Genomic DNA, 56,183 nt, shown 5'->3' with positions numbered 1-56,183 from the left:
CAGCTGGGGAACGTCGCAGCGATGCGACTGTTTCCCGGGTTCTCGGCGTCAACCCTGGCGAACCTGTGCAGACCACCTCTGCAGGGCCTCGTACTCGAGGCGTACGGCGCGGGCAACGGACCCTCGAACGACCGCGAGTTCCTGTCCGTCATCGACGGCGCTACCAGGGATGGCATCGTCGTGGTCGTCGTGAGCCAGTGCCTCCGCGGATCGGTGCAGCCGGGCGCATACGCCACCGGGTCGGCGCTCCTGCACGCCGGAGCCGTGCCGGGCTACGACATGACGACGGAGGCCGCCCTCGCCAAGCTCGCAGTTCTGCTCGGTCAGGACATCGAGTCAACGATGGTCGCCGAGATGATGCAACGTGACACTGCTGGAGAGCTCACCCGCCAGGCCCGACCGCGATAGCGGCTTTGTGTCCGGCGTCGCAGTGCAGACCAGCTCAGTGGAAGGTGACACTGGTGTCGTGGCCGAGACGATTCCAATCCTCCCCAGTGCTGACTTCGACGCGACGACAACGTTCTGGGCGGCTTTCGGATTCGGTGCTCGGGGGAGGTGGCCGGACTACCTGATCCTGCGACACGAGGACCTCGGCATCGAGCTGCACTTCTGGCGCGATCAGGCGGTCGACCGCTGGACGAACGATGTCGCGTGCTACGTCAGGTTGGACAGCCCCGACGAAGCGCGTGAAGTGCACGCCGGGTGGGCACAGCTGGAGGTGCCGGGGCCAGCTCGGATGAGTGCCCCCGAGAGTGAGCCATCCGGTGCGGTCGAGTTCCACATCATCGACCCACATGGAAACCTCGTCCGCCTCGGTGGCTTTCCCCAGCACGAGAGCCCGGCTTAGCAACCACCCATCGTGCCCGCCGGTCCCCTCCGTCAGACGAGTCAGGTCACCAGTCCAGCTCGTGGCACTCCCGGCTGCGCGCGGGTTCGACCTGGAGCGTCGCGTGCAGCACACCGTGCTTGTCGCGGAGCACCTCCTTGGCCCCTTCGAGCAGGTCCGGGGTCTGGGCGCCCTCGTCGGAGACGAGGTGCGCCGTGGCCACGAGCATCCCGGACGTCAGGGTCCACAGGTGCAGGTCGTGCACATCGCGGACCCCCGGGATCGCCGCCAGGTCGGTGGTGACCTCGTCGATGTCGACGCTGTCGGGGACGTGCTGGGCGAGGACCGCGAGGACCTGCCGTCCCAGGATCACCGCGCGGATCGCGACGAAGATCCCGATGGCCAGGGCGACGACGGTGTCCCAGATGGCGTTGTCCGTGGCGGCGACCAGCCATCCTGCGGCGAGCACGCCCACGGAGCCCGCTGTGTCAGCCGTCACCTCGAGGTAGGCGCCCTTGACGTTGAGCGACTCTGTGGACCCGCCGCGCAGGAGCAGCAGGGCCGCGAGGTTCACACCCAGTCCGATCGCTCCGACAATGATCATCGGGCCGGTCTGGACCTCGACCGGGTCGCCGATCCGTCCGATGGCCTCGACGACGACGTAGGACGCGACGCCGAGCATGAGCAGGACCGCCAGGCCGGAGGCAAGGATCTCTGCTCGGTAGGACCCATAGGTCCGCCGGCCGGTGAAGTCGGGGCGGGTGGCCACCGTCGTGGCGACGAGCGCGGCGCCCAGTGCCACGACGTCCGAAGCCATGTGGCCTGCGTCGGAGAGCAGCGCCAGAGACCCGGACAACAGCGCGAAGACGAGCTCGACCGCGAAGAAGGCGGCGATGAGGGCGAAGGCAACCCGCAGCCGCCACCGATGACGAGCACCGGCGTGCCCAGCTGGAGCCCCACGACCATGGGCGTGCCCGGTGCCCATCAGCTCGCCTCCCCGCTCGGACGTGAGCGTCGCTGGTCCCGCTCGTCGTCGTCCTCGACCAGCTCGCCCTCCCAGGCCTCCCGGCCCTCGTGCACGGCAAAGGCTGCGATGACGAAACCGGCCAGGGGGTCCAGCCAGGTTGCGCCCGTGAGGCTGTAGAGGCCCAGGCCCAGGAGCGTGGAGACGCTGAGCAGCACGCAGATCTTCGTCTCCGCTGCATCGGCCAGAATGAGCTTGTCACCGCCGAGCTGGAGCGCCACCCGCTGCTTGGCGGCGGCCAGGACGGGCATGACGATGATGGACGCGGTGAGCAGGACGATGCCGACGACCGACTGGTCGGGCGGCTCGTCATCCATCAGCGACCGCACGCCCTCGAACCCCACGTAGGCCGCGAGGAGGAAGAAGGTCAGGGCGACCGCCCGCAGGGTCCTTCGCTCCTTGCGCTGGTCCGCCTCGCCGTGCCGGAGTCTTGCGGCAAGCCGAAGCCCGACGAGGACGGCGACGGCCGACTCGATTCCCGAGTCGAACCCGAAGCCGACCAGTGACACCAGTCCCGCCACCAGGCCCGCGCTGATGGCCACGGCCCCCTCGACGACGTTGTAGGCGACGGTGAACTGCGCCAGACGCAGTGCCCGACGGGTCAACCGCTCGGTCTCAGCCTCGCCGAGCGTGGACGAGCCGGGGACGTTCGGGGCCAGCATTCTCTTGCGCGCCCCCAGCGCCCGGGACGGCCACGGTTCCCGATCGTCGGCAGTCATCACGCGCTCTCGGTGGCCGTGATGCCGTACCGCGGGCACAGCGTGACCGCGTCCCCGGTCAGTCCGAGGAGTCGCTCTGCCGCCGCGAAGAGGTCCATCAGCGCCTCGGGGTGGTTGAGGGAGAACACCGATGCGCGTCCCTGCGGCCGGGAACTGACGAGGCCGCAGTCCTTGAGGCAGGCAAGGTGCTTGGAGACCGTGCTCTGGGCCAGCCCGAGGTGAGCGGTCAGGTCGACCACCCTGTGCTCACCGAGGGCCAGGTGCTGAAGTATGGCGAGTCTCGATGGGTCCTGGAACCCGTGGAACAGGCAGGCCGCCGCATCGAGCGCGGACGCCCCAGCACGGACGGAGTCGGTGGCAGCCCGAGTCAGCATCGTCATATAGCGATGCTATCGCCGTTAGAGCTCTCGGCTGCTCAGGACGGTGGAGCTGTCGATCCTGAGCGTGCCGTCCTGCTCCACCAGTCGATATGCCGTCCGCTCCTCAACCACGCGACCGTCGTCGAACGTGTAGGTGAGTGTCGCCTCGACCCGTCCGCCAGATGTCGCCGTGGAGTCGCGGATGCTGACGCGCTCGATCTCGCTCCAGAACGCCTCGTACGACTCCTCGCTGCCGGCCGTGGTGCTGCGGTACCGATCGGTGAGGAGGGCGTAGCCCTCATCGGTGTCATCAGGCATCAGGGCGTAGTAGTCCTGCAGCGCCCGCACCAACCGGATCTCCTCGGGTTGCCCTGCCGCCGGGGACTCCGAGGGGACCGCGCTGGGGGACCTGGTGGCGGTTGGCGGGGAGGGCGTGGGTTCCGCCGTCGTGGTGGCGGGCCTGGTCGTCCTGGCGGATTCGGTCGTGGCGGTGGGGCTGGTCGTGACGGCTGTGGCGGACGGCGAAGGGCTGTCGGCGACCGAGGAGGTCGTGGGCGGTGCGGCAGCGGGGGTTTGGTCGTCGTTGCCAAGGAGTGCCTGAAGGGCCAGGAGACCAACGGCCGCGATGGCTGCCAGTGCGACGAGCACCGCGATCCCTCGGCGGGAGCGGCGGTCTGTGCGATCACTGTTGGCAGGTGGTGAGGTCGACGGCGTCGGGGGAGACGCAGACGAGCTGGTGGGCGCGGCGGTTTGAGCGGAGCCGGCCGAGCCGGCCAGTCCACCCGAGCCGGCCAGTCCGGCTGAGCCGGCCAGTCCAGCCGCGGCGGGGGTTCCCATCCCGACCGTCGGTGGTGTCGGTGCGCCAGCTGGACCAGCCGGCAACGGCATCGTCGTGACTGGGGGGATCGGGGCGGTTGGCTGCTCCAACGGGGCCGTCAGGTCGAGTCGTTGGAGCCACTCGACTGCCTCTGCCATCGCGGGGCGTGTCGCGGGATCGCGTTCGAGCATGGCGAGGAGCACGGGCGTGAGGGCGCCTGCCCTCGCGGGCGGGGTCAGCGGCTCGGAGGCGACCCGATGCAGCAACGCCATCGGGTTCTCGTCCGTCCCGAACGGGGGCGAGCCCTCCACGGCGGCGAAGAGGGTCGCACCCAGGGAGTACACGTCCGACGCGGTCGAGGATGGCTCACCCCGGGCCACTTCGGGCGCCAGATAAGCGGGCGTGCCGGTCAGCATGCCGGTCGAGGTCAACCGGGCATCGCCGAGCACGTACGAGATGCCGAAGTCGCTGATCTTGGCCGATCCGTCCTCGGTGATGAGGATGTTCGCCGGCTTGACGTCACGGTGCACCACTCCGACGGCGTGCGCGGCGGCCAACGCGGAACCGACCTCCGCGCCGATGAGCGCGGCCTCGTCGACGGGCAGGGTGCCGCTCTTGGCGAGCATCTCCTGCAACGTTCGGGACGGGAGGTACTGCATGACCAGGCAGGGTTGCCCCTCGTGCTCGACGACGTCGAAGACCGGTACCGCATGAGGGTGGTGGAGACGGGCGGTGATGCGGGCCTCCCGCATCGCCCGCTCCTTGGCCACCCGAGCCTCGGACTCGCTCGCGCCCGAAGGCAGGTGCAACAGCTTCACGGCGACGGTTCGTTGCAGGCGCTCATCGTGCGCGCGCCACACCGAGCCCATGCCGCCGAGACCGATGCGCTCGAGCAGGACATAGCGCCCTGAGATGACGACATCGTCGGGGCTCATTCCGGGGATCCCTCTCGTCACACGCGGTCGTGTCGCGGGTCGGACCCATGGCCCTTACCCACCTGCGTGTGGTGGGCTCACACCGTATTGCGCCGTGAGGTCTCGTCGGCGTCGCTCACGGCGCGCGCCACCGCGGCCGCCACGGCCTCGTCCGGCGTCATGGATCGCCCATGGAGCAGCTCGGCATCGATGGCGTCGTCGCCGAGGGCGGCCCGGGCCTGCCGTTCCGCCGTCTCACGCAGGGCGGGATCCGGCAGGTAGTAGCCGTACACGGATGAGCCCACCCGGTCGCGCAGGCCGTCCGAAACGCCGAGCAGCTGCGCGGCCTGGAGGTGACGTCCGCTCGATCCTTCCACCACCCCCAGGCTCTCGAGGAAGAACGACAGGTTGGCGAGGTCGCCGGTCTGCGCGGACAGCTCGATCCCCTCGGCGAGCAGCGCTCGGGCATCGTCGAGCCGGTGCTGCGCCAGAGCGGCCTGGACGAGGCCGTACAGCGCGACGTACGTCGTCAACAGGTCACCTCGGCGGCGCGCATTCGCAAGGCCGAGCTCGCACTGCCTCCCCGCCCCGGCCGTGTCGCCGCGGAGCTGGCTCACGGTTCCCAGCCAGACATGGCAGAGGCCGACGACCCAGTCCGTGGGGCCGCACCAGGCCTGCGCCGTCTCGAGCACCGCCGTGAACGCCGGCCCAGCCGTGTCGAGATCGCCCAGCGCCAGCGCGGCCAGGCCGACTCCAGCGATGGCGAAGCACAGGCCGAGCTGGTCGTCCGATGCCTGCGCCAGATCACGCGCCTGCCGCCATCGCGTGCCACTGAGCTCGAGGTGCCCTTGGGCAAAGGCCATCGAGGCGGTCACCAGCAGCGCCCGAACGCGAGTTGCCGGTCCGAGCGACAGCTCGAGCGTCGCCTCAGCGAGCCGCCGCCCCTCCAGGAGCCGGCCCCTGAGCCACCAGTAGAGCCACACCGACCAGACCATGAGCCCCGCGGTGTCCCCGTCACCGTGATGGATCCACCACTCGATGGCCGAGACCAGGTTGGCATCGTCCTGGTCGGTCCGCTTGAGCCAGAGGACCTGGTCACCGCCGCCCTCGAAGTGTGGCGCCGCCTCAGTCGCCATCGCGAGGTAGTGCTGTGCATGGTGCCGGCTCGTGGCTGCCCGTTCGTCACCCGTCAGGAGTTCCGCGGCGAACTGGTGCACCGGCTCCAGCATGGTGTAGCGCACCGACCCGTCGGGCAGCGTGGCGACGACGACGAGGGAGTGCTCGACGAGGCGCTCCAAGGACTCGAGAACCTGCGGCAGGTCAGCACCGACGCGCTCGACCGCATCGAGGGCACCACCACCGGTGAAGACCGAAAGGCGCCGGAAGAGCGCCTGTTCCGCCTCCGAGAGCAGGCGATAACTCCACTCGAGCGTCGCTCGCATCGTCCGCTGCCGCTCGGGCAGGTCCCGAGCACCGCCCTGGTCCGACGTCTCGCCGAGCCGCTCGAGGAGCATCCGTGGCGACAGCAGTCGTGCCCGAGCCGCAGCGAGCTCCAGAGCGAGGGGGATGCCGGCCAGCCGCCGGCACACCATGGCCACTGCCTCCGCATCCGCTCGAGTCGAGGCGAAGCCCGTGGACACCGCCCGCGCACGGGCCAGGAACAGGGCCCCGGCCGGGGAGGCCTCGACAGCGGTCAGATCGTGTACCTCCATGGGTAGCGCGAGCGGCTGCACGGCGTACTCGCTCTCACCCCGCAGCCGCAGCGCAGCGCGGCTCGTGGCGAGCACGACGACCGAAGGACACGTCTCGAGAACGGCCGCCACGACTGAGCCGGCGTCGGGGATCTGCTCGAGGTTGTCCAGGACGAGCAGCAGGCCGGCCCCACGCAGTGCATTGAGGACAGGCTCGTCACCACCGACCTCGACGCCCGCAACCCCCAGCGCGCGTCCGATCGCCGGCAGCATCAGCGCGGCCTGTTCGACCGCGGCCAGCTGCACAGCCACCACCCCGTCGGGGAATCGGTGCGCCGCGTTGCTGGCAGCGGCGTACGCCAGCCTCGTCTTGCCGACCCCGCCCGGACCGGTCAACGTCAACAGGCGCGTCTGCTGGTCGAGGAGTCCCCCGAGCGCGGCCAGGTCGGCCTCGCGGCCGATGAGGGGGGTGACCGGCGCCGGTAGTCCGCGAAGCGTCCCGGTCCGTCGCCCCGCGGCGCGCGTTGGCGTTCGGCTGGCGGCGGACGCCAGGAGCCTGGCGCGGTCGGCCTCGTCGAGCCCGAGGGCGTCGGCCAGCGATCGCACGGTGTGCGGGTAGGGGCGCGAGCGCACGCCTCGTTCCAGAGCGGAGATGCCGTGCGAGGTGAGTCCGGCGCGCTCGGCCAGCTCCTCCTGGGTCCAGCCGGAGACCTCCCGGAGGCGGCGCAGGAGCGTGCCGAACTTCTCGTGCGAATGCGATCCGGGCGCCGCACCGTCGGTCAGTCCCACCTCGCGCTCCACGCCGGGGAGTCTAGGAGTCGCACACCTCTCGCACAGTCGAAATCGTGTGAACAGTGTCTGTGGCCTCGGCGCCATCGACACGCCACAGTTGCCCGCGGGAGGGCGCGATCACGAGGACGCGCCGGGATCAAAGGACACCACCATGTTTCGCAAGACCGCAGCCACCCTTGCCCTGACCGTGGGCCTGGTCGGCATCGGCGCTGGCGCCGCATCCGCCCACGAGTGCTATGTGGCCAACCGTTCGGCCCAGGGCAACGCCGGGGCGAGCAACTCCGCCAACTGGTACACGCTCCACCTGGAGGAGCTCTTCCGCAGCGGCCACGAGTTCCTCGGTGGCCCAGCCCTGACGGATGCACAGGTCCAGACGGCGCTGGCCATGGCTGCCGACCAGGGCGTGCCCTCGAGCTTCACCCTCTTCGAGCGCTTCACCATCCCGCGCTCGCAGGGCGAGCTCGCGGAGGTCTCGAGCAAGTCCTCGGACGGCAAGGGCATCGACCACTTCTTCGCCAAGTACGGCGACACCATCGTCGGCGTCTTCTTCGCGGCCCAGGCCTCCTGATCGGGGGGGCGGCCCCGGCGCACGCCGGCCGCGCCACAGGGTAGGGCCGTCGACGCCGCTGACTCGGAGCGGACGCAGACGGCGGTCGGGCCGAGGCATCCACAGGGGGCGGACCGGGGCACCCGGAGCAGTCCGGGTGCCCCGTCCGGCTTCACCGAAGCGCGGCCGATCCCGCGATTGCGGCCCGCGATGTCGTGCGTGTAACGCAGCCGCGGCCCACGGCTCAGGCGGGGCGGTCCTCCCGCGTGGTGGAAGAGCCCCGTCGACGAGGGGATCGGGTCCGCGCGCGCCGCGGTGCCCTGCGTCCCGCGACCGGTTCGGAGCCGCCGGCCGGCTCCGAACCGGTCGGGGGTCCGTCGCGCCGTTCGGTGGTCGACATGAAGTCCCGCAGCACGTCCGCGAAACGGGCCGGCTGGTCGAGGTGGGGGAAGTGGCCCGCACCGTCGAAGATCTCGAGGCGGCACGTCGGCGCGACCTCGCTCAGGCGCTTCGCGTGATCGATGGGGATGACCATGTCGTTGGTCCCCCAGACCACGAGGACGGGGAGCGCAGCGAGCTCGAGGAGGTACTCGTGGGCGGCGATGGTCTGCCCGCGGGAGTTCATGACGGCGCGCGTCGTCGCCAGGAACGCCCGGCGGGCATCGGCATCGCTCAGCTCGGTGAAACCCTCCCAGGCTGCGCGGATGTCATGGCTCGCCCGCCAGCCGAAGAGTGAGAGCCCCCGGCCGACCATCTCTGCTCCACCGCGCACCCAGGGCGAGGCAATGATGGGCAGCACCCAGTCGGCAACCGGCAGCGAGGCGGCCCGCAACACGGGGCTGACCTCCCGGCCGAGCCCGCCGGTGCCGACGAGGACCAGGCGCTCGACCCGCTCCGGGAAGAGGTAGCAGAAGGCGAGCGAGATGCCGCCCCCGAGGGAGTGCCCGACGATGGTCACCCGGTCGATGCCCAGGTGGTTGATGAGGTCCCTCAGGGTGGCGGCCTGTGCGGAGGGGGAGTAGTCCCCCTCGTGCTTCTCGGAGGCGCCGTGCCCGAACAGGTCCGGCACGATGACGCGGTTGGTGTTGTCGAGACGGTCGACGAGATACCGCCAGTTTCGGTGCGAGCCGAGCAGGCCGTGGACGAACAGGATCGCCTCGCCCGAGCCACTGTCCACGTACGACAGCGTGTGGCCGTGGAGGACCACCTCCTGCGGGCGGATCTGGGTCACGACATCTCCTCAGCTCACGAACTGCTTACTCAACAGTAACCCGAGGAGCGCCGCGTGCCGCCCGGAAGGGGTCATCGTCACTCGGGTCGTGACGCGACCGAGACATGCCGCGGGGCCCGGTGGCTCAGACGGCACAGCCGTCCGGCCCGCAGGCGGCAGCGTCGTCGCCGTCCGGTTGCACCATGACGAGCGGGTTGCTCTCGCGCCAGGCCTGGTCAAGCGCCTGCGAGAAGAGCTCGGAGGGCTGGGCGCCGGAGATGCCCCACCTGTTCTCGATGACGAAGAAGGGCACGCCCCGGATGCCGAGGCTGCGGGCCTGCCGGATGTCGTCGTTGACCGCCTCGCGGTAGCGGCGGCTCTCGAGCGCGACGTTGACCTCGGTTGCGTCGAGGCCGGCCGAGGCGCCGATGGCGACCAGCACCTGTCGGTCACCGATGTCCTGGCCCTTCTCGAAGTGGGCGGAGAGCAGCGCCTCCTTGACCGTGTCGGCAACACCGTGCTCCTTGGCAAGGTGCAGCAGCTCGTGCGCCGCGAAGCTGTTGGCGACGACGAGCCCGTTGAAGTCGTACTCGAGACCCTCGGACGCGGCGGTGGACGTCACGTGGTCGAGCATCCCGCGTACCTGCCTGGGGTCCATCCGCTTGATCGTCGCGAGATAGTCGAGCTCGCTGCCGTCGAACTGCTCCGGGATCGTGGGATCGAGCTGGTAGCTGTGCCACGTCACCGTCACCTGGTCGTGGTGCGGGAACTCGGCGAGCGCCTTCTCGAAGCGGCGTTTGCCGATGAAGCACCAAGGGCAGGCGATATCGGACCAGATGTCGACGTTCATGCAAGATTCAACTGTTTACGGCCGGGGTTGCTTCCCGATGGCGAGGAAAATCTTGGTCGAAGGTGTAACGCGATCCGGTTCTCGTGCGCTGTTGGGGGTGAAAGAGGTGCCACTCGGACCCCCGAGCGAGTGGCACCTCTTCCTGTGTCCGGCGTTTCGCGTGATCAGGACAGACGTGATGCCGTATGCCGCTGGGCTCGCTCCCAGCCAACCGCGCGCTCTGCGCTCACGAGTGGGCATGATGGATGGACAGCCGACCGACGAAGGGAAGCGGCCATGCGCGACCTCGAGGTGCCTCACGTCTCCGCCCCCGCCGACCACGCGCTGCAGGAAGCCGGGATCCGCACGCTCCAGGACCTCTCCCGCCATCCGGCGTCGGCGATCGCCGCGCTGCACGGGGTCGGCCCGAAGGCGATGAAGGTCTGGGCCGAGGCCCTCGCCCAGCACGGCCTCGAGTTCGCCGAGACCGAGGCCGACGCGGAGGGGCACCCCTCGTAACAGCGCCCCGGCCCGTCAGCCGATCTCGCCGATGGAGGTCGGACCCATGATGGGCGAGTCCGCCTGGTCGACCAACGCCTTCTGCTCGACAGCGATTGCCTCAACCTGGTGCCGCCGCAGCTCTCCCGACTCGATCTGCTCCGCCCAGTGGCAGGCCACCCGGTGGTCCTTGGGGACGCCGTCGAGGTCGATGACGCGCAGCGCCGGTCGCTCCGTGTCGCACCGGGTCGGCTGACGCCATGGACAGCGGGTGTGGAAGCGGCAGCCGGAAGGTGGGTTCGCCGGAGAGGGCAGGTCGCCCGTCAGCAGGATCCGCTCCCGTTGGTCCTCGACGACCGGGTCCGGCACCGGCACTGCGGAGAGCAGCGCACGGGTGTACGGGTGCAGCGGCCGCGCGTAGAGGTCGCCGGCTGGCGCCTCCTCGGCGAGCGCCCCGAGGTACATCACCCCGACGCGGTCGCTGATGTGTCGGACGACGGCGAGGTCGTGCGCGACGACGAGGTACGTGAGGCCGAACTCGTCCTGGAGATCCTCGAGCAGGTTGATGACCTGGGCCTGCACGGACACGTCGAGAGCCGAGACGGGCTCGTCCGCGACGATGAGCTTCGGGTTGACCGACAGCGCCCGGGCGATACCGATCCGCTGGCGCTGACCGCCCGAGAACTCGTGCGGGTACTTCTTGAGCGCCGCGGGCGGCAGGCCGACCGCGGCGAGCAGCTCGCGCAGGCGCCGGCTCGCCGAGGCGCCGTCCTCGACGAGGCCGTGCGCCTTCATGGACTCGAGGAGCAGGGACTCGACCGACTGGCGCGGGTCGAGGCTGCTCATCGGGTCCTGGAAAACCATCTGGAGGTCCTGCCGCTTGCGGCGCAGCTCCTCGCCCCTGAGGCTCGCGATGTCCACGCCATCGAAGCGCACCGAGCCCTCGGTCAGTGGCTCGAGGTGGAGGATGGCCCGACCCAGGGTCGACTTGCCGCAGCCGGACTCGCCGACGAGGCCATACGTCTCACCGCGCCGGATCTGCAGATCCACGCCGTCGACCGCGTACACGTGGCCGATGACCTTGTCGAAGATGACGCCCTTCTTGATCGGGAAGTGCACCTTGACCCCTCGGACGTCGAGGAGCACGTCCGGGCGATCAGGATCCGCCTCGGCCGCGGCCCCGCTCGTGTCGCGGTCCGGGTCCACGGTCGAGGTCATTTGCTCACCTCCACGGGGTTGAAGCAGCGCAGGGCTCGACCGTAGTCCTCCACCAGCGATGGCGTCTGCTGCCGGCACGTCTCGATGGCGTTGGGGCAGCGTGGGGTGAAGGCACAGCTGCTCGTCCACGGCAGGTTGTCGGCCACCGAGCCGGGGATCGGGCTGAGCCGCTCGCCGCGACCGACCCCGAGCTTGGGGATGGACTCGAGCAGGCCGTGTGTGTACGGGTGGCGCGGGCGCTCGAACAGTGGGTGCCGCTCGGCGCGCTCGACGATGCGCCCGGCATAGAGGACGTTGACCTCGTCGCACAGCCCGGCGACGACGCCGAGGTCGTGCGTGATCATGATCAGGGCGGTGCCCGTCTCCTCGACGAGGTCCTTGAGGAGGGTGAGGATCTGCGCCTGGATCGTCACGTCGAGGGCCGTCGTCGGCTCGTCGGCGATGAGCAGGCGCGGCTCGCACGCCAGGGCCATGGCGATGAGGGCGCGCTGGCGCATGCCGCCGGACATCTGGTGCGGGTAGTCCTTCAGCCGGCGACTCGGGTCGGGGATGCCGACCTTGTCGAGCATCTCCCTGGCGACGGCCATGGCGGCCTTGCGCGACATGCCCTTGTGCCGCTCGAGCACCTCTGCCACCTGCAGGCCGACCGGGACGACCGGGTTGAGCGAGCTGAGCGGGTCCTGGAAGATCATCGCGAGGTCCTTGCCCCGCCGGTCGCGCAGCTCAGCGTCGGACAGCCGCAGCAGGTCGGTCCCGGCGAAGCGGACCTCGCCCTCGACCCGGTTGCCGCGCTTGGGCAGCAGACCCATGATCGCCAGCGACGTCACGGACTTGCCGCAGCCCGACTCGCCCACGAGGCCCACGGTCTGCCCTGGGCGGACGTCGAAGTCGATGCCGTCGACGGCGGTGAAGGGCTCCTCACCCGACCGGGTGAAGCTGACAGTGAGGCCACGCACCTGGAGCAGCGGCTCCTCGCCGCGGTAGCTCTGGCGGTCGCCTGCGCTCGTGGACGCCATGGTCTGGGACACCCCGGTCACCTCCGGCTCTTCGGGTCGAGGGCCTCGCGCAGCGACTCTCCCATGAGGGTGAAGCCGAGGGCCACGACGATGATGCACAGCGCGGGATAGATGGCCAGATGCGGGTGGCCGCCAACGAACTGCTGGGCCTGTCCGAGCATCTGCCCCCACTCGGGCTGCCGGTCGTCGGGGTTCCCGAGACCGAGGAAGGACAGGCCGGCTGCCTCGATGATCGCGGTGGCCAGGACGAGGGTCGACTGGACGATGACCGGGCCCAGCGAGTTCGGCAGCATGTGGCGGAAGACCACGGCGCGCGGCCGGACGCCCAGAGCGCGGGCAGCCAGGACGTGGTCGCTCGCCCGTTGGCCCAACATCGACCCGCGCAGCAGTCGGGCGAAGATCGGGATCTGCACCACCGCGATGGCGATGATGACCGTCGTCTGGCTGGGGCTCGCCGCAATCGCCGCGATCGAGACGGCCAGGATCAGGCCCGGGATCGAGAGCATGACGTCGACGATGCGCATGACGACCGTGTCGACCCTGCCGCCGATGGCGCCGGCGAGGGTGCCGAGAATGAGTCCGCCGATCAGGCCGCCCACGGTGGCGAGCACACCGACGATGAGGGTCTGGCGAGCACCGACGAGGAGGCGCGACAGCAGGTCCCGCCCGACCGTGTCACCGCCGAGCGGGAAGCCCGGCTGAGCCTCCGGGACCGGGTTGCTCTGGGGCCGGACCTGGTCGAGCAGGGGCTGCGCGGCCGGGTCGTGGGGGGCGATCCACGGACCGATGACGGCCAGGACGACGAAGATCAGGGTGATGGCGGCGCCAGTGAGGAATACCGGGTTGCCGCGCAGCCGCTGCCACGCGCTGGCGATGAGCGACTGCCCCTCTCCGCCTGCGACGCGGCCGGCATCCGCCACTGTGACGGTGGTGACGGTGCCCGGTGCTTGTTCAGGGGCTTGTTCAGGGGCTTTGTCAGGGGCTTTGTCAGGGGCTTCCTCAGGAGTCTGTTCAGGAGACTCGTTCACGGCAGATCACCTCGTCCTGATGCGGGGGTCGATGACGGCATAGGTGATGTCCACGACGAGGTTGACGACGACGAAGATGGCGGCCGCGGCCAGGATGAGGACCTGGAGGACCGGGTAGTCGCGCAGCTCGATACCCGACGCCAGGGCCTGCCCGATTCCCGGGTAGCTGAATACCCGCTCCGTCAGGACCGCTCCGGCGAGCAGGGCCCCCGTCTGCAGGCCGATCGTCGTGACGACGGGCAGCAGCGCGTTCCGCAGGACGTGCCTGCCGCGGATCACCCTCGAGGTGAGGCCCTTGGCATTGGCGGTTCGGACGTAGTCCTCCTCGACGACATCGAGCACCGAGGCCCGGGTGATCCGGAAGATGACGGCGAAGGGGATCGAGGCCAGGGCGATGGCGGGGAGGATGAGGTGCCGGAAGGCGTCCCACGCCGCGTCCCACTCCTGCGTGAGGATGCCGTCCAGCACGAAGAACCCGGTGACCCGGGTCGCGTCCGTCGTCGGATCCTGGCGACCGGAGACCGGCAGCCACTGGAGCTCGACCGCGAACCAGTGCTTGAGCATGAAGGCGAGGAAGAAGACGGGCACCGCCACGCCGACGAGTGAACCCATGACCGACAGGTTGTCGAGCCAGCTGTTCTTCCGCCGGGCGGCGAAGTAGCCGAGCGGGATGCCGACCGTGACGGCGAGCAGCATGGCCAGGATGCTGAGCTCGATCGTGGCCGGGAAGCGGGTGAGGAACAGGTCGAGGGAGTCACGGCCGGGGAGCACACCGGTGGACGGACCGAACTCACCCTGGGCGATGCGGGTGACGTAGTTCCAGTACTGCACGTGGATCGGCTGGTCCAGCCCGAGGGCCTGGGTCAGCTCCGCGGCTCGCTCGGGGGTGGACCGCTCGCCGAGCAGGGCCGAGACCGGGCCGCCGGGCAGTGCCCGCAACCAGATGAAGAGCAGGATCGAGAGGACCACGACCACACCGCCCATCTGCATGATGCGTCGCACGAGGTATCGCAACATGGTCAGGCGCCATCCTTTCTCACGACCGGGGGCCGTCCCAATCTTGGGACGGCCCCCGGCCGATGTGAAGTGTCCTACCTGGGAAGGCCCCGGGTGAGGATCACTTGCCGCTGACCGTTACCGTGTCGAACTCCTCGGCTGTCAGCGGGGACGCAACGAGTCCCTGGACGTTCGGGCCGACGACGATCGCCGGCGGGGAGTGCGTCAGCGGCAGAGCGGGCAGGTACATCTCCACGATGTCCTTGTTGACCTGCTCGTAGGCGGCGGCGCGCTCGGCCTCGTCGATGATCGCGTCGGCAGCCTTGAGCTTGTCGGACAGCTCCTTGCCCCACGGCTGGCTGTGGGTCTGGAAGTCGTTCAGGTCCGAGGAGAAGAAGGTGCCGATGAAGTTGTCCGCCGAGTCGTAGTCACCGGTCCAACCGACGATCCACGCGTCGAACAGGCCGTTGTCGATGCCCTCGAGGTAGCCGCCGTTCCACGGCTTCGCGACGACCGTGACCTTGACGCCGACGGCCTCGAGGTCGGTGCGCAGGGCCTCGAAGATCTTCTGCGGGTCCGGCATGTAGGGCCGCGAGACCTCCGTCGGGTAGGCGAACTGGAGCTCCAGGCCCTCGGCCCCGGCCTCCTTCAGGAGCTGCTGGGCCTTGGCCTTGTCGTACGCGACGGGCTGCAGGCTGGTGTTGTAGCCCTTGACGGTGTCCGGGATGAACTGCGTCGCGACCGAGGCGCCCTCGGGCAGCTGGGTCTGGACGAGCTGCTCCCGGTTCAGGGCGTGGTAGAGCGCCTGACGGACCTTGAGGTCGGCGAGCTTCGGGTTCTTCTTCGGGTTGAGACCCAGGTAGAGGATGTTGAACGCCGGGCGGACGAGCACCTGGTTGCCCTCGTCCTTGAGGCCCTGCCAGTCGACCGGGTTGGGCAGGTCATAGCCCTGGATGCTGCCGGCCTTGAGCTCCTGGCGACGGGTCGACTCGTCGGGCACGATCTTGAAGACGAGCTTGTCGAGCTTGGCCTTCTCGCCCCAGTAGTCGTCGTTGCGGACCAGCGTCACGGTGCCGTTCGCCTGGTCGTAGCTCTCGAACTTGAAGGGGCCGGTGCCGACCGGGTTCTGCGAGTACGCCGGGAAGACGAACCCGTCACCCTGCGCCTTGACGTCGTTCGCGTTGCCTGCATCCATGGCGGTCGGGCTCTGCATCGAGAACGACGAGAGGCTGAGCGCGGTCGGGAACTTGGAGGTGGGCCGGCTGACGGAGATGACGACGGTCGTGGGGTCGGTGACGCTGCAGCCCTGGTAGAGCGCGTCGGCGGCCTTGTCCTTGAAGGCACCCATGACGTCGGACCAGTAGGAGGCTGCGCTGCTCTGCGCCGCCGGGTTCTGGTCGAACATCCGCTCGAAGTTCTTGCAGACGGCGTCGGCGTTGAAGTCGGTGCCGTCGTGGAACTTCACCCCGGTACGGAGCTTGAAGGTCCACTTGAGACCGTCCTCGGACGGCGTCGGCATCTCGGCCGCGAGCTCCGGCTCGACCTCGGCGCTGCCCGGCTTGATGCCGAGGAGTCCGTCGAAGATCTGGCGCGTGACGCGGAACGTCTCGCCGTCCGTGGCGTAGAAGGGGTCGAACAGCTTCGGGGCTCCAGCGGCACCAAAGGTGAGGGTGCCACCGCTCGCGCCGCCGCCTTCGGTGGCGCCGGGAGTCTCGGCGTCGCGTTCGGACTGGGCGCATGCCCCGAGGGCCAGCGCGACGGTCGCGAGGATCGCGACCGGGGCGGCCTTCCGGAAGAACTTCATGTTTACCTCGCTCTAGTGCGAAGGCGGCCCTGGAGTGGGCCGGCCAAGAGGAGACCTTCCACGGCAGCAGATGGCGCCGCCGCGACCGGCTGGGGATGAACCTAGATCAGATTGCAGGGGAAATCCCACATCGCGGACAATGTTTATCCGTCCGATACGCAACCGCGCATGGACGACTGATCCCACACCGTCCGTCGCCACCCTGAGCCGGTATGACACGATCGGTGGCGCCATGAGCACCGACGACCCGGCCACGGGGGGACAGGACCCGGGCTCGTCGCTGCTGCTCGTCGTCGGCGCCGCCATCGTCGACGACCTCGACCATCCCACTCGGCTGCTCGCCGCGCGCCGCACCGAGCCCTCGGCCCTCGCGGGTGGGTGGGAGCTGCCCGGCGGCAAGGTCGACCCGGGGGAGTCGCCGCTGTCCGCGCTCCACCGGGAGGTGCTCGAGGAGCTCGGCGTGACGATCCGGCTCGGCGCCCACGTCCCCGGCCCCCTGCCCGGCACGACGTGGGCGCTCGGGGACCGCTACGAGATGCTCGTCTGGACGGCGGAGGTGGCCGAGGGCGAGCCCGCACCCATCGAGGACCACGACGAGCTGCGGTGGCTCGGCCCGGGCAACCTGTACGACGTGGCCTGGCTGCCGGCCGACCTGCCCATCGTTGGTGCGCTCGCAGCTCGGCTCGGCGGTGCGTTCAGCAGCACCGCCAAATCCTGAGAGACTGTCCCCCATGCCCTTGCAGACCCGCGCGGACATCCGCAACGTCGCCATCGTCGCCCACGTCGACCATGGCAAGACCACCCTGGTGGACAAGATGCTCTGGCAGTCAGGGGCCTTCGGCGAGCACCAGCACGTCGACGAGCGAGCGATGGACTCCGGGGACCTCGAGCGCGAGAAGGGCATCACCATCCTCGCGAAGAACACTGCCGTGCACTACCGCGGCAAGGCATCCCGCGAGCGTGGACTTGCCGACGGGGCCACCATCAACATCATCGACACCCCGGGTCACGCCGACTTCGGCGGCGAGGTCGAGCGGGGCCTGTCGATGGTCGACGGGGTCGTCCTGCTCGTCGACGCCTCAGAGGGCCCGCTGCCCCAGACCCGCTTCGTCCTCCGCAAGGCACTCGCCGCGAAGATGCCCGTGATCCTGTGCATCAACAAGGTGGACCGGCCGGACTCGCGCATCGCCGAGGTCGTCGACGAGGCCTACGAGCTCTTCCTCGACCTCGACGCCACAGAGGACCAGATCGACTTCCCGATCGTCTACGCCTCCGCCAAGGCGGGCCGCGCCTCGCTCAACCGGCCGGAGGACGGCGGCCTGCCCGACGGCGAGAGCCTCGAGACCCTCTTCGCGACGATCCTCGACACGATCCCGGCACCGACCTACGACGACGAGGCGCCGCTCCAGGCCCACGTGACCAACCTCGACGCGTCGAACTTCCTCGGGCGGCTGGCCCTGCTGCGCGTCCACAACGGGACGATCACGAAGGGCCAGCAGGTGATGTGGTGTCGCCGCGATGGCTCGCAGCAACGGGTCAAGATCACGGAGCTGCTCATGACCGAGGCGCTGGAGCGCAAGCCGGCCGACAGCGCCGGGCCAGGGGACATCATCGCCGTGGCGGGCATTCCCGAGATCACCATCGGTGAGACGCTCGCCGACGCCGAGAACCCGGTGCCGCTGCCGCTCATCACCGTCGACGAGCCGGCCATCTCGATGACGATCGGCACCAACACCAGCCCGATGGTGGGGCGGGTCCGCGGCTCCAAGGTGACGGCGCGGATGGTCAAGGACCGGCTCGACCGGGAGCTGGTCGGCAACGTGTCCCTGCGGATCCTGCCGACCGAGCGTCCCGACGCCTGGGAGGTGCAGGGTCGCGGCGAGCTCGCCCTCGCCATCCTCGTCGAGCAGATGCGCCGCGAGGGCTACGAGCTGACCGTGGGCAAGCCGCAGGTCGTCACCCGCGAGGTCGACGGCTCGATCCACGAGCCCGTCGAGCGGCTCACCATCGACACGCCGGAGGAGTTCCTCGGGCCGATCACCCAGATCCTCGCCGCGCGCAAGGGCCGCATGGAGCAGATGACCAACCACGGCACCGGCTGGATCCGCATGGAGTTCCTCGTGCCGTCGCGCGGCCTCATCGGTTTCCGCACCGAGTTCCTCACGGAGACCAGGGGCACCGGTATCGCCCACCACGTCTTCGAGGACTACGAGCCGTGGTTCGGCCCGATCACGACGCGGACCAGCGGCTCGCTCGTGTCCGATCGCAGCGGAGTCGTCACCGCCTACGCCATGGTCAACCTCCAGGAGCGCGGCACCCTCTTCGTCGAGCCGACGACCGAGGTCTACGAGGGCATGATCGTCGGCGAGAACTCCCGATCCGACGACATGGACGTCAACATCACCAAGGAGAAGAAGCTGACCAACGTGCGGTCCTCGACCGCGGAGAGCTTCGAGAAGATCGTGCCGCCTCGCAAGCTCAGCCTCGAGCAGTGCCTGGAGTTCTGCCGTGAGGACGAGTGCGTCGAGGTCACCCCCGACGCCGTCCGCATTCGCAAGCTCGTCCTGGACGCCACCGACCGTTCTCGCACGGCCGCCCGCGCGAGGGCGGCGGCGAAGGCGGGGGTCTGACTCCGCCGTGCACCGCTCGTTCCCACTCCGCCTCCGCCGGGTCGGCACCGCCGCGGCTGCGGTCCTCACGTTGGCCGGTGCCGCAGCGTGCACGCCGGAGGACATCGTCGGCTCCAGGCCGGCCGTCGGCACGGGTGGGGCCACCGCCACGGTTGGACCGCCACAGGGCGGCGGCACGCTCGAGGTCCTCGTCGCCGGAGACATCACGACATGGGATCCCCAGCTGATGTACGTCGGTCCGGAGGCGTTCTTCGCCCAGCGGACGTTCGTGCGGACCCTGACGACCTACGGCGCCGGCGAGGACGAGAAGGAGCTCGTCGGGGACCTGGCCACTGACACCGGCACGGCGTCGAACGGCGGCAGGTCCTGGACGTTCACGCTCCGCAACGGGGTCAAGTGGGAGGACGGCAGCCCGGTGACGTGCGAGGACATCCGGCACGGCGTCGCTCGGACCTTCGACCGCACCACCCACATCGCAGGCACGAACTACGCGAGCTACCTGCTCGACGTGCCGACGAAGGTCACCACCGAGGGCCTCGAGAAGCCGGTCTACACCGGCCCAACGGACCAGAAGGACGCCAAGTCCTTCCGCAAGGCGGTCGTCTGCAAGGACCGCCAGATCACCTTCAACCTGCGTGCTCCGGAGCGCGATTTCTCGCACATCGTCGCCCTGCCCGAGTTCGCGCCCCGCAAGGCGACGGCCGACTCGAAGGAGGCCAAGGCGTCGGTTGCCGTGTTCTCGACCGGGCCCTACCGGCTCGACGGCTCCTGGGATCCCCAGAAGGGCGGCTCGTTCGTCCGCAACGAGCACTGGACGCCCGAGTCCGACCCCGTGCGCAAGGCCTACCCCGACCGGATCGCCGTGACGGCCGGGCTCACCGAGGCCACCGTGATCGAGCGGCTGCTGAACCAACAGGGCAGCGACGCCCAGGCGGTGTCGTGGGTCAAGGCCTCACCCACCCTGCGCAACCAGGCCGGCACGGCGCTTCGGGCCAGGATGACCTTCCCCTACACGGGCAGCGTCGACTACCTCGCGCTCAACATGCGCAGCCCGGTGATGTCCAAGGACGTCGTGCGCAAGGCCTTCGCGCTAGCGACGAACCGGGCGACCTACGTCACGGCCAACGGCGGCGACGGGGCAGGGTCGCCGACGTGGTCGGTCCTCGGGCCGAGTGTCAGCGAGGCGGGCCTCACGCCCCCCAAGGGCGCTCGCGTCGAGGGAGACCCCGACGCGGCACGCGCCCTCCTCGAGGAGGCGGGCGTCAAGCTGCCCGTCAAGGTGCGCGTGGTCCACGCCGAGTCGCGGCTGATCGACAAGGCCTACGCGGCCCTCGAGGCCGGCTGGGAGCGCGCGGGCTTCGACGTCGAGCGCACGGCGGTGCCCCCCGAGGAGTACTACAAGACGATCGAGAAACCGTCGGCCGGCAAGGACTACGACGTCTTCCGCGGGTCCTGGCTGCCCGACATCCCGTCCGCGAGCGCCGTCCTCCCAGCACTCTTCGATGCGCGCATCAACATCGACTCCTCCGGTCCGGGCCAGGACGTCGGCTACTTCGAGGACAAGGCCGTGGCCAAGCTCATGGACCAGGCACAGGTGACGGTCGATCCGGTCAAGCGCGCGGTGGTGTGGGCCAAGGCGGACGCCCACATCCGCGAGCGCGGCGGTTACGTCGCGCTCGCGGCGACGAAGGTGCTGCACGTCCACGGCTCAGGCGTGTTGCACTACGACGACCACGCCGTCGGCGGCATCGTCGACCTCGCCACCGTCGCCCTCCGCTGATGGGGCCGGACCCGGCGAACGCGTCCCGAGCAGTCCGCCCGATGGAGCAGCCGATGACCCGTCGTATCGTCCTCGTCCACGCCCACCCCGACGACGAGACGCTGACCTGCGGCACGACGATGGCCCACCACGCGGCGCGGGGGGACGAGGTCCACGTCGTCACCTGCACTCTGGGCGAGGAGGGCGAGGTCATCCCGGCGAACCTGCGGCACCTCGAGGGCCATCCCGCCGACCTGCTCGCGGCCCATCGCCGGGGAGAGCTGTCCGCAGCGCTGGCCGCCCTCGGGGCGCACGGTCACGTGCTCGGTGAGAACGGCCTCGGCGCCCGCCGCTATCGGGACTCCGGCATGGCAGGGTCCGCGGCGGCCGCTCGCCGGGAGGCCTTCGTCAACGCCGACCTGAGCGAGGCGGGTGCGGCCCTTGCCGGCCTGCTCCGCGACCTGCGGCCGGACGCGCTCGTCACGTATGACCCCGACGGTGGCTACCGTCACCCGGATCACATCCAGGCCCACCGGCTCACCCGGGCCGCCCTCGACGGGCTCGCCGACGGCGAGCTCCCGACGCGGACCCTCGAGATCCGGACCCCTCGCACCTGGGCGGAGCAGGACCGCGCCTGGACCCGGGAGGCCGACTCAGCGGCATACGGCCTCGTCGTCCTGGCACCGGAGGACACCCATCCTCCGTCGGTGGTGGACGACGACGAGATCACGCACGTCGTGGAGGACCCGAGCACGCGGGCGAACAAGCTCGCCGCGATGCGGGCGCACGCCACCCAGGTCATCGTCGCCACCGACGACCTGCATGCGCTCTCGAACCTGATCGCGCGGCGGACCACCGACCGCGAGGCGTTCCGGCAGGTCGACCCGCGGACGTGGGAACCGGTGCCGATCGCCGCCCGGCGTCCCGGACCCGTCGCGGACCTCATCGGCTGACCGATTCGAGCCCCAGCCGTTGAGCGTGCAACCATGTCTCGACCCGGAACAGGCCACGTCCGGTGGGGCCGTCGCGACTCCCACTCGGATATCGTGCGCGCTGACGACCTCGCCCCGCACGGAGAACCCATGGCCCTGAACGACCAACGCGCCACCATCATCCGGCTGGCCATCGCCGCCGCAGTCCTGGTCGGCGGCTACGTCGGACTCGCCGCGTGGTCGGCGCAGCACCTGCCATCCGCGGTCTCCGTCGGCGGCATCCCGATCGGCGGGCTCACCGAGGATGAGGCCGAGGACACCATCGCCACGAGGTCCGAGCCCCTGCTGGCCACTCCGATCTCCCTGACCGTGCCCGGCCGGGAGAAGCCGGTCGCGGTGGTGCCCGGCGAGGCCGGCTTCTCGGTCGACGCGGCCGGCACGCTCGACGGCCTGACCGGCTTCAGCCTCAACCCGGTCACGATCTGGAGCCGGCTCGTCGGCTCCGTCGACGCGCCCCTGGTCACTCAGGTCGACGACGACGTGCTGACGGCACGGCTGTCCAAGCTCGCACCGTCGGTCGCGACGAAGCCGACCGAGGGTTCGGTGACGTTCCCCGACGGCAAGGTCAAGGTCACCGCGCCGGTGGCAGGCCGCACGCTCGACGTCGCGGGCACGAAGCTGGCACTGCGGAAGGCGTTCCCGCACTCGACGACCGTGACGGCCGCCGTCACACCCGTCGAGCCGCAGGTCAGCGGCGAGGTCATCGCCGCGGCGGCCCGGGAGTTCGGCGAGAAGGCGATGTCGGGGCCGATCACGGTCGTCGCCGGAGAGGCCACGGCCGAGCTCCAGCCGGAGGACTTCGCTCCCGCCGTCAAGATGGTGCCGGACGGCGACGGGGGCCTCGCGCCCCAGTTCAACAAGAAGAAGCTGACCGCCCTCGTGTCGGACAGCGTCGACGTCTCCACCACAAAGGCGAAGGACGCCACGTGGACCCTCGAGGGCGGCCGTCCCAGGATCGTCCCCTCGGTCGACGGCACGGCGGTCGACGAGTCAGCGATCGCCGACGACGTCATCACCGCGATGACGGCGCCCGAGCGGCGCGTCGAGCTCAAGGTCGTGACGAAGGAAGCGAAGTTCACGACCGAGGACGCCGAGAAGGCCGGCGTCAAGGAGGTCATCGTCGACTTCGCGTCGCCGTTCCCGACCAGCGACACCTCGCGCACGCAGAACCTCATCGTCGCGAGCCGCACCATCAACGGCACCTACCTCGCACCGGGAGAGACCTTCAGCCTCAACGGGATTCTCGGCGAGCGGACCACGGCCAAGGGCTACGGGGACGGCACGGTCATCATCAACGGCCGGCTCACGCGGGGCACCGGAGGTGGCATCTCCCAGGTCTCCACGGTGATCTACAACATGGCCTACTTCGCCGGCGCCCAGATCCTCGAGTTCACGCCGCACGCCTTCTTCATCCCGCGCTACCCAGAGGGTCGGGAGGCCACGGTCCACTGGCCGAGCGTCGACAACAAGTGGAAGAACAACACCCCCTACGGGATGCTGCTGCAGACGTGGGTGGCCGACGGCAACGTCCACGGACGGGTGTGGAGCACCAAGCACTGGGACGTCAAGTCGGTCAAGGGAGCCCGTCGCAACGTCGTGGAGCCCAAGACGATCCGCGACGACTCCCCGACGTGCTACCCGCAGCAGGCCAACGCCGGCTTCGATGTCACGGTGACGCGCCAGTGGTTCAAGCCCGGCTCGTCAACCCTCGTCAAGAGCGAGGCCGTGCACACGCACTACATTCCCGAGCACGAGATCATCTGCACCGACCCCAACGCGAAACCCTGAGTTTCGCTGGGGGACAAGAGACCTGCCGTATGCCGCTGAGCTCGCTCCCGCTGGCCCCGTGGCCCCAGCCCTGCCGACCCCTCCTGGTCGAGCGTGCAGTACGGGTCAGGCGGCGGGCTGGACGAGGTAGGTGTACTGGTGGTGCACGGTGAAGCCGAGTCCTTCGTAGAAGGCGATCGCGCGGTCGTTGTCCTCAGACACCTGCAGGTAGACCGCCGGCAGGCGGTTCTCCCGCGCTGTCGTCGCCACTGCCGCCATGACCCTCCGGGCGAGACCCTGACGGCGGTGGTCGGGGTGGACCCAGAGTCCGAAGACGCCGGCCCAGCCGGGATGGAGTGTGAGCCGCGCGACCGCGACGATCCGCCCGTCCGTGTCCTCGCGGATCGAGAGGAACAGCTGCCGTTCACTGCCGGTGAGGACCGCCTCGGTGACTCCGGGCACGGGCGTGCGGCCCTCGCTGTAGGCGCTGAGCCACTCCTCGGAGAGGGTTGCGTCCGCGACGACGTGCGGTGCGCTGCCGCCCTGGCTTGCGATCCCGGCCAACGGGCCGGTCATGACCAGAACCCTGGACCAGTCGAGTCGCCCGCCGCCGATCGTGTAGCCCCGCTCGAGGAGGACGTGCGCCACGGGATGGTCGGCGATGGTGAAGCCGACCGGGCCGTTGACCTGGAACATCGTCGTCTGGTCGCGCTCGGCGTACCACCGCTCGCAGTGGTCGATGGCGACGTCGACGGGCATTCCGGGATCGCCGACGACGAGCACGGAGTTGGCCCGTCCGGTGTAGCCCGGGGCCGACCGCAGCAGCCACGACCCGCGCCGGGCCTGCTCGACCGCCACCCAGCCCTGGGCAGTCACCAGCGCGAGGTCGTCGACGGACACGCGTAGGTGGGCCGGGCCGGGGCGCGTCGCCGGTGGGGGGACGGGCTTGGCGGCGACGACGTCGCGACGGGGCACGGCGACGAGGCCGCGCCTCGTGTCGATGACGAGGACATCGTCGGTGCGCTCGGCGAGGCGGCCGATCACGTCGGTGGCGCCCGCCTCAGGTGTGTCGACCAGGCGCTGGCGCACGACGACCCGGGTGCCCACGGTCAGCCGGCTGGACGGGTCCCCGGCTCCCGTCCCAGCGTTGGGGCGGTGCGGGTCGCGGCCGGTCATTCCGGCATACTAGGCCGAGCACAACCCTCGCTCTCATCGCTCCTGTAGGAGGTCCGGTTCTCCATGACCTACGTCATCGCCCTGCCCTGCGTCGACCTGAAGGACAAGGCCTGCATCGAGGAGTGTCCGGTCGACTGCATCTACGAAGGGAGGCGCTCGCTCTACATCCACCCGGACGAGTGCGTGGACTGCGGTGCCTGTGAGCCGGTGTGCCCCGTCGAGGCGATCTACTACGAGGACGACGTGCCGGAGGAGTGGGCCGACTACTACAACGCCAATGTCGAGTTCTTCAACGACCTCGGCAGCCCGGGTGGCGCCGCCAAGCTCGGCATGATCGACAAGGACCACCCGCTGGTCGCGGCCCTGCCGCCGCAGGAGCACGACGAGTGAGCCGGGGGTGATCGACCGCTCCCTGCCCGACTTCCCATGGGACTCGCTCGCGCCCCACAAGGCGCGAGCGAGCGCGCATCCGGACGGGATCGTCGACCTGTCGGTCGGCACCCCGGTCGACCCCACGCCGCCCTTCATCCGCACGGCGCTCGCCGAGGCCGCCGATGCCCCCGGCTACCCCGTGACCGTGGGGACGACAGAGGTTCGGCAGGCGATCTGCGAGTGGTTCGAGCGCCGTCGGGCGGTGCCGGGGCTCGACCCGTCGCAGGCCATCCCGACGATCGGCAGCAAGGAGCTCGTGGCCTGGCTCCCGACGCTGCTCGGCCTGGGCCCTGGCGACATCGTCGGCATCCCCGAGGTCGCCTACCCGACGTATGACGTCGGTGCCCGGCTCGCCGGCGCCTCGAGCGTCGTCGCCCAGTCACTGACGCGTCTCGGGCCACTGACCAGGGCGACCACGCCGAAGCTGCTGTGGCTCAACAGCCCCAGCAACCCCAGTGGCCAGGTCCTGGGCGTCGAGCACCTGGCCAAGGTCGTGTCGTGGGCGCGCGAGCACGGCGTCGTCGTCGCGAGCGACGAGTGCTACGCGGAGCTCGACTGGCGTCCCGGGCAGCTCGGCCGAGCCACGCCGAGCGTGCTCCACCCCGACGTCTGCGGTGGTGACCACACGGGACTGCTCGCCGTCTACTCGCTCTCCAAGCAGTCCAGTCTGGCCGGCTACCGAGCCGCCTTCGTCGCCGGCGACGCGGAGCTCGTCGGGCGGATCCTCGAGGTCCGCAAGCACGCGGGGATGATGATGCCCGGGCCGGTCCAGCACGCCATGACGGTCGCGCTCCGTGACGACGCGCACGTGGCGGACCAGCGCGACCTCTACGGGTTGCGTCGCGAGGTGCTCCTCGACGCGGTTCAGCGAGCAGGCCTGCGGGTCGACCACTCCGAGGCGGGTCTCTACCTCTGGGCCACCCGCGAGGAGGACTGCTGGGTAACGGTTTCCGAGCTGGCAGATCGCGGCATCCTCGTCGCTCCGGGCAGCTTCTACGGCCCTGCCGGGCACCAGCACATCCGGATCGCACTCACGGCGACCGACGAGCGGATCAAGGCGGCGAGCAACCGCCTCTGATCGGGTGTGGCGCCGCCAGGAGGGCGCACCTTCCACGGGCGGGGGGCGCGGACCGCACCCTCGACGAGGTGGGGGACTGGAGCGGCACCGCGGGTCGCGCGGTGGCGAGCCCAGCGGCATACGGAATCGTCTTCACGCTCCACGCACGTCAAGGTGCGGACCGGTTTACCGGCAGCCGACGCCGCTGGGGTAGCGTGCTTTGCGGACACCCCCGGCCCACCGGTCGGTTCTCGAGGAGGCGATGAGGCAGTGACGAACGCAGCGGACGCGAAACTCAAGGTCGGGGACAAGGAGGTCACGTTCCCGGTGGTCGACGGCGTCGAGGGCAGCGATGGCATCGGGGTGGGCTCGCTCCTCAAGGAGACCGGCCTGGTGACCTACGACGTGGGGTTCGTCAACACCGCCTCGTGCAAGAGCGCCATCACCTTCATCGACGGTGACAGCGGCATCCTGCGCTACCGCGGCTACCCGATCGAGGAGCTCGCCGAGCGCTCCAGCTTCGTCGAGGTCTGCTACCTGCTCATCTACGGCAAGCTGCCGACGGGCGAGGAGCTGGCGACGTTCGAGGCGCTGATCAGCAGGCACACGATGCTCCACGAGGACCTGCGCGCCTTCTTCAACGGCTTCCCGCGCGACGCGCACCCGATGCCGGTGCTCTCCTCGGCTGTCTCTGCCCTCGGTACCTTCTACCAGGACAGCCTCGACCCCTTCGACGAGGAGCAGGTCGAGATCAGCACCATCCGCCTCCTCGCGAAGCTGCCGACGATCGCCGCCTACGCCTACAAGAAGTCGGTCGGGCAGGCGTTCATCTACCCGGACAACTCGCTCGACTTCGTCCAGAACTTCCTGCGCATGACGTTCGGCGTCCCGGCCGAGCCCTACGAGGTCGACCCCACCGTCGCCAAGGCGCTCGACCTGCTCTTCGTGCTCCACGCCGACCATGAGCAGAACTGCTCGACCTCCACGGTCCGCCTCGTCGGCTCCGCCCACGCGAACCTGTTCAACTCCGTCTCCGCGGGCATCCATGCGCTGTCGGGCCCGCTGCACGGTGGCGCGAACCAGGCGGTGCTCGAGATGCTCGGCGACCTGCACGGCTCGGGCGAGGACCCGAAGTCGTTCATGAACCGGGTGAAGAACAAGGAGGACGGCATCCGCCTCATGGGCTTCGGCCACCGGGTCTACAAGAACTACGACCCGCGCGCTGCCATCATCAAGAAGGCGGCCGATGAGATCCTCGCGAAGCTCGGCAAGAACGACCCGCTGCTCGACATCGCCAAGCAGCTCGAGGAGATCGCCCTCGCCGACGACTACTTCGTCGAGCGTCGCCTCTACCCGAACGTCGACTTCTACACGGGGCTCATCTACAAGGCGATGGGCTTCCCGTCGAAGATGTTCACCGTGCTCTTCGCGATCGGGCGCCTGCCCGGCTGGATCGCCCAGTGGCGCGAGCTGATGAACGACCCGGAGACGAAGATCGGTCGTCCCCGCCAGATCTACACCGGCGAGGCGGAGCGCCACTACCGGGGCTGAGGACTCGGCTGCGCCTTCACGCGCGTCTCCGTGTATCCGCGTCTCCGGGTGAGGCGTGGGGCAGAGTGGGCGCATGGCCTCGTACTCAGTCAACTCCGCTGCCGTCAAGCAGGTCCGCAGTCTCATCGACAAGCGCCGCTACGTCCTCGACTCCGAATGGGGCGAGGTGCAGCCCGACGCCGCGGCGCAGAACGCCTACCTCGAGCGGCACTCGTGGCAGGAGTATGCCGCCTGGCACCTGGGGCTGACCGAAGGGGCGAACGACGAGACCAAGGCGAGATACGCGTTCGTCTGCGGAGACTTCAGCCGGGTACACCGCTCCGGGCTCATCGCGTGCGTCTACCGGGCGGCCGAGTGGCGGCACAAGGCGGTCGAGCGGGCGGCCTACGACCTGTTGCAGGCACTCGACACGAAGGCCGGGATCACCCCAGGGTGATCGTCACCGTGGGCGATGCGGCGCCATCGGTCCACGCTCCGTCGCGGTCTGCCCGGTCCCACGTCCGGTCCCCGACAGCCACAGCCGTCACCCCGAACTGCGCGGAGCGGGCGACGGCCCAGTGGCCCACGGCCCAGGCCAGCCGTTGGTCGGGCGCAGTGACGGTCAGCACTCCGTCTGAGGCCTGCGCCTGCGTGATGCCCATCTCCGTTGCGAGCGCGTCCGCCACGGTGGCCGGCTTCGCGTGGGAGGTCGCCTCCTCGAGGCTGCAGGTGAGTCCGGCGGGTGAGTGGCCGGTCAGCGCCGAGGCGAGGACGCGGCCCTGGCCCTCGTGGTCCCGGTAGGCCTCGGGGTACCCGCTCCGCTGGACCTTCTGGGCGATCTCGGTGATGTCGGCGTTCTCGTAGCCCTTCACCTTGACGAGCGCGTCATAGAACTTGGTGGTCGAGTAGACCGGGTCCATGACCTGCTTCTCGGTGCCCCAGCCCTGGCTCGGTCGCTGCTGGAAGAGCCCGAGCGAGTCGCGGTCGCCATACGTGATGTTGCGGATCTTCGACTCCTGGTAGGCGGTGGTCAGCGCGACGGTCGCAGCCCGCGGGGGCAGGCCGCGCTTGACCGACAGCGCGGTGATGAGGGCGGCGTTACCGGTCTGCTCGGGGTCGAAGCTCTCCGTCATGCCGGCCGCCGTGATGGTGCACCGTGGCGCCCGCATGCCCTCGAGGAGGAACTGCGAGGCGAACCAGCCGCCCCCCACCACCACCGCGATGACCAGGAGCAGCGCGATGCGCCCGCGGTGCCGGCGGCGCGGCGGGCGGCTGGTCACGTCGGTCTCGTCGAGGACGAGCCCGAGGCGCTCGTGCGGCATGTGTCCCTCAGTGGTCGGCGGCTGTCAGTCGTTGGCGTGGAGCGCCTCGTTCAAGGAGATCCCCGTGCCCTTTCGGTCCCGGGCCTCGACGGCACCGGTCTCGCTGTTGCGGATGAACAGGATGCTGCTCGCCCCGGACAGGTCGCGGGCCTTGACGACGCTGCCATCAGGCGTGGTCACCTTCGTCCCGGCCGTGACGTAGAGCCCCGCCTCGACGACGCAGTCGTCACCGAGTGAGATCCCGACGCCACCGTTGGCTCCGATGAGGCAACGGTCGCCGATCGTGATCCGTTCCGTGCCGCCGCCGGAGAGCGTCCCCATGATCGACGCGCCGCCGCCGATGTCGGAGCCGTCACCGATGACGACGCCCTGGACGACGCGCCCCTCGACCATCGAGGCACCGAGCGTGCCGGCGTTGAAGTTGCAGAACCCCTCATGCATGACGGTCGTACCGGCCGAGAGGTGGGCGCCCAGCCGGACGCGGTCTGCGTCCGCGATGCGGACGCCTGGGGGGACGACGTAGTCAGTCATCCTCGGGAACTTGTCGATGCCGAGGACCTGGACCGGGCCGGATGCGCGCAGCCGCAGCCGGGTCTGCTCGAAGTCCTCGACGGCGCATGGCCCGTGGTTGGTCCACACGACGTTGGCGAGGGCTCCGAAGATGCCGTCCAGGTTGATCGTGTTGGGCTTGGCCAGACGGTGGGACAGCAGGTGCAGCCGGAGGTAGGCGTCAGGGGCATCGACGGGCGGGGAGTCGAGATCGATCTCGACCACCCGGACCTCCGTGCGGACGCCGCGCCGCTCGTCGGGCCCGGCGAGGGCGTCGAGGCCCTCGGGCGCGCCCGCGTCCTCGGGGCGCATCCCGAGCGCGGGCGACGGGAACCACGTGTCGAGGACCTGGCCCCCATCGGTGATCGTGGCCAGTCCGTATCCCCAGGCGCTGCGCTCAGACATGGGCCCAAGGGTATGGGGGCGGCGCCTCAGGCGTGAAAGTGGCCTGGCGCGCCACGTGGGTAGCCTTCCCGTATGCCGCTCCGCTCAGTTCCCGGGACCACCACCGTTCTCGACGTGTCGAGTGACGTCACCTCGCTCACCGCGGCGATCTGCGACATCGAGTCGGTGAGCCGGAACGAGGCCGCCCTCGCGGACGCCGTCGAGTCCACCCTCCGGGCCCTCGGTCACCTCGAGGTGGTCCGCGACGGTGACACGGTGATCGCCCGGACGAGCCTCGGCCGCGCCGAGCGCGTCGTCCTCGCCGGCCACCTCGACACCGTCCCGCTGACCAGCCCCCCCAACCTGCCCACGCGGCTCGTCGGTGACCAGCTCTGGGGCCGCGGCACGGTGGACATGAAGGGAGGCCTGGCGGTCATGCTCAAGGTCGCCGCGCAGGTCACCGAGCCGGCGCGTGACCTGACCTTCCTCTTCTACGAGTGCGAGGAGATCGAGGCCGAGCTCAACGGCCTGGCCCGGGTCGGGGCGAACCGCCCGGACCTGCTGGCCGGTGACTTCGCCGTGCTCCTCGAGCCGACCGACGGCGGCATCGAGGGCGGCTGCAAGGGGACGATGCGGGTCGACGTCGTGACCACGGGCGTCGCGGCCCACTCCGCCCGTCCGTGGAGCGGCCACAACGCGATCCATGACGCGGCCCAGGTCCTGGCCCGGCTCTCGGCCTACGAGGCGGAGACGATCGAGGTCGACGGCCTCGAGTACCACGAGGCGCTCCAGGCCGTCGGGATCAGTGGCGGTATCGCGGGCAACGTGATCCCCGACCGGTGCACGGTCACGGTCAACTACCGCTTCGCCCCGGACAAGGACACGTCGGCGGCCTTCGACCACGTCCGACGGGTCTTCGAGGGCTTCGACTGCACCCTCGGCGACGCCGCGGACGGGGCCCGTCCGGGCCTGCACCTGCCCGCAGCGCAGGACTTCATCGCGGCCCTCGCCCTGCCGGTGAGCCCGAAGGAGGGCTGGACCGATGTCGCGCGATTCTCGGCGCTCGGCATCCCGGCCGTCAACTTCGGGCCGGGCAACCCGAACCTCGCCCACATGGACGACGAGCGGTGTCCGGTGGCGCAGTACGAGGAGGCGGAGCGCGCGCTGCTCCGCTGGCTGGCGCCGTCCCCCACGATCGAGTGAACAGCCCTTGCGCCGCCCGCCCGATCGAGTGAACGAAACCTGGGCGCAAGAGCTGTTCACTCGACAAGGCCGGGGTGGGCTGGGAGGCAGCTCAGCGGCATACGGCCAAGGGAGGCTTAGGGTGGTCCCCGTGAGCGAGCACGACACCGGTGGGCAGGGCGACGTCGCGAGCGACCCCGAGGTCCGGCCGGACGAGAAGCCCGCGTCTCGCGTGCCCGACATGGTGCGGCGCTCGGGTCCGGTCGTCCTGCGCCGGGGCAGCGTGCCGGGCACGACGACGGACCAACGTCTGCTCGACCGCCGCCAGCCGACCGACTGGCTCCACACCGACCCCTGGCGGGTGATGCGCATCCAGTCGGAGTTCGTCGAGGGCTTCGGCGCACTCGCGAAGCTGGGACCGGCGGTCAGCGTGTTCGGCTCCGCGCGGTCCCGAGTCGGTGACGAGGCCTACACCATGGGCGTCGAGGTCGGTCGCCTCCTCGCCGAGGCCGGATACGCCGTCATCACCGGCGGGGGACCGGGCACGATGGAGGCGGCCAACAAGGGCGCCTACCTCGGCGGCACCACGTCGGTGGGACTCGGCATCGAGCTGCCCTTCGAGACCGGGCTCAACGAGTACGTCGACCTGGGCATCAACTTCCGGTACTTCTTCGCGCGCAAGACGATGTTCCTCAAGTACTCGCACGGCTTCATCGTCCTGCCGGGTGGATTCGGCACTCTGGACGAGCTCTTCGAGGCGGTGACGCTGGCCCAGACGCAAAAGGTGACGCAGTTCCCCGTCGTCCTCATGGGCGCCGCGTACTGGAAGGGCCTGCTCGACTGGCTGCGCAGCTCCGTCCTCGAGGCACGCATGATCGGCCAGGACGACATCGACCGGCTCGTGGTCACCGACCTCCCGGAGGAGGCGGTCGCCGCCATCCAGGCCCACGAGGATCTCGACGACACGATTCGAGCGGAGCGGCCCGAGTGAAGTGGTTCATCCTGCTCGTCGGCATCGTCGTCCTCTGCTTCGTCGTCGCGCTGATGCTGGGCCTCGGTGGTGGCATGGGCCGGCCGACCGCGTCGCTGAGCCACGAGCCCCTCTCCGAGGACAACCTGCACGACGAGGACCTGGCGGAGCTGAGGTTCGACGTGACCGCCCGGGGCTATCGGATGAGCCAGGTCGACGGTGTCGTGGACCGGCTGCGCCGGGAGCTGCGCGAGAAGGACGAGCAGATCGCCTTCCTCCGGTCCGGGCCGGTTGGGACACCGGATGCGCCAGCCGCCGAGGGGGCCGCTGCCCGGGAGGCTGCTACGGGGGAGCCTGCCGTGGAGGAGGCCGCTGTGGCGGGGCCCGCCGTTGAGGAGGCCGCCGTCGAGGAGGCCGCCGTGGCGGAGCCCGCCGGGACCGACACCCACGTGAGCGACGGGGAGCACGAGCACGCCCAGCCGCACGACTCGCCCAAGGCATGACGATCACGAACCCCGCGCAACGCCTGGCCGTCATGGACGCGGGGCGTCCACTTCGGGGGTTCATCCTCACGGCCCTGGTGCTCTACGGGGCGTGCCGTCTGGTCACCACGGCGATCCTGCTCGTGGTCATGCAGCGGCAGGCCCCCACCGGCATGACGGGCGGAGAGGACGTCCCCGTCACGTACTTCCCGTTCACCGCGCTGTGGGACGGGCAGTGGTACCAGACCATCGCCATCGACGGCTATCCGGACCAGATCCCCCGCGGCGACGACGGTGGCGCCCAGCAGAACGCGTGGGCGTTCTACCCGCTCTTCCCGTTCGCTGCACGCGGGCTCATGGCGGTCACCGGTCTCGGCTTTCCCGCCGCCGGCTCGACCGTCGCACTGCTCTGCGGCTTCGGTGCCGCTGCGCTCATGGCCCTCCTCCTGCGCGAGCGCATCGGCGACGCGGCGGCCCTGGTCGTCGTCGTGCTGTGGGCCTCCTTCCCCGCCTCGGTGACGTTGCAGCTCGCCTACACCGAGTCGCTGGCGATGCTCCTCCTCGTGGCGTACCTCCTGGCCCTCGCCCGGGAGCGGTGGCTGGTCGCGGCCGGCGTCGCGGTGCTCGTCGGGTTGACGCGTCCGATCGCCGTGCCACTCGGGGTCGTCACGCTGGTGGCGCTGTGGAGCAGGTGGCGCGCGCGCGCGGACCGGCCCATCCAGACACGGGAGTATGCCGCTGGGCTCGCCTCCCTCGTCGCCTGCGGTGTCGCGGGGTTCCTCTGGCCCGCCATCGCGTGGGGGGCCACGGGCGAGCGGTCGGCCTACACCGACACGATGGGTGCATGGCGCGGCTCCGGCGTCGTCGAGCCGTTCGCCCCCTGGCTCGGGATGTCGAGGTACGTCTTCGGCGAGACGTGGGGCCCGGTCTGGCTGGTCGTGATCCCCCTCGTCATCCTCGCGATGGTGCTCGGGCCCTGGGCGAGGGGACTCGGGATGCAGCTGCGGACGTGGTCGGTGGCCTACCCGGCTTACCTCGCCGCGGTGCTCGACCCCTTCACGAGCATCTTCCGCTACCTCATCCCGCTGTTCCCGCTCCTGGCCGTCATGGTCGGTGCGGGCTGGGAGGACCGCCGCGGCGTCACGTGGCCGAGGCTGCTCGTCCGGGCCGTGCCGCTGCTCGTGCTGTTCATCCTCGGGCAGTACTACTGGACGGACATCCTGTGGCGCTACATCTACTCACCGACCGGCGACTACCCGCCCTGACGCGCCGCGGCCCAACCCCATGCCTCGACGGTGCAGTGGACGCCCGAGCTTCCAATCGATGGTGCGTAGACGCCGGTCCGGGGCGGCGCGGACTGCACACTCGACGAAGCCTTGCTCAAAGCGGGGACTCACCCTTCTCGCCGAGAGTGTCCTTCGTGCCGGTGCTGCGGTGGGCGAGGACTGCACACTCGTCGAGCAGGGAGATCGATGGGCGGCTGGGACCGCGCCTTCGCGCGGGAGCGAGCCCAGCGGCATACGGCCAAGGAGCCAGCCGGCCAGGGGAGCGCGCTCAGCGACCCGAGAAGGTGGGCTTCTCCTTGGCGAGGAAGGCGTCGACCGCGACCTGGTGGTCCGCGCTGCGTCCGGTGAGCGCCATCAGCTCCGCCTCGTGGGCCAGCGCGTTCTGGAGGTCGGTGCCGGCGCTGAAGGCGACGGCGCGGCGGATCGAACCGTAGGCGAGCGTCGGACCGGCGGCCAGGGACGCCGCGAGCTCGGATACGACGCCCTCGAGCTCGCCCGCAGCGACCACCGTGGACACCAGGCCCAGCGCGAGCGCCTCGTCGACGGGGATGGTCCGGGGGAACATGAGCAGGTCCTTGGCGAGAGCCGGACCCACGAGCCGTGGGAGCGACCAGGAGGCCCCCGAGTCACACGAGAGGGCGATGCCGGCGAACGCGGTGTTGAGCCCTGCCCCCTCGACGATGACCCGGACATCGCAGGCGAGGGCGAAGCTGAGGCCGGCGCCGGCAGCGACACCGTTGAGCGCGGCGACAACGGGCTTGTTCATGGTGGCGAGGAGCATGACGATCTGGTTGTAGTGCTCCGTCACGGTCGTCGCCAGCGAGGTCTCGCCCGAGGCCAGGTCGGCCACGTGCTCCTTGAGGTCCTGGCCCACGCAGAAGGCGCGTCCGTTGCCGGTCAGGACCACGCAGCGGACCGCGGGGTCGTCCGCTGCCGAGCGCAGCGCGTCGAGCAGGGCGACCTTGAGTGCGCGGTCGAGCGCGTTCATGGCGTCGGGCCGGTTGAGCCGAAGCCAGGCGACTCCGTCGGTCACGGTGACGTCGATGGGGCTCGCGGGGGGCTGGGTGGCGGGATTCGGCTCAGTCATGGCGCCCACTCTGGCCCAATCAGCCTGTGCGGGAAAGTACTGGGCCCCCGAGGTGCTCGCCGTCACATCCCGGATTAGGTCCGGCTGACGGGAACCGGAATAATGGCTCCAGACACCCGATTTCCAGTGGAAGGGGCACCATGGCAGCAATGAAGCCGAGGACCGGCGACGGACCGCTCGAGGTCGTCAAGGAGGGTCGTGGCATCGTGCTGCGCATGCCCCTCGAGGGCGGCGGGCGCCTCGTCGTCGAGATGACGCCCGATGAGGCTGCAGCCCTTCGCGACGCCATCCAGGGGTGCGACGGCGTCAACTGAACATGCTTGTCCAGCACGCGGCTCCCGGCGACGTCGGGAGCCGTTGCCGTATGTCTGCGGCTCATGTGGTGTCTCGGGCCCTCGAGCGCCTCAGCGCTTCACGGCTTCAGCGCTTCACCGCGACCAGGAGACCGTCGCCGACCGGCAGGAGCGACACCGTGAAGCCGTCGTGGTCGCGAATCATCTTGCCGACCTCGCGCAGGGTCCGGGTCTCGGGGTCCCTGGCCGTGGGATCCGACTCCTGGTCGGTCCACGTGAGCACCAGGGTTCCTCCCTCCCGGAGCAGCCGGGACGCCTGCTCGACGTACTGGGGGTACTCGCCCTTGTCGGCGTCCACCAGCACGAGGTCGTAGGCCCCGTCGGTCATCCGTGGCAGGACGTCGAGCGCGCGGCCGGCGATCACGCGCGTGCGCTGGTGGGCGATGCCGGCGGCGGCGAAGGCCTCTCGGGCGGCGTGCTGGTGCTCGGCCTCGAGGTCGATCGTCGTGAGGATCCCGTCCGGTGGCATCCCGCCGAGGACCCAGAGGCCGGAGACGCCAGCCCCCGTCCCGACCTCCATGACGGCCCTCGCGCCGGTCGCGGCGGCAAGGGCGCGCAAGAACGCGCCGGTGCCGTTGCCGACCGCCTCGACACCGAGCTCCTCCGCACGCCGGTGCGCCGCCTCGATGTGGTCGCTCGGTGTGACGAACTCCTCTGCGTGCGACCAGGCGGCAACCTTGTGCTGGCTCATGGTCGTCACCCTAACGTGGGGCCGCGCCCGAGGCCCGGACCGAGACGCCTGGGCAGGCACAGGTCATTCACAGGGTCCTGACAGGCGGGACCGACGGCAACCGGGAACGATCAAGGGACGAAGCGGGAACGAAAGCGACCGGCGCTGCGTTGTGCTGGTCAGTTGTCTGAGAGGTGTGGAGATCGCGTGAGTGCGACTGTCTTGGCCGAGGGCACCGGCAGGTCCGGTGACCCGCAGCTCGATGCTGCCTCGGGGGCGGTGCACGACGCAGCCTGGACGCCCCCGACGTGGGAGGAGGTCGTCGAGCAGCACTCGGCTCGTGTCTACCGGCTGGCCTACCGCCTGACCGGCAACCCCTACGATGCGGAGGACCTGACCCACGACGTCTTCGTGCGGGTGTTCCGATCGCTCCACTCGTACCAGCCGGGCACGTTCGAGGGCTGGCTCCACCGCATCACGACGAACGTCTTCCTCGACAAGATGCGACGCAAGCAGCGGATCCGCTTCGACGCCCTGCCAGAGGACGCGGCCGGTCGCCTGCCGAGCGGCGAGAAGGGCCCGGAGCAGACGTACCACGATGCCCGGTTCGACGACGACGTACAGCGTGCGCTGGATGCGCTCGCGCCGGAGTTCCGCGCCGCCGTCGTCCTGTGCGACATCGAGGGCCTGTCCTACGAAGAGATCAGCGCGACTCTCGGGGTCAAGCTCGGCACCGTGCGCTCGCGGATCCACCGGGGCCGTGCCCAGCTCCGCGAGGCGCTCGCCCACCGGGCGCCGGAGACGACGAAGAAGCCCGAGACGCGCGGCGCGCGACCGAGCCTCAGGCTGCCCGGTCGGCGCGTCCCAGCAGGGGCCCGGTGAGCCTGACGTGAGCCCAGAGCAGGTCGGACGACGGTCCATGGAGGTGAGCGCCCGGTGACACCCCACCTGCGCGGCCACGTCCGGGCCTATGTCGACCGGGCCCTGCCGCCGGCCATCCTCCACCTCTACGACCGGCACCTCGTCGCCTGCATGGTGTGTCGGTACGCCGCCGACCAGGAGCGCCGGATCGTCTCCGCCCTTCGGGCCGATGGCCGCGACCTGCCCGGTTCGCTCCGGTCCTCGCTCATGAGTCTGGCCTCGGCTCCGGCGGTTGCCACTCCGGGGCCCACCCAGCAGCCGCCGCCCGGCCCTCGCATCCCGCTCGGGCCGCTCGCCTGGGGAGGCCGTGGCATCGTGCCCGCCGGTGTCCACGAGCCCCTCTCGACCGTCCCACCGACGGCCCCCGCCCTGCACCGGTCCCCGATGCGCGCGGCCGTGATCGCCTCGCTCGCCGCGGGAGCCTCCGTGGCAGCCGCCTGGGGGCTGGCCGTCTCCCCGCTGCCCGGAAGCACCGGACCCCGCACGCCGTCGGTGCGGGTCCCTGCCGGCGTCGCGAGCCTCGGCCCGGCGCTCAACTACCGGCCGGGGCTGCCGTCGCTTCCTACCGCGAGTAGGTCCGCAGATGCGACCGAGCGGGTGGGCCAAGGTGTCCCGACGACGCCACCGTCGTCGTTCTGGGTCGTGTCGACGCGCTCGGACGCCGCAGCGCCGAAGGCCCCGGTTCGTATCTTCCTCGTCTCTTCGGAACAATAGGTCCATGAGCGACGACCCCACCGAGCCGCGATCCCAGGATCCGAATGAGGGCCGCGGCGCGGAAGTCGGCCAGACTGGAGCCATCGGGGTCACTCCGACCCAGCCCATCCCGCGCCGCGAGGACCAGCCCGGGGACGACGACTGGTTCTCGCAGTTCCGTGGCGAGCACCCGACCGAGGGCCCCGGTGTCCCCAGCCGCGCCGACGCCCCCTGGGGGTCGGACCGCGCGGACGACCTGGCCGAGGAGGCTCACCGTGCCAGGCACGCTCCGGTCGTGCCTGCAGGTCCCGCCGCTCCGCCCGCGCCAGCAGCTACCTCCGCCCCCAGCGCAGCCGGCGCGTCCGGTGATGCGGCCCCCTCCGGCACCGCGAACCCCTCCGGTCTCTCCGGCCCAGCGGGCGCAGCCAATGGGCCGGACCTGGAGTATCCGGTCGGTCTGCCCTACGGCTATCCCGGAAGCCCTTCGCCCGGCGACGCCAACGCTCCGGGCGGTGCTGGTCACGTCGGACCTGTGGGTCCGGCCCTTCCGCCGCCCATCCCAACCCGCAAGCGGCGCGGTGGCCTGCTGGCCGCGGGCGTGGTGGCGCTCTGCCTGGCCTCGGCAGCGGTCGGTGGCGTGGCCGGCCAGCTGCTCGAGGACCGTGTGGTCCTCCAGGGAAGCACGCTGCCCGAGCCGGGCCCAGGCGCCACTGAGCGGCCGGCCGGGTCGATCGCCAACATCGCCGCCCGCGTCGTGCCCAGCGTGGTCACCATCAAGGTCGACGCCGGTGCCGAGGGCGCAGGGACGGGATCCGGCTTCGTCATCGACAGCCGGGGGCACATCCTGACCAACAACCACGTCGTCGCGGCCGGAGCCAACGGGGTCATCCAGATCGTCCTCAGCAACGGTGAGACCGAGGACGCCACGATCGTCGGACGCGACGGCAGCTACGACCTCGCCGTGCTCAAGATCGAGCGCACCGACCTCACCCCGCTCCAGCTCGGTCCGTCCGAGAAGGTGGTCGTGGGCGACCCCGTCATCGCGGTCGGGGCACCGCTCGGCCTGGAGCAGACGGTCACGTCTGGCATCGTCAGCGCGCTCAACCGGCCCGTCGCGCCGGGAGCCGGGTCCGAGGACACCTTCATCAACGCCATCCAGACGGACGCCGCCATCAATCCGGGCAACTCTGGCGGTCCGCTGCTCGACCTCTCCGGCAAGGTGATCGGGGTCAACTCGGCGATCGCCCGGGTGCCGGGCTCGGGGTCCGCGTCTACGGGCAACATCGGTCTCGGGTTCGCCATCCCGAGCGACCAGGCGCGTCGGACCGCCGACCAGCTCATCGCGACCGGCAAGGCGACCCACCCGGTCATTGGCGTCTTCCTGGACCGCACGTCCTCCGGCGAAGGGGCTCAGGTCCAGGACTCAGGCACCGCCGTCACACCGGATGGGCCGGCGGACAAGGCAGGCGTGCAGCCGGGGGACGTCATCGTCGGCTTCGAGGGCAAGCAGATCCGGACGGCGGACCAGCTGATCGTCTCCATCCGCGCCCGCGCCGTGGGTGAGACGGTGACGCTCACCATCGAGCGCGACGGTCAGCAGCGCCAGCTGCAGATGACCCTCGAGGCGGAACCGGACGACTGAGCGCCGCAGGGCGTACGTATGATGGCGCCGGATGCAAGCCGGCGCCACGGCCGCGGAGGATGAGGGACAGTGTTGGACATCAACGGGTGGGAGTTCCTCCTGCTTGGTGTGCTCGCCATCCTCGTGCTCGGTCCGGAGCGGCTTCCCGAGTACGCCGGGAAGCTCGGGCGCTTCGTGCGCCAGGCCCGCGCCATGGCCGACCGGGCCAAGCAGCAGCTCAAGGACGAGATGGGCCCGGAGTTCTCCGACGTGGACTGGCGCACCTACGACCCGCGTCAGTACGACCCTCGCAAGATCGTGCGGGACGCCCTGAACGCATCGCCCGAGCAGGACAGCCCGCCTCCGGTCAAGCCCACGAGCGCGCCCAAGGTGCACGATCCGTCCATCGCGACGCCCTGGGACAGCGAGGCCACCTGACCCCGGCCCGCTGCCGCTGCGCTCGCTCCCGCGTCCGCAGGCTCCCGGCCCTCCGGCCACCTCCGTGTTCGCGGGAGCGGGTCGAGCGCGCGGCCCCCTGCGTGAAGCCCCAGGGGTGGGTCGTGTCAGCGGCCGGCGGGCGTGAGTCCGAGAGATCGGCCGGCGAGGCCCCTGGCCCGCGTGGCCAAGCCCCGGGCGATGCCACGCAGGGCCACGCCGGCGGCAGAGTCGGGTGCCCCGAGCACGACCGGGTTCCCGGTGTCGCCGCCCTCGCGGAGCGTGGTGTCCAGCGGGATCTGGCCCAGCAGGGGCACCGTGGCCCCGATGCTGCGGCTGAGCGACTCGGCGACGGCCTGACCTCCACCCGAGCCAAAGATCTCCTGTCGCGTGCCGTCCGGCAGCTCGAGCCAGGACATGTTCTCGATGACGCCGGCGATCCGCTGGTGGGTCTGCAGGGCGATGGCTCCGGCACGCTCAGCCACCTCGGCCGCGGCCTGCTGGGGAGTCGTGACGACGAGGATCTCGGCAGCCGGAATCAGCTGGGCGACGGAGATGGCGATGTCGCCGGTGCCGGGCGGCAGGTCGAGGAGGAGGACGTCGAGGTCGCCCCAGAAGACGTCTCCGAGGAACTGCTGCAGGGCCCGATGCAGCATGGGCCCGCGCCAGACGACCGGCTGGTTGCCGGGGACGAACATGCCGATCGAGATGACCTTCACGTCATACGCGATGGGCGGCAGGATCATGTCGTCGACCTGGGTCGGTCGCTGCTCGACGCCGAGCATGCGCGGCACCGAGAAGCCGTACACGTCGGCGTCCACCACCCCGACGCGCAGCCCCTGCTCGGCCATCGCTGCGGCCAGGTTGACCGTGACCGAGGACTTGCCCACGCCGCCCTTGCCGGAGGCCACGGCGTAGACGCGCGTGAGGGAGCTGGGCCTGGCGAAGGGGATCTCCTTCTCCGGCGCCCCGCCGCGCAGCTGCTGGCGCAGGGCGGCCCGTTGCTCGTCGCTCATGACGTCGAGGGTGACGTTGACCGATGTGACTCCGGGGAGGGCTTGGAGGGCTGCCGTCGTGTCGCGTGTCAGCGTCTCCTTCATGGGGCAGCCCGAGACGGTCAGGTAGATGGCCAGCTCTGCGTGCCCTGCTTCGTCCACCTCGACCGACTTGACCATGCCGAGCTCGGTGATCGGCTTGCGGATCTCTGGGTCGTTGACTTTCGACAGTGCCGTGAGCAGGGTGTCGCGGCTGGGCAGGGCGGGGACAGACATGCCACACATCGTATGCCGCTGGGCCGGCTCGCCCGACCGCGGTGCTGTGTTGCGGGTCAGTCGGTCTGTTGCCTGGGTGAGGTCCGCGTCTGCTCGACCGGGCGGATGATCGCCCGCTCCTCGAGCTCGCCAAGCAGGTCGCGCAGCTCCGACCTGACGAAGTCCCTCGTGGCCTGCTCGCGGATGGCCAGCCGCAGGGAAGCGACCTCGCGCGTCAGGAACTCGGTGTCCGCGAGGTTGCGCTCATCGCGGGAGCGGTCCTGCTCCAGGGCGACGCGGTCCCGGTCGGCCTGGCGGTTCTGGGCAAGGAGGATCAGGGGTGCAGCGTAGGAGGCCTGCAGGCTCAGCATGAGCGTCAGGAAGATGAAGGGGAACTCGTCGAAGATCAACGACTCCGGGGCGAGCGTGTTCCAGGCGATCCACACGGCGACGAACACCGTCATGCCGATGAGGAACAGGGGTGTTCCCATGAACCGCGCGAACTTCTCGGACAGGACGCCGAACGCCTCCTCCGACAGGGTCACCCGGGACAGCAGCCTGGCGCGCTGCTCTCGCGGTTGGTCGAGTCGGTCCCCCGACGGGATGGCGCGCGACAGACGGCGGTTCGGCTGGTCGGTCACGGGTTGACCTCCAGCTCGTGCCGCTCCTCACGCCAGTCCTCGGGAAGGATGTGGTCGAGCACGTCGTCCACGGTGACGGCGCCGAGGAGCCGCCCGTCCTCGTCGACGACGGGCATGGAGACGAGGTTGTAGGTCGCCAGTGTCCTCGTGACCATCTCGAGCGACGCGTGCGCCGGCAACGGGTCCGTCTCCTTGTCGATGATCGAGCCCACTGGGGCGTGCGGCGGGTCGCGGAGCAGGCGCTGGATGTGGACGAGGCCGAGATAGCGACCGGTCGGGACCTCCAGGGGTGGCCGGCAGACGTAGACCATCGTCGCCAGGGCGGGTGCGAGCTCCTCCCGGCGGACCGTGGCCAATGCCTCGGCGATGGTCGCCTCGGGGGCGAGGATCACCGGCTCGGTCGTCATCAGGCCGCCCGCGGTGTTCTCGTCGTAGCTGAGGAGGCGTCGCAAGGGGGCGGCCTCGTCAGGCTCCATGAGCTGGAGCAGCTGCTCGGCCTGCTCGGGCGGGAGGTCGGCGAGAAGGTCGGCGGCATCGTCCGGCTCCATGGCCTCGAGAACGTCGGCGGCCCGTGCGGTGGCGAGGCCGGCGATGATCTCGACCTGGTCGTCCTCGGGCAGCTCCTCGAGGATGTCGGCGAGCCGCTCGTCGTCCAGGGCTGCCGCAACCTCTGCGCGCCGCTTCGGGTTGAGGTCGTGGATGACCTCGGCGAGGTCGGCGACCTTGAGGTCCTCGTAGGTCTCGAGGAGCCGCTCGGCGCTCTGGGCGGGCGCCTCCTCGTGGAGGCCGAGGACGTCGCGGATGTCGACGAGCATCGTCTTGCCGGAGCGCCGCCGCGTCAGGCGTGACATGGCCCGGGAGGCCGACGACACCCCTGTCACCTGGCGCACGAAGACCTTGACCGCGTACCAGTCGCGACGGGCCGACTGCTCGATCGCGATGTCCTCGACGATGGCCCGTGCGAACCCTGCCTCCTCCGCCTCGGGCGTGGTCACCGTGACCGTGCGGTCGAACAGCTCCGCGGCGACGAGCGTCTCGTTGGTGCGCTGCTCGAAGCGCCGCATGTTGACCAGTCCGGTGGTGATGACCGCCCCGGCATCAATGGCCGTGACGCGGGTCATCGGCACGAAGACGCGGCGCCTGCCCGGCACCTCGACGACGAGTCCGATCACCCGTGGCTCGGGACGGGTCCGCGTGAACATCACCACGACGTCCCGGACGCGACCCACCTGGTCGCCGAGCGGGTCGAAGACGCTCAGGCCGGTCAGTCGTGCGACGAAGACCCGGGTGCTGGCGCTCATGGCCCAAGGCTATGCGGTAGGGGCGCGCGGAGTCCGCCGCCACGACGGCGAACCGGCCGGCCCGTCGGTGCCGTCAGTGCCGGCGGGACTTCCGGTTGGAGCCGCCCGGAGTGTCGTTGGCGCGCCGCGGGCCCCGGCCCTTCCAGTGCCACGGCCGCCACGACGTCGTCGTCGCCGTGGTGCGCGCCGGCTCGGCGCGCAGGTCGAGGGCGGTGTAGGCGCCCGGCATCTCGAGAGGGGATCCGAAGGGCGTCAGCGCCGTGATGGTGCACTCCCTCGCCCATCTCGTCACGGAGTCGTCGACCGCGTTCAGGCGGGCGGCGCGCAGGAGCTCGGCGGCATGGACCCACTCCGGCGACCCGGGCTCGAGGACGACCGCGTGGGCCCGGGTCGTCAGGATCCGGCCCCCGGTGTCCTTGCTCCGCAGGATGAGGTTGACCTCCTTGGGCAGCCAGGGCAGCGGCTGCTCGCCCGGGCCGCTGACGACAAAGGCCGTGGTCTCGTCCCAGACGTGCCAGGCGGGCCACGTCCGGTCCTCCGCGACGTCGATCCACAGCAGCCCCGACTTGCTCATGGCTTCACCCAGCAGGGCGCTGAGGTTGAGGGGTGGTGGCTGCTCCGTCACAGCGCTCACCCTAGTCACCGGGGCGGCGACATGGCGGCGGGCGCCGGCTGAGTGACTGCGGTCATAACGGTGTCGCGGAGCGTCACGCTACGTTGGCGCCCATGCGCAGCGCCAAGGACTTCTTCAAGCCCCTCGCGGTCGGGGCCCCGACCCCGATCACCGAGGTACCGGCCCGCCCGAGCCGGATGCTCCACTTCTTCGACCCCAGCAACGAGAAGATGGCGGCCAAGATCCCGGGCATGGTGGGCGCGGTGGACGTGCTCGTCGGCAACCTCGAGGACGCCGTCAAGGCGGACCGGAAGGAGGCGGCGCGCGCCGGGCTGGTGCAGATCGCCGGGGCCACCGACTTCGGCGAGCACACCCAGCTCTGGACGCGCATCAACGCCCTCGACAGCCCCTGGGTCCTCGACGACCTGACGACGCTCGTCACCGAGGTCGGCGACACGATCGACGTCGTCATCGTGCCGAAGGTCCAGGGCAGCGAGGACATCCACTACATCGACCGGCTCCTCGCCCAGCTCGAGGCGCGTGCCCGCCTCACCCGCCCGATCCTCGTGCACGCCATCCTCGAGACGGCGCGCGGCGTGGCGAACGTCGAGGAGATCGCCGGCGCCAGCCCCCGCATGCAGGGCATCTCGCTCGGCCCGGCCGATCTCGCAGCGGACCGGCGGATGAAGACGACGCGCGTCGGGGGCGGCCACCCCGGCTACCTCGTGCGCCAGGACCCCGTCGACGGCAACATCGAGGGAGATCGGGCCGTCTTCCAGCAGGACCTGTGGCACTACACGATCGCCCGGATGGTCGACGCCTGCGCGATGCACGGCATCTTCCCGTACTACGGCCCGTTCGGCGACATCACGGACGTCGTCGCGTGCGAGGACCAGTTCCGCAACGCCTTCCTGCTCGGCTGCGTGGGCGCCTGGTCGCTCCACCCGGTCCAGATCGACATCGCCAAGCGGGTCTTCAGCCCGTCCGCCGAGGACGTCGCGCACGCCCGCCGGGTCAAGGAGGCGATGGGCGACGGCACCGGTGCGGTCATGCTCGACGGCAAGATGGAGGACGACGCGAGCCTCAAGCAGTGCCTCGTCATCCTCGAGCTCGCCGACCGACTCAGTGCCACCGACCCTGAGCTCGCCGAGCTCTACAAGCGGTGAGCCGTATGCCGCTCAGCCCGTTCTCGAGGAAAGGCGCACTGAGGTGACCACTCCGTCCCAAGCCAGCCCAGCGGCATACGACAACATCCGCCCACGGCGGTCGGTCCTCTACATGCCGAGCTCCAACGAGCGCGCCCTGGAGAAGGCGAAGACACTCCCCGTCGACGCGCTGATCCTCGATCTGGAGGATGCCGTCGCGCCGGATGCGAAGGGTGTGGCGCGTGAGAACGCCTGTGCCGCAGTGCAGTCCGGTGAGTATGGCAAGCGTGAGCTGACGATCCGGGTCAACGGGATCGGCACCCAGTGGCACGACGCAGACGTCGCGGCTGCGTCTGCAGCCGGTCCGGATGCGATCGTCGTCCCCAAGGTCAACTCGGCGGACGAGGTCCGCTCGCTCGTGGCAGCGATGGAGGCCGGGGGAGCGCCGGAGCACACCAGGCTCTGGGCCATGATCGAGACACCCGTCGCGGTCCTGCACGCCGAGGAGATCGCGCTGGCCTCCGAGCGGCTGACCTGCTTCGTCATCGGCACCAACGACCTGTACAAGGAGCTCGGCGCGCACTACCGGCCCGGCCGCGGGGCGATCCAGACGAGCCTGCAGCTCATCGCCCTCGGGGCACGCGCCGGTGGGGTCGCGGTCGTCGACGGGGTGTTCAACAACGTGAAGGACGACGTGGGCTTCCGGGACGAGGCGGAGCAGGGCCGTCAGCTCGGCTTCGACGGCAAGACGCTCATCCATCCGGGCCAGGTCGACGTGGCCAACGAGGTGTACGGCCCGAGTCCCGCGGAGATCGCGGACGCGCGTGCGGTCATCGAGGCGTTCGACGCCGCCCAGGCAGAGGGCAAGGGTGTCGCGACACTGAACGGGCGCCTCATCGAGAACCTCCACGTCGACACGGCGAAGAAGGTCCTCGCGACTGCTGCGGCCATCAAGGCTATCGGGGCCACCGGGGCCACCGGCACCTGAGCGAGTTCGCTTTCCCTCCACGGGCCACTCCGTGGCCGACGACGGCGACGAAGCCGGCCAGGACCAGCGCCACGGTCTGCAGCTCCGCGTCCGCCGGTCGGTGACCTCCACCGGGTTGCGGATCGAGGGCACAGCGGTGATCCGTCCGTCCTCCGCCGTCCGGGAAGAGGAGGGAGTCGACGTCGTCCGGCCCCAGGGCACCGTGACACCAGGTGGCGGGGTGTCACCCGTCATGAGGTCCACGGGGAAACCTCAGCGGTGCCCGCGACGTTGACCTGACGTGAGCGAGACCGGTGAGCGGCGGACCGCCCCCCGCCAGAGGGGGCAAGGCGAGCCAGCCGACGGCACGCCCACCACGGGACGGCCCCGGCGCATCAGCCGTCGTGGTTTCCTCGTCCTCGGCGCTGCCGGCATCGCGACTGCTGCCGCCGGGACCTTTGCCGTCAAGGGCGACCTGCCCGGCCTCGTGCACCTTCCGGGCCTCCGTGAGCCCACCCCACCTGAGGTGTTCGCCGACCCGGTCCCCGTGGACTACACGGAACTGCAGGCACGCACCCGAGTCGGCCCAGCGACATACGTGTACGAGATCTCGGGCCGGCCGGCCACGTACTACGTCGACGCGGCATTCGGGGCGCGGCTCGACGGCTGGCTCGTCCTGCACCGGCTGCACACCGGGCAGGCACCCGATGCGGTCCGCTCGTACGGCGCGTGGGTCCGAGGCCGGCCCCGCTCCTGGCACAGCTCCGGGCAGGCCTTCGACCTGGCGCGTCTGCGGGCTGGCGGCACGGACCTCGTGTCCCTGCGCTACGACCAGTGGCGCGACGCCCCGGGATCCGAGCTGCGACGCCGCCTCAAGGACTACTGGCGAGTGGCCGCCGGGCTGCACCACGAGTTCGCCGACGTCCTCACCTATCTCTACGACGACGCGCACGCCAACCACATCCACGTCGACACGGGGCGGTTCGGTGCGGAGCAGCCGAGGCTGATCCGTCGGTCGCGAGTGCAGGTCCAGGCGGTTCAGGCCATGTGCCGACACGTGTGGGGACGCACCGACGTCGAGATCACAGGCGAGTGGGACGATGCCACGCGGGCCGCGACGGGCGCGATCCTGGAGCGCGTCGGCGGGCCGGGTGAGCTCGACGAGAGCCGCGAGGCCTGGCAGGCCTTCATGGTGGCGACGATGGGTCGTGCCTGACGACGGCGGTGCGTCCTGTGAGCCCACGAACGGCCGAGAGCCGGCGCGGACCCTTGCCGGGCAACGCGATTCGCAGGGCCGGCCTCGCCGAGCGGACCAGCGTGCGGTGCGCCAACCTTCATCCGGCCGCCTCACAGGGACGCGGCTTCGTCCGACAGGGGCCTCGGATGCGAAGCGCGCGGGACGTCGTGCACTTCTCGTCAAACCTGGATGTCCGGGCCATCGCTGGGAGCTGGGCCAACGACCACGGTTAGCGCATGCTCGCGATGTCGAATGCAGGGGTCGTCTACGGCAAGCGCGCCCAGCTCGTCGCGCTGCCGGTCATGGTCGAGCTCGCCAGCCATGACAGGGCGCACACGCTTTCGTGCTGGGGGCGACTCAGCCGGCTCCTCGTGACGCGGGACATCAGCCTCACGGATTCGGCTCGGGCTGGGCGCAGCCACCGCTGGCGGGCCCAGCGCGAGATCAACGAGCTGCTCTGGGCGCTCGGCGCCCCACCCCTCGGTGGCTCGCGTCAACCGTGAACGGCCGGCACCGCAACGCACCCGCTTGCCGACCGCCCACCTCGGCTGCAGCGCACCGAGCATTCGGTGAGCGGGCGTGTTGTCGCACGGTCTGCGAACCGGTCACCAGCGGGCCGTGGCCGCTGCGACGAGGTCGCCGAAGAAGTGCCCTGTGTCGACCTCGAAGCCGCGCCGCGTGAACCATTCGGCCATGTTGCGGGCGTCCCGCTCGAGGAACTCCAGTCCGTGCGGGTTCCCGATGACGTCGACGACCTGGGGCCAGTCGATGATGACGAGGCGCGGGTCGTCGCCGCCCACGGTGGGCCGCTCGTCGAGCAGGACGTTGTAGGGCGACAGGTCCCCGTGGGCCCAGCCCAGCTCGGCCAGCCGCAGCATCGCCTCGCGGAGCTGTTCGAAGAGGCGAGGCAGCACGTCACGCTCGGGACGGGTCTGGGCCAGTCGCGGTGCCGCACGACCGTCGGGCGCTCCGATGAACTCCATGAGCAGCTCGTCGTCGCTCATCTGCACCGGATAGGGGACCGGCAGGCCGTCACGCCAGAGCCGGACCATGGTCTCGAACTCGGCGAAGGCCCACAGGCCGCTGATCAGCTCCTTGCCGAATGACGTCCGCGTGGCCATGGCGCGCGTCTCACGCGACTTGCGGACCCGGCGGCCCTCGAGGTAGCCGGCGTCACGGTGGAAGAGCCGGTGCTTGCTCGAGCGGTAGCGCTTGCCCGCCATGACGACGTCCCGGTCGGGATCACCCGGGATCCAGCGGCGGACGAGGTGGACGTCCGCCTCCTTGCCCGTCTTGAGCACGCCGAGGTCCTCCTCGACGGCGCCGAGGTCGGTGATGACCCAGTCAGGTCTGGGCCTGGGCCCGTGAGTGGCGCCGTCCCAGCTCGACCAGTGATCACCCTCGGGCGGTCCATCCGGGTTGGTGTCTACTGCGAAGGATGAGTCATCCTTGTGAAAGCGGTTGAAAGACAAGAGAACTCCAAGGAAGTGGTGGATGTGGGCAGGTGTGCCCCGACCGTGACGGACATGTCATCCCTCCTTGGACTCGTGCAGCGGCTCCAGCGCCGATGCGGTTGAGTCGAGGTTGCCGCCTCGCGCCCGTGACGCGCAAACGGTTTTCGGTGGAGGTTCTCGGCGATTCCGTACCGGCGGCGTGCGGCCCGCCTCTACCGTGACAAGTGAGCGATCCGCGGTCGAGCCAGGAGGGGGAGCCGTATGCCGCCCACCTCCTTCGCCAGCGAAGGCGTCCGAGTCGTCGTGCCGGGCTCCTACGACGTGCGGGAAGCGTCGCGTGCTCGTGCCCTTCCCGGTGAGCCGGGCTTCGAGCAGCAGCTGGCAAAGGATGCGATCGTCGCTTCCCTCGAGGACAGCGGTCTCGTGCCCATCCAGCGCCTCGACCTGACACCGCGGCGTGACCGGGACCTGACCGGCGCAGGTCCCGCCCGTCCCTCTCGTGGGATGGCGATGGTCGAGGTCGACGTCGGGTCGGAGGAGGACGCGGTGGTCCTCCTCGAGCGAGACGGCGTGTACTCGTGGCACCTGCCCCTTGACGCCGGCCACCGCACGCGGTCGATCGACCTCGGCCCGCGTACTGCGCGCTTCACCATCGACCTGGTCGAGGATGGGCGAGCGAGAGGCCCGAAACGGCCGACACGGCGCCGGGTCAGCACTCGCGGACTGCTCGGTGACGTCGTCAGGGGCGCCGTCCAGGCGATCGTGTTGCGGTTCGCGGCCCCTCTCGTCGTCGGCAAGGCGATCGAGAAGATGGAGGAGCACGTCCGTCCGGGGCTCGTGCACATCCCCGACACCGATGTCGGCTCCTGGCGACGCATCGACCGACTCGATGAGCTCGACCTCCCGACCGACCGTCCCGTCCGCATCCTCCTGTTCATCCACGGCACGTTCTCGTCCACGGTCGGTGGCTTCGGCGCGATCACGTATGACGTGAACGCCATGGGACTGCTCCGCACCGCCATCGGCGCGTATGACGCGGTCATCGGGTTCGACCATCGGACGCTGAGCGTCGACCCCCGCGAGAACGCCAGGGACCTCCTGGAGCGGCTCAGGACGCACCAGCCCGACGACGAGTTCGTCATCGACATCATCACGCACAGCAGGGGCGGCCTGACGACGCGTAGCCTCGTGGAGTACGAGCTGCCCCGCTCGAGCTGGCCGGGACGGGTCGACCGGGTCATCTTCGTCGCGGCGACGAACGGCGGCACCCACCTGGCCGACCCCGACCGGTGGCACGACCTCATCGACCTCTGCACCAACCTGGCCAGCGTGGGCGCCGGCGCCCTGGCCGCCATCCCCGGCGGTGCGCCCGTGGCCGCGGTGGTCGCCGGAGTCGTCAAGGGCATCGGTGCGCTCGTCAAGTACCTCGTGTCCTACATCGGCGAGGAGAACGGTGTGCCCGGGCTCGCCGCGATGATGCCGACCGGCCCGTTCGTCACGGACCTCAACACGGCGCAGCCGAATCAGCCCGGGCCGGGGACGAGCTGGTTCGTCATCGCCTCCAACTTCCACGTCGAGCTCCTCGACGACTCCCACCGGCCGCCCGAGTTCCCTCGCGAGCTCGTCGTCAGGTTGGCGGAGGGCTTCGTCGACGACCTCTTCAAGGGCGACAACGACCTCGTCGTCGACACGGACTCGATGAGCGCCATCGGACTGCCCACGGGCGGGTTCGTCGCGGAGGCCCGGGTGTTCGAGGCGAACGACCGGATCTACCACACCAACTACTTCAGCCAGCTTGAGGTGATCGAGGCGATCGCCGGTTGGCTCCCGCTCGGGATGGGGGCGGGCGGCGAGCCCGAAGCCATGCCCGAGCCAGTGCCCGAAGCCATGCCCGAGCCAGTGCCCGAGCCAGTGCCCGAGCCATTGCCCGAGCCATTGCCCGAGCCCGTGTCCGAGCCCGTGTCCGTGCCCGGGCCGCCGAGCCGGGACCTGCCCATGGCCCCGCCGCCACCCTTCCCACCCACCCTTCCAGGGGCCGGTCCGCCAGAACCCGCCCCGACAGGGGCCGCTCCAACGGAGGCCACCGTTGCCGCGGAGATGCCGGCGACCGTCGTCGTCGAGGAAGCGTTCGAGGTCTGTGTCACGCTGTCCCGCAGGGACATCGAGGCGGGCGAGGGGATGGTCCACGCCTCCGCGAAGGTCGCGGTCGAGGCCGAGCGTCCGGTCTCGGTCCACGTCGTCGGGAAGTCGAACGCGGAGGTGATCGGCACCGACTCAGACATCCTCGGGCTCCCGCTCGGCGGTGGGGAGTCGTCCCTTCCCTTCACCGTGCGCGCGCTGTCGACCGGGCCTGTCGTGGTGCACGCCATCGTCCGGCAGGGATGGGTGCCACTGGCAACCCTCTCCCTCGAGGCGAGAGCAGTCTCCCGAGCGGCCCTCGGCGCACCGGCACCGCCCGCGCGCGCCCAGATCCATACCGGGATCGACGCGCCCGAGCTCGACGGCCTGCCGTGCCTCGACATCATCGAGAGCGCCCATCCCGACGGCTCGGTCATCTACAAGTACGCCGTCCGGATCGAGCAGGACGGCAAACCGGTCGCCTTCCAGTCCCTGCCCATCGTCGACCGGGCGCGGACCATGGCGGCCTTCCTCGATGACGTCCAGGAGATCGTCGGTGCCGACCTGAGCGAGGCGCAGGTGCTGCGACGTCTGCAGGACATCGGCACCCGGCTCTACGACCTGCTGCTGCCGGAGGACATGCAGGCCTACCTCTGGGAGCACCGCAACCAGATCGGCGACCTCATTATCTACGCCGACGAGCCGTACGTCCCCTGGGAGCTCGTGCACCTCAAGCCACCGAGGGGACCGCGCCAGAAGAAGCCCCGCTTCCTCGCGCAGGGCGGGCTCGTGCGATGGCGACTGGGCAGCTTCCCACCCAAGGAGATCCGGATCCGCCAGGGCCGCGCCAGGTCGCTCATCCCGGACTACCGCGACCCCAGCTTCGTCCTGTCCGAACCGGTTCACGAGCAGCGCTACCTCGCGGAGCACTTCGGAGCCAGCCCGGTCCGTGCGACCCCGACCGGGGTGCTCCAGCTGTTGCGCGGCGGCCGCTTCGACCTGCTCCACTTCTCTGGACACGGCGCTGCGGACCTGGAGGACATCCTCGGTGCCCGCATCCTGCTCCAGGGCCGCAAACGGGGGCGGAGCGTCGAGCCGCAGTTCCTCTCCGCCACCGAGGTGAGCGAGAACGCCCACTGGACGCGTCCGGGCGAGGCGGGACCGGTCGTGGTGCTCAACGCGTGCCAGACCGGTCGCGAGGGAATCCTGCTCACGACGGCAGGCGGATTCGCCGATGCCTTCCTGGACGCGGGGGCGTCCGCGTTCGTCTCGTGCCTCTGGTCGGTCCACCAGCAGCCCTCGCGCGCGTTCGTCGAGAAGCTCTACGACGAGCTGCTGGACGGGACGCCCATGGCGGTGGCCACCGCGAGAGCGCGTCAGGCAGCCAGGGAGCAGGGCGATGCGACGTGGCTCGCCTTCGTCGTCTACGCACGTCCTGACGCCGTGCTCACGCATTCGTGAGGCGGTCCACCCACCCGACAACGATCGACAGCGGCTCAACAGGAAAGGATCTGCCATGGCACGCAGCGCCGTCTGTGTCGGCATCAACGAGTTCAAGCACCTCCCGATGAGCAGCTGGCTGGCGGGCTGCGTCAACGACGCGAACGACATCTCGGCCGCGCTCAAGAAGTTCGGCTTCACCTCGCGCACGACCACGGTGTTCCGCGACTCGGAGGCCACGAAGAAGGCGGTCATGGGTGCCCTCACGGCGATGGTCGACAAGGCCAAGCCGGGTGACCATCTCGTCTTCTCGTTCTCGAGCCACGGCACGCAGGTCCCGAACCAGCCCGGTGCCACGGACGAGCCGGACGGCCTCGACGAGGTCTTCGCCTGCTACGACATCAAGCGTGCTGGCGACCAGTGGGACCGCAACACCGTCATCTCGGACGACGAGCTGCATGACCTGTTCCAGCGCGTGCCCGAGGGAGCGCTCCTGGAGGTCCTCCTGGACACCTGCCACAGCGGGACCGGCCTCAAGGATCTCGAGGAGCTCCAGCTGGCCATGACCCTGGGACGCAAGCCCCGCTTCCTGCCGCCACCAACTCCACGCGGGCTGGACCGGGCCCGCACCATTCGCGAGCACACCCCTGCCCGGACGGTCGACCGCAAGGCCCTCGTCGAGCTGACCAAGCGGGGCAAGGGGGCCAGGCCAGTCCTCTTCGCGGCCTGCCGCCCGGACCAGACCGCCTCGGATGCGACCTTCGGCGGGCGACCCAACGGCGCGTTCACCCACCTGTTCCTGCAGTCGCTGAAGGACCACCCCGATGCGACCCGAGCCGCGCACCTCAAGGCGGTGCACGCCGGCCTCAAGGCAGAGCAGTTCGAGCAGCGCTCAACCCTCGAGGGGGTCGTCAAGGCAAAGAAGGCTGCCTTCGGCCAGGCCTGGTGAGCGGGTCGACCCCGGTGAGGCCCGGCGACCGAGGGCTGTCGGTGCACCGTGGCAGGGTGCCTTCATGAGTCAGAGCCAGCCCGAGACCCTGTCTGGAAGGACCTTCCACAACCGGACCCTGCGGGAGTCCCGGTTCATCAGCTGCGACCTACGTGATGTCGTCGTGCGCGGGTGCGAGGTCGCCGGGATGGAGATCGACTCCCCCTGGCTGCTGGAGGGCCACCGCAGCCTGCTCGTCAACGGTGTTGACGTCGTGCCCCTCGTCGACATGGAGCTCAACGGCCGTTTCCCGGGGCGAGCGTTGCGCCTGGCCGAGGAGCCGGAGGGTCTGCGTGCTGCGTGGGCGGCGCTCGAGGGTACCTGGGCGGCCACCCTCGACCGGGCCGCCACCATGCCTGACGGCACCATCGACGCCTCCGTCGACGGCGAGTGGTCCTTGGCCCAGACGCTGCGCCATCTGGTGATGGCGACCGACGTGTGGCTGGGGAAGGCGATCCTCGAGCGGGACCAGCCCTACCACCCGGCCGGCCTGTCCAGCGACGATGATGACAACGACGGCCACCGCACGGACGCCCACGACCCGTCCGTCCTCTGTGCCGACTCGCCGTCCTTCGACGAGGTCCTGGCGGCTCGCACCGATCGGCAGGCGATGGTGCGTGACTTCCTCGCCCGGGTGACCCCGGAGGAGCTCGCGATGCCGCGGAGGAACCCGCACTCGCCGGCGACTGACGAGACGGTGCTCTCGTGCCTGCGCACGATCCTCGAGGAGGAATGGGAGCATCACCGCTATGCCGTGCGCGACCTCGACGCGCTGCCGGTGACGCGCCCGTCCGTCCGCTGAGCCGTCATGGCCGCGGAACAGCTGCCCGGGAACCGGGATGCCCGGCGAACTCGGCCGCGTGACCAGCGTTACAGGTGGGGGACGACACACGCCGAGGCGTGTCCCGGGAAGCCAGCTCAGCGGCATACTCGGTCAAGTTGACCCAGCCCGAGCGCAAGGTGGCGATCTCGCATGTCCCGACTCCAGCAGACCGAAGGCCTCACCGAGGAGCAGACCGAACTGCTGTCGCTCGTGCGGCAGTTCGTTGATGAGCAGATCATTCCCGTCGCGACCGACCTCGAGCACAAGGACGAGTACCCGCAGGCGATCGTCGACCAGATGAAGGAGATGGGGATCTTCGGGCTGATGATCCCAGAGGAGTACGGCGGCCTCGGCGAGTCGCTGCTCACCTACGCGCTCTGCGTCGAGGAGATCTCCCGCGGATGGATGTCGGTGAGCGGCATCGTCAACACCCACTTCATCGTCGCCTACATGATCCTCCAGCACGGGACCGAGGAGCAGAAGCAGCGCTACCTGCCGAGGATGGCCACCGGGGAGGTCCGCGGTGCCTTCTCGATGTCGGAGCCGGGTTGCGGCTCAGACGTGTCCGCCATCAAGACGAGAGCGGTCCAGGGTGACGACGGTGACTGGACGATCAACGGGCAGAAGATGTGGCTCACCAACGGCGGCTCGGCCAACCTCGTCGCCGTCCTCGTCAAGACCGACACGGGTGCGGACAGCGTCTACCGGAACATGACGACCTTCCTCATCGACAAGGAGCCAGGTTTCGGCGAGACGGCCCAGGGCATCACGGTGCCGGGCAAGATCGAGAAGATGGGCTACAAGGGTGTCGACACGACCGAGCTGGTCCTCGACAACCATCGGACCAGCTCAGCTCACATCCTGGGTGGCGAGCCGGGCAAGGGCTTCTACCAGATGATGGACGGTGTCGAGGTCGGCCGGGTCAACGTCGCTGCACGCGGGTGCGGCGTCGCGCGCCGGGCCTTCGAGCTCGGCATCGCCTATGCGCAGCAGCGGGAGACGTTCGGCAAGAAGATCGTCGACCACCAGGCGGTCCTGTTCCGGCTTGCCGACATGGCCGTCAAGGTCGAGGCCGCCCACGAGATGATGGTCAAGGCTGCGCGCAAGAAGGACTCGGGCGAGCGCAATGACCTCGAGGCGGGCATGGCCAAGTACCTCGCGTCGGAGAACTGCGCCCAGGTCGTCGAAGGCAGCTTCCGGATCCACGGCGGCTACGGCTACTCGAAGGAGTACGAGATAGAGCGGCTCTACCGCGAGGCGCCGATGCTGCTCATCGGCGAGGGCACGGCCGACATCCAGCGGATGATCATCGGTCGGCGCCTCGTCGAGGACTACCGGCTCAAGTCGTGAGGTCCCGCGACGCGGTGGCCGGAAGTGCGAGGATGAGGCCATGAGTCTGCAACCAAAGGGTCCGGGTGTGCGCCCGGGCTTCGCGACCCTGTCCCTGGACTACCCGATGTCTCTCGGGACGTTCGACAAGTACGAGGACGCGCAGAAGGCCGTCGACACCCTGTCGGACAACGGATTCCCGGTCGAGAACTGCCTCATCGTCGGCACGGAGCTCAAGCAGGTCGAGCGCGTCACGGCGCGACTGACGTGGGGTCGGGTCGCACTGGGTGGAGCGCTGTCGGGCCTGTGGCTGGGCCTCTTCGTCGGGTTGATCTTCTCGCTGTTCAACCCACCGACGAGCGCCTTCTCGCTGTTGCTGGCCTGCGCACTCTGGGGGGTCCTGTTCGGTCTCATCTGGTCGTTGGTCGGCTATGCCTTCACGCGTGGCACCCGGGACTTCTCGTCCGTGAGCCAGGTCGTCGCGACCAAGTACGAGGTCTTCACCGAGCACAAGTTTGCCCAGCAGGCGCGCGAGATCCTCGGCAAGGTCGGCCTCACCGCGAGCGGGGTGGCCGGCTACGGCGCGCCGGCCGCGCCGTCATCCCCGGACGTGCCCCCATCTCCGCCGGTGGACCGAACGGACGGCTGAGTCCCAGCAGGGCTGGTTCCATCCGGTGGCCGTATGCCGCTGAGCCCGCTCGCGCAGGCCCCGGTCGCAGCCGGCCCGCTCCGGACACCCCAACACACCCGCTCGTGGCTTGGTCGCACCTGCTGCAGCTCGGCGTGGCAGTCGGTGGACGGGTGTGTTGCGTTGGGATGCAACGTTTCGGTCGCGCCAAGGGTCTTCGTCGGTGAGCATCGAGCCCGGAGGTCTGCCATGCCAACGCCGTCACGCCACCTCGTCACCGTCATGGGTGGTCTCGTTGCCGCAGCGGTGCTCGCCGCCTGTGCAAACCCTGCTGCCACCGGCCCCGGCGGGACGATCCGGCAGACGGTCGGGCCGATGCGCACCGTGACCGCCCAGCCCGTCGCCGCTGATGGTGCGCTCGACTGTCCGGCGACGATCACCGACCAGGAGGGGATGACGGTTCCCGAGAAACCCCAAGGCGTCGACGGCAACGCCCGCCTGCTGCCGGACCGGGAGCCCGAGTCGCTCGTCGTGTGCAGCTATCCGGTCCTCGACATGCTGAACGGCTCGCTGACCGCACCCTTCCGGCTCAAGACGCGCACGGTGGTGTCTGCCGGCGAGCGGTCCGAGCTGGTGGAGCTGCTCACCTGGGCGCCGCTGGAC

At 70.1% G+C, this 56,183-nt stretch carries 54 protein-coding genes (1 of these 54 running past the window's edge); 32 read left to right on the top strand and 22 right to left on the bottom strand.

Annotated features, from left to right (window positions below; translation table 11 throughout):
* Both VJN29_RS04315 and VJN29_RS04310 read left to right on the top strand, forming a co-directional pair.
* The coding region annotated (locus VJN29_RS04315) for an asparaginase domain-containing protein (protein WP_324142348.1) crosses the window boundary (this coding region is incomplete at its 5' end): on the top strand, positions 1-408 show 408 of its 1,027 nt. The annotated region extends 619 nt beyond the left edge of the window.
* Positions 409-466: 58 nt separating this feature from the next.
* Positions 467-847: a VOC family protein gene (locus VJN29_RS04310; protein WP_324142347.1), complete on the top strand. Its 381-nt coding sequence runs from the start codon at positions 467-469 to the stop codon at positions 845-847.
* A gap of 46 nt (positions 848-893) precedes the next feature.
* Here VJN29_RS04310 and VJN29_RS04305 read toward each other — a convergent pair whose 3' ends face one another.
* From VJN29_RS04305 to VJN29_RS04285, 5 genes are all read right to left on the bottom strand, one after another.
* A complete protein-coding gene (locus tag VJN29_RS04305; protein WP_324142346.1) occupies positions 894-1,811 on the bottom strand; it encodes a cation diffusion facilitator family transporter in 918 nt (305 codons plus the stop codon).
* Positions 1,811-2,569, bottom strand: coding sequence for a cation diffusion facilitator family transporter (locus tag VJN29_RS04300; RefSeq protein WP_324142345.1), 759 nt, complete (start codon positions 2,567-2,569; stop codon positions 1,811-1,813). Before VJN29_RS04300 ends, VJN29_RS04305 begins: the two co-directional genes overlap by 1 nt.
* Positions 2,569-2,949, bottom strand: coding sequence for an ArsR/SmtB family transcription factor (locus VJN29_RS04295; protein WP_414654320.1), 381 nt, complete (start codon positions 2,947-2,949; stop codon positions 2,569-2,571). The genes VJN29_RS04300 and VJN29_RS04295 overlap by 1 nt, the downstream gene beginning before the upstream one ends.
* An 18-nt stretch (positions 2,950-2,967) precedes the next feature.
* Positions 2,968-4,680: a serine/threonine-protein kinase gene (locus tag VJN29_RS04290; protein ID WP_324142344.1), complete on the bottom strand. Its 1,713-nt coding sequence runs from the start codon at positions 4,678-4,680 to the stop codon at positions 2,968-2,970.
* Positions 4,681-4,757: 77 nt separating this feature from the next.
* Positions 4,758-7,151: an ATP-binding protein gene (locus VJN29_RS04285; RefSeq protein WP_324142343.1), complete on the bottom strand. Its 2,394-nt coding sequence runs from the start codon at positions 7,149-7,151 to the stop codon at positions 4,758-4,760.
* 142 nt (positions 7,152-7,293) lie between these two features.
* On the opposite strand from VJN29_RS04285, the gene VJN29_RS04280 reads away from it, so the two are divergent.
* Positions 7,294-7,710 (top strand): hypothetical protein, encoded by a 417-nt coding sequence (locus VJN29_RS04280; protein ID WP_324142342.1) that lies wholly within the window; start codon positions 7,294-7,296, stop codon positions 7,708-7,710.
* 223 nt (positions 7,711-7,933) lie between these two features.
* Here VJN29_RS04280 and VJN29_RS04275 read toward each other — a convergent pair whose 3' ends face one another.
* Both VJN29_RS04275 and VJN29_RS04270 read right to left on the bottom strand, forming a co-directional pair.
* Entirely contained in the window at positions 7,934-8,920 is a 987-nt protein-coding gene (locus tag VJN29_RS04275; RefSeq protein ID WP_324142341.1) for an alpha/beta hydrolase, read from the bottom strand.
* A gap of 124 nt (positions 8,921-9,044) precedes the next feature.
* Entirely contained in the window at positions 9,045-9,749 is a 705-nt protein-coding gene (locus VJN29_RS04270; RefSeq protein WP_324142340.1) for a DsbA family oxidoreductase, read from the bottom strand.
* A 276-nt stretch (positions 9,750-10,025) separates the two neighbouring features.
* Between VJN29_RS04270 and VJN29_RS04265 the strand changes: the two genes are divergently transcribed.
* Positions 10,026-10,247, top strand: a complete 222-nt coding sequence (locus VJN29_RS04265; RefSeq protein WP_324142339.1) for a hypothetical protein — start codon at positions 10,026-10,028, stop codon at positions 10,245-10,247.
* Between the two features lie 15 nt (positions 10,248-10,262).
* On the opposite strand, the gene VJN29_RS04260 is transcribed toward VJN29_RS04265, so the two are convergent.
* The 5 genes from VJN29_RS04260 to VJN29_RS04240 form a co-directional block, all read right to left on the bottom strand.
* Complete coding sequence (locus VJN29_RS04260) at positions 10,263-11,444, bottom strand: oligopeptide/dipeptide ABC transporter ATP-binding protein (protein ID WP_324142338.1); 1,182 nt, start codon at positions 11,442-11,444, stop codon at positions 10,263-10,265.
* Entirely contained in the window at positions 11,441-12,460 is a 1,020-nt protein-coding gene (locus tag VJN29_RS04255) for an ABC transporter ATP-binding protein (RefSeq protein WP_324142351.1), read from the bottom strand. The genes VJN29_RS04260 and VJN29_RS04255 overlap by 4 nt, the downstream gene beginning before the upstream one ends.
* 17 nt (positions 12,461-12,477) lie before the next feature.
* Positions 12,478-13,380 carry an ABC transporter permease gene (locus tag VJN29_RS04250; protein WP_324142337.1) on the bottom strand — a complete coding sequence of 301 codons (903 nt, stop codon included), beginning with the start codon at positions 13,378-13,380 and terminating at the stop codon, positions 12,478-12,480.
* A gap of 114 nt (positions 13,381-13,494) precedes the next feature.
* Positions 13,495-14,505, bottom strand: coding sequence for an ABC transporter permease (locus VJN29_RS04245; RefSeq protein WP_324142336.1), 1,011 nt, complete (start codon positions 14,503-14,505; stop codon positions 13,495-13,497).
* Positions 14,506-14,605: 100 nt separating this feature from the next.
* The gene (locus VJN29_RS04240; RefSeq protein ID WP_324142335.1) at positions 14,606-16,288 is read right to left on the bottom strand and encodes an ABC transporter substrate-binding protein; all 1,683 of its coding nucleotides are present in this window, start codon (positions 16,286-16,288) and stop codon (positions 14,606-14,608) included.
* Between the two features lie 232 nt (positions 16,289-16,520).
* Here VJN29_RS04240 and VJN29_RS04235 point away from each other — a divergent pair, with 232 nt between their 5' ends.
* The 5 genes from VJN29_RS04235 to VJN29_RS04215 all read left to right on the top strand — a co-directional run bounded on the left by VJN29_RS04235 (position 16,521) and on the right by VJN29_RS04215 (position 23,457).
* The gene (locus tag VJN29_RS04235; protein WP_324142334.1) at positions 16,521-17,006 is read left to right on the top strand and encodes a (deoxy)nucleoside triphosphate pyrophosphohydrolase; all 486 of its coding nucleotides are present in this window, start codon (positions 16,521-16,523) and stop codon (positions 17,004-17,006) included.
* 13 nt (positions 17,007-17,019) lie between these two features.
* On the top strand, positions 17,020-18,918 hold the full coding sequence (gene typA / locus VJN29_RS04230; RefSeq protein ID WP_324142333.1) for a translational GTPase TypA: 1,899 nt from the start codon (positions 17,020-17,022) through the stop codon (positions 18,916-18,918).
* A gap of 7 nt (positions 18,919-18,925) precedes the next feature.
* On the top strand, positions 18,926-20,698 hold the full coding sequence (locus tag VJN29_RS04225; protein WP_324142332.1) for an ABC transporter substrate-binding protein: 1,773 nt from the start codon (positions 18,926-18,928) through the stop codon (positions 20,696-20,698).
* Between the two features lie 53 nt (positions 20,699-20,751).
* A complete protein-coding gene (gene mshB, locus VJN29_RS04220; protein WP_324142331.1) occupies positions 20,752-21,630 on the top strand; it encodes an N-acetyl-1-D-myo-inositol-2-amino-2-deoxy-alpha-D-glucopyranoside deacetylase in 879 nt (292 codons plus the stop codon).
* A gap of 129 nt (positions 21,631-21,759) precedes the next feature.
* The gene (locus tag VJN29_RS04215; RefSeq protein ID WP_324142330.1) at positions 21,760-23,457 is read left to right on the top strand and encodes a VanW family protein; all 1,698 of its coding nucleotides are present in this window, start codon (positions 21,760-21,762) and stop codon (positions 23,455-23,457) included.
* A gap of 105 nt (positions 23,458-23,562) precedes the next feature.
* Here the strand turns inward: VJN29_RS04215 and VJN29_RS04210 are convergent, their stop codons facing one another.
* The gene (locus VJN29_RS04210; RefSeq protein ID WP_324142329.1) at positions 23,563-24,612 is read right to left on the bottom strand and encodes a GNAT family N-acetyltransferase; all 1,050 of its coding nucleotides are present in this window, start codon (positions 24,610-24,612) and stop codon (positions 23,563-23,565) included.
* Positions 24,613-24,675: 63 nt separating this feature from the next.
* On the opposite strand from VJN29_RS04210, the gene fdxA reads away from it, so the two are divergent.
* The 4 genes from fdxA (at position 24,676) to VJN29_RS04190 (ending at position 28,088) form a co-directional block, all read left to right on the top strand.
* Entirely contained in the window at positions 24,676-25,002 is a 327-nt protein-coding gene (gene fdxA / locus VJN29_RS04205) for a ferredoxin (RefSeq protein ID WP_324142328.1), read from the top strand.
* A gap of 7 nt (positions 25,003-25,009) precedes the next feature.
* A complete protein-coding gene (dapC, locus tag VJN29_RS04200) occupies positions 25,010-26,122 on the top strand; it encodes a succinyldiaminopimelate transaminase (protein ID WP_324142327.1) in 1,113 nt (370 codons plus the stop codon).
* A 249-nt stretch (positions 26,123-26,371) separates the two neighbouring features.
* A complete protein-coding gene (locus tag VJN29_RS04195) occupies positions 26,372-27,652 on the top strand; it encodes a citrate synthase (protein ID WP_324142326.1) in 1,281 nt (426 codons plus the stop codon).
* A 73-nt stretch (positions 27,653-27,725) separates the two neighbouring features.
* The gene (locus VJN29_RS04190; RefSeq protein ID WP_324142325.1) at positions 27,726-28,088 is read left to right on the top strand and encodes a hypothetical protein; all 363 of its coding nucleotides are present in this window, start codon (positions 27,726-27,728) and stop codon (positions 28,086-28,088) included.
* On the opposite strand, the gene VJN29_RS04185 is transcribed toward VJN29_RS04190, so the two are convergent.
* Together VJN29_RS04185 and dapD are read right to left on the bottom strand one after the other, a co-directional pair.
* Positions 28,075-28,953 (bottom strand): hypothetical protein, encoded by an 879-nt coding sequence (locus VJN29_RS04185; RefSeq protein WP_324142324.1) that lies wholly within the window; start codon positions 28,951-28,953, stop codon positions 28,075-28,077. The two genes, VJN29_RS04190 and VJN29_RS04185, sit on opposite strands and share 14 nt — an antisense overlap.
* 24 nt (positions 28,954-28,977) lie before the next feature.
* Positions 28,978-29,907, bottom strand: a complete 930-nt coding sequence (dapD, locus tag VJN29_RS04180; protein ID WP_324142323.1) for a 2,3,4,5-tetrahydropyridine-2,6-dicarboxylate N-succinyltransferase — start codon at positions 29,905-29,907, stop codon at positions 28,978-28,980.
* A gap of 72 nt (positions 29,908-29,979) precedes the next feature.
* On the opposite strand from dapD, the gene dapE reads away from it, so the two are divergent.
* The 4 genes from dapE (at position 29,980) to VJN29_RS04160 (ending at position 33,785) form a co-directional block, all read left to right on the top strand.
* Entirely contained in the window at positions 29,980-31,089 is a 1,110-nt protein-coding gene (gene dapE / locus VJN29_RS04175) for a succinyl-diaminopimelate desuccinylase (RefSeq protein ID WP_324142322.1), read from the top strand.
* Between the two features lie 220 nt (positions 31,090-31,309).
* A complete protein-coding gene (locus VJN29_RS04170) occupies positions 31,310-32,059 on the top strand; it encodes a TIGR00730 family Rossman fold protein (RefSeq protein WP_324142350.1) in 750 nt (249 codons plus the stop codon).
* A complete protein-coding gene (locus tag VJN29_RS04165) occupies positions 32,056-32,541 on the top strand; it encodes a DivIVA domain-containing protein (protein ID WP_324142321.1) in 486 nt (161 codons plus the stop codon). The genes VJN29_RS04170 and VJN29_RS04165 overlap by 4 nt, the downstream gene beginning before the upstream one ends.
* Entirely contained in the window at positions 32,538-33,785 is a 1,248-nt protein-coding gene (locus tag VJN29_RS04160) for a hypothetical protein (RefSeq protein ID WP_324142320.1), read from the top strand. Before VJN29_RS04165 ends, VJN29_RS04160 begins: the two co-directional genes overlap by 4 nt.
* Positions 33,786-34,074: 289 nt before the next feature.
* On the opposite strand, the gene VJN29_RS04155 is transcribed toward VJN29_RS04160, so the two are convergent.
* Entirely contained in the window at positions 34,075-34,893 is an 819-nt protein-coding gene (locus VJN29_RS04155) for an enoyl-CoA hydratase/isomerase family protein (RefSeq protein ID WP_324142319.1), read from the bottom strand.
* A 140-nt stretch (positions 34,894-35,033) separates the two neighbouring features.
* Here VJN29_RS04155 and VJN29_RS04150 point away from each other — a divergent pair, with 140 nt between their 5' ends.
* Positions 35,034-35,207 carry a DUF3117 domain-containing protein gene (locus tag VJN29_RS04150; protein ID WP_013493416.1) on the top strand — a complete coding sequence of 58 codons (174 nt, stop codon included), beginning with the start codon at positions 35,034-35,036 and terminating at the stop codon, positions 35,205-35,207.
* A 106-nt stretch (positions 35,208-35,313) separates the two neighbouring features.
* Here the strand turns inward: VJN29_RS04150 and VJN29_RS04145 are convergent, their stop codons facing one another.
* Complete coding sequence (locus VJN29_RS04145; protein WP_324142318.1) at positions 35,314-35,937, bottom strand: O-methyltransferase; 624 nt, start codon at positions 35,935-35,937, stop codon at positions 35,314-35,316.
* A gap of 258 nt (positions 35,938-36,195) precedes the next feature.
* Here VJN29_RS04145 and sigE point away from each other — a divergent pair, with 258 nt between their 5' ends.
* The 4 genes from sigE to VJN29_RS04125 all read left to right on the top strand — a co-directional run bounded on the left by sigE (position 36,196) and on the right by VJN29_RS04125 (position 39,589).
* Positions 36,196-36,798, top strand: a complete 603-nt coding sequence (gene sigE, locus VJN29_RS04140) for an RNA polymerase sigma factor SigE (protein ID WP_324142349.1) — start codon at positions 36,196-36,198, stop codon at positions 36,796-36,798.
* Positions 36,799-36,852: 54 nt separating this feature from the next.
* On the top strand, positions 36,853-37,551 hold the full coding sequence (locus tag VJN29_RS04135) for a hypothetical protein (protein WP_324142317.1): 699 nt from the start codon (positions 36,853-36,855) through the stop codon (positions 37,549-37,551).
* Positions 37,552-37,555: 4 nt separating this feature from the next.
* On the top strand, positions 37,556-39,172 hold the full coding sequence (locus VJN29_RS04130; protein ID WP_324142316.1) for a S1C family serine protease: 1,617 nt from the start codon (positions 37,556-37,558) through the stop codon (positions 39,170-39,172).
* Between the two features lie 69 nt (positions 39,173-39,241).
* Positions 39,242-39,589, top strand: a complete 348-nt coding sequence (locus tag VJN29_RS04125) for a twin-arginine translocase TatA/TatE family subunit (protein WP_324142315.1) — start codon at positions 39,242-39,244, stop codon at positions 39,587-39,589.
* Between the two features lie 125 nt (positions 39,590-39,714).
* Here VJN29_RS04125 and VJN29_RS04120 read toward each other — a convergent pair whose 3' ends face one another.
* From VJN29_RS04120 to VJN29_RS04105, 4 genes are all read right to left on the bottom strand, one after another.
* Positions 39,715-40,857: an Mrp/NBP35 family ATP-binding protein gene (locus VJN29_RS04120; RefSeq protein ID WP_324142314.1), complete on the bottom strand. Its 1,143-nt coding sequence runs from the start codon at positions 40,855-40,857 to the stop codon at positions 39,715-39,717.
* 56 nt (positions 40,858-40,913) lie between these two features.
* Positions 40,914-41,477, bottom strand: coding sequence for a DUF1003 domain-containing protein (locus VJN29_RS04115; RefSeq protein ID WP_324142313.1), 564 nt, complete (start codon positions 41,475-41,477; stop codon positions 40,914-40,916).
* A complete protein-coding gene (locus VJN29_RS04110) occupies positions 41,474-42,778 on the bottom strand; it encodes a magnesium transporter MgtE N-terminal domain-containing protein (protein WP_324142312.1) in 1,305 nt (434 codons plus the stop codon). Before VJN29_RS04110 ends, VJN29_RS04115 begins: the two co-directional genes overlap by 4 nt.
* A 73-nt stretch (positions 42,779-42,851) precedes the next feature.
* Positions 42,852-43,403 carry a hypothetical protein gene (locus VJN29_RS04105; protein WP_324142311.1) on the bottom strand — a complete coding sequence of 184 codons (552 nt, stop codon included), beginning with the start codon at positions 43,401-43,403 and terminating at the stop codon, positions 42,852-42,854.
* Between the two features lie 101 nt (positions 43,404-43,504).
* On the opposite strand from VJN29_RS04105, the gene VJN29_RS04100 reads away from it, so the two are divergent.
* The 4 genes from VJN29_RS04100 to VJN29_RS04085 all read left to right on the top strand — a co-directional run bounded on the left by VJN29_RS04100 (position 43,505) and on the right by VJN29_RS04085 (position 47,243).
* Entirely contained in the window at positions 43,505-44,557 is a 1,053-nt protein-coding gene (locus VJN29_RS04100; protein ID WP_324142310.1) for a CoA ester lyase, read from the top strand.
* A 43-nt stretch (positions 44,558-44,600) separates the two neighbouring features.
* Entirely contained in the window at positions 44,601-45,524 is a 924-nt protein-coding gene (locus tag VJN29_RS04095; RefSeq protein WP_324142309.1) for a CoA ester lyase, read from the top strand.
* Positions 45,525-45,804: 280 nt separating this feature from the next.
* Positions 45,805-46,719, top strand: coding sequence for an extensin family protein (locus VJN29_RS04090; RefSeq protein WP_324142308.1), 915 nt, complete (start codon positions 45,805-45,807; stop codon positions 46,717-46,719).
* A 257-nt stretch (positions 46,720-46,976) separates the two neighbouring features.
* Positions 46,977-47,243: a hypothetical protein gene (locus VJN29_RS04085; RefSeq protein ID WP_324142307.1), complete on the top strand. Its 267-nt coding sequence runs from the start codon at positions 46,977-46,979 to the stop codon at positions 47,241-47,243.
* A 102-nt stretch (positions 47,244-47,345) separates the two neighbouring features.
* Here VJN29_RS04085 and VJN29_RS04080 read toward each other — a convergent pair whose 3' ends face one another.
* Positions 47,346-48,212 (bottom strand): serine protein kinase RIO, encoded by an 867-nt coding sequence (locus tag VJN29_RS04080; protein ID WP_324142306.1) that lies wholly within the window; start codon positions 48,210-48,212, stop codon positions 47,346-47,348.
* A gap of 243 nt (positions 48,213-48,455) precedes the next feature.
* Between VJN29_RS04080 and VJN29_RS04075 the strand changes: the two genes are divergently transcribed.
* From VJN29_RS04075 to VJN29_RS04050, 6 genes are all read left to right on the top strand, one after another.
* The gene (locus VJN29_RS04075) at positions 48,456-51,773 is read left to right on the top strand and encodes a DUF7379 domain-containing protein (protein ID WP_324142305.1); all 3,318 of its coding nucleotides are present in this window, start codon (positions 48,456-48,458) and stop codon (positions 51,771-51,773) included.
* Between the two features lie 55 nt (positions 51,774-51,828).
* A complete protein-coding gene (locus VJN29_RS04070) occupies positions 51,829-52,701 on the top strand; it encodes a caspase family protein (protein WP_324142304.1) in 873 nt (290 codons plus the stop codon).
* A gap of 64 nt (positions 52,702-52,765) precedes the next feature.
* Positions 52,766-53,542, top strand: a complete 777-nt coding sequence (locus VJN29_RS04065; protein ID WP_324142303.1) for a DinB family protein — start codon at positions 52,766-52,768, stop codon at positions 53,540-53,542.
* A 171-nt stretch (positions 53,543-53,713) separates the two neighbouring features.
* Positions 53,714-54,913 carry an acyl-CoA dehydrogenase family protein gene (locus VJN29_RS04060; protein WP_324142302.1) on the top strand — a complete coding sequence of 400 codons (1,200 nt, stop codon included), beginning with the start codon at positions 53,714-53,716 and terminating at the stop codon, positions 54,911-54,913.
* A gap of 40 nt (positions 54,914-54,953) precedes the next feature.
* Complete coding sequence (locus VJN29_RS04055; protein WP_324142301.1) at positions 54,954-55,541, top strand: general stress protein; 588 nt, start codon at positions 54,954-54,956, stop codon at positions 55,539-55,541.
* A 228-nt stretch (positions 55,542-55,769) separates the two neighbouring features.
* Positions 55,770-56,183, top strand: a 414-nt coding sequence (locus tag VJN29_RS04050) for a hypothetical protein (RefSeq protein WP_324142300.1), incomplete at its 3' end; no start/stop codon positions are given.

Origin of the sequence: Intrasporangium sp., assembly GCF_035280925.1 — a bacterium.
GTDB lineage: Bacteria > Actinomycetota > Actinomycetes > Actinomycetales > Dermatophilaceae > Intrasporangium.
The sequence above is the reverse complement of the archived record's forward strand: the minus strand, read 5'-3'. Positions and strand labels throughout refer to the sequence as shown.

What these genes read in the sequence shown, in the direction of transcription:
- VJN29_RS04110 (WP_324142312.1), bottom strand. Translation starts at nt 42,778, where the DNA reads ATGAGCGCCAGCACCCGGGTCTTCGTCGCACGACTGACCGGCCTGAGC.
- VJN29_RS04075 (WP_324142305.1), top strand. Translation starts at nt 48,456, where the DNA reads ATGCCGCCCACCTCCTTCGCCAGCGAAGGCGTCCGAGTCGTCGTGCCG.
- VJN29_RS04235 (WP_324142334.1), top strand. Translation starts at nt 16,521, where the DNA reads ATGAGCACCGACGACCCGGCCACGGGGGGACAGGACCCGGGCTCGTCG.
- VJN29_RS04245 (WP_324142336.1), bottom strand. Translation starts at nt 14,505, where the DNA reads ATGTTGCGATACCTCGTGCGACGCATCATGCAGATGGGCGGTGTGGTC.
- VJN29_RS04055 (WP_324142301.1), top strand. Translation starts at nt 54,954, where the DNA reads ATGAGTCTGCAACCAAAGGGTCCGGGTGTGCGCCCGGGCTTCGCGACC.
- VJN29_RS04060 (WP_324142302.1), top strand. Translation starts at nt 53,714, where the DNA reads ATGTCCCGACTCCAGCAGACCGAAGGCCTCACCGAGGAGCAGACCGAA.
- VJN29_RS04085 (WP_324142307.1), top strand. Translation starts at nt 46,977, where the DNA reads ATGCTCGCGATGTCGAATGCAGGGGTCGTCTACGGCAAGCGCGCCCAG.
- VJN29_RS04130 (WP_324142316.1), top strand. Translation starts at nt 37,556, where the DNA reads ATGAGCGACGACCCCACCGAGCCGCGATCCCAGGATCCGAATGAGGGC.
- VJN29_RS04280 (WP_324142342.1), top strand. Translation starts at nt 7,294, where the DNA reads ATGTTTCGCAAGACCGCAGCCACCCTTGCCCTGACCGTGGGCCTGGTC.
- VJN29_RS04295 (WP_414654320.1), bottom strand. Translation starts at nt 2,949, where the DNA reads ATGACGATGCTGACTCGGGCTGCCACCGACTCCGTCCGTGCTGGGGCG.
- VJN29_RS04190 (WP_324142325.1), top strand. Translation starts at nt 27,726, where the DNA reads ATGGCCTCGTACTCAGTCAACTCCGCTGCCGTCAAGCAGGTCCGCAGT.
- VJN29_RS04065 (WP_324142303.1), top strand. Translation starts at nt 52,766, where the DNA reads ATGAGTCAGAGCCAGCCCGAGACCCTGTCTGGAAGGACCTTCCACAAC.
- VJN29_RS04240 (WP_324142335.1), bottom strand. Translation starts at nt 16,288, where the DNA reads ATGAAGTTCTTCCGGAAGGCCGCCCCGGTCGCGATCCTCGCGACCGTC.
- VJN29_RS04155 (WP_324142319.1), bottom strand. Translation starts at nt 34,893, where the DNA reads ATGACTGAGCCGAATCCCGCCACCCAGCCCCCCGCGAGCCCCATCGAC.
- mshB (WP_324142331.1), top strand. Translation starts at nt 20,752, where the DNA reads ATGACCCGTCGTATCGTCCTCGTCCACGCCCACCCCGACGACGAGACG.
- VJN29_RS04150 (WP_013493416.1), top strand. Translation starts at nt 35,034, where the DNA reads ATGGCAGCAATGAAGCCGAGGACCGGCGACGGACCGCTCGAGGTCGTC.
- VJN29_RS04305 (WP_324142346.1), bottom strand. Translation starts at nt 1,811, where the DNA reads ATGGGCACCGGGCACGCCCATGGTCGTGGGGCTCCAGCTGGGCACGCC.
- VJN29_RS04120 (WP_324142314.1), bottom strand. Translation starts at nt 40,857, where the DNA reads ATGTCTGTCCCCGCCCTGCCCAGCCGCGACACCCTGCTCACGGCACTG.
- VJN29_RS04260 (WP_324142338.1), bottom strand. Translation starts at nt 11,444, where the DNA reads ATGACCTCGACCGTGGACCCGGACCGCGACACGAGCGGGGCCGCGGCC.
- VJN29_RS04215 (WP_324142330.1), top strand. Translation starts at nt 21,760, where the DNA reads ATGGCCCTGAACGACCAACGCGCCACCATCATCCGGCTGGCCATCGCC.
- VJN29_RS04255 (WP_324142351.1), bottom strand. Translation starts at nt 12,460, where the DNA reads ATGGCGTCCACGAGCGCAGGCGACCGCCAGAGCTACCGCGGCGAGGAG.
- VJN29_RS04265 (WP_324142339.1), top strand. Translation starts at nt 10,026, where the DNA reads ATGCGCGACCTCGAGGTGCCTCACGTCTCCGCCCCCGCCGACCACGCG.
- typA (WP_324142333.1), top strand. Translation starts at nt 17,020, where the DNA reads ATGCCCTTGCAGACCCGCGCGGACATCCGCAACGTCGCCATCGTCGCC.
- VJN29_RS04290 (WP_324142344.1), bottom strand. Translation starts at nt 4,680, where the DNA reads ATGAGCCCCGACGATGTCGTCATCTCAGGGCGCTATGTCCTGCTCGAG.
- fdxA (WP_324142328.1), top strand. Translation starts at nt 24,676, where the DNA reads ATGACCTACGTCATCGCCCTGCCCTGCGTCGACCTGAAGGACAAGGCC.
- VJN29_RS04300 (WP_324142345.1), bottom strand. Translation starts at nt 2,569, where the DNA reads ATGACTGCCGACGATCGGGAACCGTGGCCGTCCCGGGCGCTGGGGGCG.
- VJN29_RS04100 (WP_324142310.1), top strand. Translation starts at nt 43,505, where the DNA reads ATGCGCAGCGCCAAGGACTTCTTCAAGCCCCTCGCGGTCGGGGCCCCG.
- VJN29_RS04170 (WP_324142350.1), top strand. Translation starts at nt 31,310, where the DNA reads ATGGTGCGGCGCTCGGGTCCGGTCGTCCTGCGCCGGGGCAGCGTGCCG.
- VJN29_RS04210 (WP_324142329.1), bottom strand. Translation starts at nt 24,612, where the DNA reads ATGACCGGCCGCGACCCGCACCGCCCCAACGCTGGGACGGGAGCCGGG.
- dapD (WP_324142323.1), bottom strand. Translation starts at nt 29,907, where the DNA reads ATGTCTGAGCGCAGCGCCTGGGGATACGGACTGGCCACGATCACCGAT.
- VJN29_RS04070 (WP_324142304.1), top strand. Translation starts at nt 51,829, where the DNA reads ATGGCACGCAGCGCCGTCTGTGTCGGCATCAACGAGTTCAAGCACCTC.
- dapE (WP_324142322.1), top strand. Translation starts at nt 29,980, where the DNA reads ATGCCGCTCCGCTCAGTTCCCGGGACCACCACCGTTCTCGACGTGTCG.
- VJN29_RS04270 (WP_324142340.1), bottom strand. Translation starts at nt 9,749, where the DNA reads ATGAACGTCGACATCTGGTCCGATATCGCCTGCCCTTGGTGCTTCATC.
- VJN29_RS04160 (WP_324142320.1), top strand. Translation starts at nt 32,538, where the DNA reads ATGACGATCACGAACCCCGCGCAACGCCTGGCCGTCATGGACGCGGGG.
- VJN29_RS04145 (WP_324142318.1), bottom strand. Translation starts at nt 35,937, where the DNA reads ATGAGCCAGCACAAGGTTGCCGCCTGGTCGCACGCAGAGGAGTTCGTC.
- VJN29_RS04185 (WP_324142324.1), bottom strand. Translation starts at nt 28,953, where the DNA reads ATGCCGCACGAGCGCCTCGGGCTCGTCCTCGACGAGACCGACGTGACC.